Raw genomic sequence first — 57005 nt, 5'->3', positions numbered from 1 at the left:
CGGGTGCTGCCGTTGAGCACCCGCGAGGCGGTCGCCAGCGAGACGCCCGCCTGCTTGGCGACGTCCTCAAGCGTGACCACGAGACCTCCCCCTAGGAAAGCGGTTTCCATTGTGCCCGAACAGCACCGTGATCCGCATCCTCGCACGGCTCCGGCCCTGGGCGACACCACGGCCGGGGCCGTTTCCCTGACCGGAGGCTCAGGCCCAGGGGAAGAGGTAGTCGAACAGGCCCTTACGCTCCTCCTGGGCCGGCGTGGGCGCGGGCTCCTGGGTGGTGGGCTCCTCGGTCGGCTTCTCCTCCGCCTCCGTGCGCTGCTCGGACTGCGTACGCTGCTGCTGCTCCGTCTGCGAGTCGCGGACCGTCCCGGCCTGGTCGTCGGCGTCCCGCGTCTCGGGCTCCTGCGAACGGGACGGGCGCGCGCTCGGCCGCGCCTCCGGCTCCTCGCTCCGGGTGGCCGTGGGCCGGGCGGCCGGCTCGCGGGTCGGCCGCGCCTGCGTGGTGGTCGGGGACGCGTCCGCCGTCGGGGTCTCGGCCGGCTCGGTGGTCTCCTCCTCGGCGGGCTCGGCGGTCTCCTCCTCGGCCTCGTCGTCGGCGGCGGCGGAGTCGAGGGGCGTGCTCACCTGGCCCGCGCTCGCGCACCGGCCGTCGGCGCACGGGTCGTCGGAGCCTCCGGTGAGCGCGAAGCCCGCCCCCACGCCGACCACCACCACCGCGACGGCGGCCAGCACCAGCATCCGGGTACGGCCGCGCCCCTCACGCCCCTCACGCTCGGAGCGGCCGGAGCGGCCGGCGTCCTCGGAGTCGTCGGTCCAGCCGGAGCCGAGGAAGCCGCGCCGGGGCCGCTCGTCGTCGAGCCCGTCGTCGTAGGAGCCGGCGTTGTAGGAGTCGCCGCTGTAGGAGCCGCCGTCGTAGGAGCCGGTGTCGTAGGAGCCGGCGCCGTCGTAGGCGCGGGTCTCGTGGGGCCCGCTGTCGCGCGAGCCCTCGTCGTACGCGTTCTCGTCGTAGGAGCCGTTGCCGTACGAGCCCTCGTCGTGGACGTCGCCCTCGCGGACGTCGCCGTCGTACGCGCTCGCGGGCCGGTCGTCGTCGGACGGGCCGTCGTAGGCGCGGTCGAGCGGCAGGTACGCCGGCTCGACGCCCTGCCCCTGACCGGCGGAGGAGAGGGTGTCCTGCGGGAGATCGTCGAGCACGTCGCGGCCGGCCTCGGGCGGCAGGATGTAGGCCTCACCGGCCGGCGTGACCTGGATGGCGGGCTGCTCGTCGGTGTCGTCCGTGCTCCACCGTGGGGACAGCACGTCGCCCGTCAGGTCCGGGTTGACCGGCCTCCCCTGGCCGTCCTCGTATGGCCTGTCGTTCTCGTCGCGCACCACGATGGAACCTCTCTAAGTACGTATTGTGACCGCGCCCTTTCTTAGCAGAGTCGAACCCGACTTGTCCGGAAATTCCACCTGTTTCGCTAAAATCACTCTAAGTAACATGCGTCACTCCCGTGCAGGACAGAAGGGACGCGGACCCGCCCTACTTGCAGGGGTTGGTGTTGACGTCGACGACCTTGTCCTTGAGCGAGTCAGGGATCGCCGACAACACCCGCACCCCCGGCCAGTCGGCCCCGATGACGAGCTGCACGACCGGCCCGCCCTTCGGCGCAGGCACCTTCGACTGGTAGACGTCGGTCTTCACCGGCGCGACCTTGCCCGCCACCGGCGTCCGCTTGTCCTTCGACAGCCGGGCGGCCACCGCGTCGGCGTACGCCGGCCCGTCCTGGGCGTCCTTCTTGGCGTAGCGGATGGAGGTGGTCGGGGTGGTGGGCGCGTTGCCGACCTGGATGACCGCGAACCCCTGCGCGGCCAGCTCCTCGGCCACCTGCAGGGCCTTGCCCTGCTCGCCGGTGCCGTTGAGCACCTGCACCCGCACCTGGCCGTGCTCGATCTTCGGCGTGGCCGCCTTGCCGGGCGTGGGCGTGGCGGTGACCTCGACGTCGTTGCGCACGGCCTCGAAGAAGTTGCGCGCGGCCGGCTCGCTGAACTGCACCCGGTTCTTGTCCGGCGGGTACGCCTCCACCGGCACCGTGATGCCCTTGAGCTCCTTGGCCGTCAGCCCCTTGACGCTGTTGGCGATCTCCAGCATCCGGTCCGGCGTCAGCCCGCTGTCCACGGTGACGGCGGCCGCGGCCGAGTGGAGGAAGCTGTTGAGCTTGATCGGGTTGGTGAGCAGGCCGCCGTCGGTGACCTTGGCCAGCACCTTGGTGAGGAAGACCTGCTGGCGCTGGATGCGGCTGAGGTCGCTGCCGTCGCCGAGCGCGTAGCGGGTGCGTACGTACCCGAGGGCCTGCTCGCCGCTCACCACGTGCTTGCCCGCGCCGAGCACCAGCTTCGCCTTGGGGTCGTTGACCGGCTTGGGCAGGCAGATCTCGATGCCGCCGAGCGCGTCGATGATGCCCTTGAAGCCGGTGAAGTCGACCTTCACGAAGTGGTTGATCTTGATGTTGGTGAGCGACTCCAGCGTCTTGATCGTGCAGTTGATGCCGCCGTCGTTGAAGGCGGCGTTGATCTGCCGGATGCCGGGCCCGATCACGGTGCCGTTGTGGCCCGTGCACTGGGGCACCTGCACCATCGAGTCACGCGGGAAGCTGATCATGGTGGCCTTGTCCCGGTTGGGGGAGATGTGCAGCAGCATGATCGTGTCGGTGCGCTCGCCCAGGCCCTGCGACTTGGGGCCGTACTTCTTGTTGTCGCCCTCGCGCGAGTCGGAGCCGACGAGCAGCACGTTGAGCGCGCCGGTCTCGGGAGGCCGGGTCGCGTCGACCACGATGTCCTCCTGCTCGAGGCCGGCGAGAATGCTGCGGTAGTAGGCGTAGCCGCCCAGCGTCCCCGCCACCAGCACCCCGGTCAGCCCTACGCTCACCCACCCCAGCGGCGTGAGGGACTTGCGCCGGGGGCGCGGCTCGTCGTTCCGTGACCGCCGCGAACCCGGGGCGACTTGGGAACCCGCAACCGTATTGCCAGGTCTTGCTCTCACACGGTCCATCCCTTGCGCCATGATCGCGCAGCTTAGTCACAAACAAGCAGCCACGACGACAAATCTCCGCTTCTTGACTCTCCACGGCCCCCGAAGGCCCCGTGACGCCGGCCCCTCACGACAGTTCGCCCTCCGCGGGCCCCGCAGGCTATGGCCCGCCCGCCACTCCTTGCTCACCTTCGCCGCTCACCTTCGCCGCACAACTTCGTCGCTCACCTTCGTCCAGCGGCAGGCAAGGGCTCCATCCGAACCGCGCGTACTCCCGCGAGGTCGCGCGCACTGCCGTCATCATGGCGTTCATGCTGCTGACCGAGATACCGCCGCCTCCCGGGGCCACGGAGCTTGCCGCGCTGCGGGCCGGGGCCCGGGCCGCCCGCCACCGCGCCTGCATCGCGCTCGTCGCCTCCCTGGCCCTGCTGGCCGCCGCCCAGGTGCTCGCCGACCGGTCCGCGCGGGAGCACGCGCCGGCCCTCGCCGTGGTCTCCCTGGCGATCTTCGCCGCCGCCCTGCCCGCGCTCGGGATCACCCAGTGCATGTGGGGCCTGCGCGCCCGCCGGGTCCGCCGCAGGGAGCGCGAGCTGTACGCCGTGTCCCGCTCGGGCCGGGCCAAGCCGCTCACCCGGCTGGCCGTCGCCGCCGGCTGGGCGGTCACGCTGCTGCTGGGCGGCAGCCTGCCCCAACTGCTGCGCCGGGCCGGGTACGAATCCGCGGCGACCGTGCTGACCTGGACGGTCGAGGCGTCGGTGATGATCGGCCTGGCCGCGGGGGTGTCGTTCCTCCTGTGGTGGGCACGTGACTCCACGGGGATGCCGGCGCGCGCCCCGCGCCCGGGAGGGTCACCTGGCGACCCGTGGGACCCGGGCCCCGGCGCGCGTCCGCGGACGGGCGCGGCGCTCTGGACCGGCGCGACCCTGGCGGTCGCCGCCCTGGTCGGGGCCCGCGCCCATCTCTGGGAGCCCGCGACGGGATGGGTCTACACGCTGCTCACGGCCGCCCTCGTCTGCGGAGTAGTTACTGACGAGTAGCATAGGCACGGAATCCCATCCAGAACGAGGAGCGAATCCGTGCCTTCCTCTCGTGACGTCGTGTTCGTCGACGGCGTGCGCACGCCTTTCGGCCGGTCAGGGCCGAAGGGGCTGTACGCGGAGACCCGTGCGGACGACCTGGTCGTCCGGGTCATCCGCGAGCTCATGCGGCGCAACCCCAACCTTCCGCCCGAGCGCGTGGACGAGGTCGCCATCGCCGCGACCACCCAGATCGGCGACCAGGGCCTGACCATCGGCCGCTCGGCCGCGGTCCTGGCCGGGCTGCCGAAGACCGTGCCGGGCTACGCCATCGACCGCATGTGCGCGGGCGCGATGACCGCCGTCACCACGGTCGCGGGCGGCATCGCGTTCGGCGCGTACGACGTGGCGATCGCGGGCGGCGTCGAGCACATGGGCCGTCACCCGATGGGCGAGGGCGTCGACCCCAACCCGCGCTTCCTGTCCGAGAAGCTGGTCGACCCGAGCGCGCTCGTCATGGGCATGACCGCCGAGAACCTGCACGACCGCTACCCGGCGATCAGCAAGGAGCGCGCGGACGCGTACGCGGTGCTGTCGCAGGAGAAGGCGGCCAAGGCGTACGCCGACGGCCGGATCCAGCCCGATCTCGTCCCCACGGCCATCAGGACCGCGGAGAAGGGCTGGGGGCTCGCCGTCGAGGACGAGGCGCCGCGCCCCGGCACCACCATGGAGGGCCTGAGCGCGCTCAAGACGCCGTTCCGGCCGCACGGCCACGTCACGGCGGGCAACTCCTCCGGCATCAACGACGGCGCCACCGGCTGCGTCGTGGCGGCCCGCGAGGTAGCCGAGGAGCTGGGGCTCGGGCCGCGGATGCGGCTGGTGTCGTACGCGTTCGCGGGCGTGGACCCCGAGGTGATGGGCGTCGGCCCGATCCCGTCCACGGAGCGGGCGCTGCGCCTGGCCGGGCTCGACATCTCCGACATCGGGCTGTTCGAGATCAACGAGGCGTTCGCCGTGCAGGTCCTGGCCTTCCTCGACCACTTCGGCATCGCCGACGACGACCCCCGCGTCAACCCGTACGGCGGCGCGATCGCCTACGGCCACCCGCTCGCCTCCTCGGGCGTGCGGCTGATGACGCAGCTCGCCCGGCAGTTCGGCGAGCGTCCCGACGTGCGCTACGGCATCACCACCATGTGCGTCGGCATGGGCATGGGCGGCACTGTGATCTGGGAGAACCTGGCATGAGCACGATCGAGAACTGGCGGGCGCTGCTGGGCGAGCGCAACCCCGACGAGGTCGTCACCAAGGCGCTGGTCCGCGACGTGCAGCTGCCCGGCGGCGCGGGCACGATGGCGCTGATCACCCTGGACAACGGCTTCGACCACACCAAGCCCAACACCTTCGGCCCGCTCGGACTGTTCGCGCTGGACGAGGCGCTGACGGAGATCGCCGGACGCACCGACCTCGCGGCCGTCGGCGTGACCGGCAAGCCGTTCATCTTCGCCGTCGGCGCCGACCTCAAGGGCGCGGCGGCGCTGCGCACCCGCGAGGAGGCCCTCGCGATCGGCGCGCTCGGCCACCACGTCTTCCGGCGGCTGGGCGAGCTGGACGTCCCGTCGTTCGCGTTCGTCAACGGCGCGGCCATGGGCGGCGGCCTGGAGATCGCCCTGCACTGCACGTACCGGACGATCTCCTCCGGCGTACCCGCCGTGGCGCTGCCGGAGTGCTTCCTCGGCCTGGTGCCGGGCTGGGGCGGCACGCAGCTCCTGCCGCGTCTCGTCGGCCCGGCCGCCGCGATCAAGCTGATCATCGAGAACCCGCTCGCCCAGAACCGCGTGACCAAGGGCGCCGACGCCTTCGCGCTCGGGATCGCCGACGCCATGTTCGAGCCGGCCGACTTCCTGGAGGAGTCGCTGCGCTGGGCGTCCCGGGTGCTCAAGGGCGAGGTGACGGTCGAGCGCGCCGCCCACGACGGCTGGGAGAAGGCGGTCGCCGACGCGCGCTTCCTCGTGGACATGAAGCTGCGCGGCGCCTCCCCCGCCCCCTACCGGGCGCTCGACCTCATCGCCAAAGCCGAGACCGCCTCGCGGGACGAGGGCTTCGCCGCCGAGGACGAGGCGCTGGCCGACCTGCTGACGGGCGACGAGCTGCGGGCCGGGCTGTACGCGTTCGACCTGGTGCAGCGCCGGGCCAAGCGGCCGGCGGGCGCGCCGGACAAGGCGCTGGCCCGCAAGGTCACCAAGGTCGGCGTGGTGGGCGCGGGGCTGATGGCCTCGCAGATGGCGCTGCTGTTCGCCCGCCGCCTGGAGGTGCCGGTCGTCCTCACCGACCTCGACCAGGCCCGCCTCGACAAGGGCGTCGGCTACGTCCACGCCGAGGCCGACAAGCTGCTGGCCAAGGGCCGCATCTCCGCCGACCAGGCCAACCGGCTGAAGTCGCTGGTCACCGGCTCGCTGACCAAGGACGCCTTCGCCGACGCCGACTTCGTCATCGAGGCCGTCTTCGAGGACCTGGCGGTCAAGAAGCAGGTGTTCGCCGAGGTCGAGGCCGTGGTGCCGGCCGAGTGCGTGCTCGCCACCAACACCTCCTCGCTGTCGCTGACCGAGATGGGCGCCGATCTCGCGCACCCGGAGCGCCTGGTCGGCTTCCACTTCTTCAACCCGGTCGCGGTCATGCCGCTGCTGGAGATCATCAGGGGCGCCGCGACCGACGACGCCACGCTCGCCACGGCCTTCGCCGTCGGCAGGACGCTGAAGAAGTCGTCCGTGCTGGTCAAGGACGCCCCGGCGTTCGTGGTCAACCGGCTGCTGACCTGCTTCATGGGCGAGGTCGTCGCGGCCGTGGACGAGGGCACGCCGCTGGAGGTCGCCGAGCACGCGCTGGACGGGCTCGGGCTGCCGATGACGCCGTTCGCGCTGCTGCAGCTCGTCGGCCCGGCCGTCGGCCTGCACGTGGCCGAGACGCTGCACGAGGCCTTCCCCGACCGCTTCGGCGTCTCGGCGAACCTGGCCAAGCTCGTGGCCGCCGGCAAGCCGGGCGTCTACCTGCCGGACTTCACCCTCGACCCGGAGGCCGTGGCCTTCTTCGCGGGCGGCGACCGGCCCTCGACGGCCGAGGAGGTCCGCGAGCGGGTGCTCAAGGCGCTCGCCGGGGAGATCCGGATCATGCTCGACGAGGGCGTGGTGGCCGCGCCGCAGGACATCGACCTGTGCATGATCCTCGGCGCGGGCTGGCCGTTCCATCTGGGTGGCATCACGCCTTATCTGGACAGGACCGGCATCGCCCAGCCGCGCTTCCTTCCTCCCGGTGTGGCCTCCGTACCGGCCTGATCCTGCCGACGTTCTTTACGGAGGCCCGGTCCGGGCCTCCGCATTTCATGACCTTCGCCGCCGTAGCGTTACGTCCCGCACGACGAACGGAGAGTAATCATGAAGCGAGCAATCGGCACGATGGCCCTGTGCGCGGCGTTCCTGGCGTGCGCGTCCCCCGCCCTCGCACAGGCGCCCCGCCCCGCCAAGGGCAAGCTCAAGATCGCCGTCGCGGTGAAGGGCTCCCCCACCAGAGGGGTCACCCTTCGCTGCAACCCCGACGGCGGCACGCACCCGCACGCCAAGGCGGCCTGCGACGTGCTGCGCAAGTACAAGGGCGACCTCAGCACGATGCACGTCCCGAAGAGCAACACCTGCGGCGCTGAGGTCCAGCCGTACGCGGTGGTCATCAAGGGCACCTGGGGCGGCAAGCCGGTGGAGTGGAGCAAGGGCTACCGCAACGCCTGCGTGATGAAGGCCGCGGGCGGGGCGCTGCTGTCCTGACCTGTGGGCGGGAGGGGCGGACTGGGCTCGGTCCGCCCCTCTTCGCGTCTCAGCGGCGGGTGCCCGCGCCCCCGGTCCTGCTGTGCCGGTAGCTGTAGCCGAAGTAGACGAGCACGCCGAGCGCCATCCAGATGACGAACCGCAGCCAGGTCTCCACCGGCAGGTTGAGCATCAGGTAGAGGCAGGCCAGCACGGACAGGATCGGCAGCAGCGGCACCAGCGGGACGCGGAAGGACCGCGGCAGGTCGGGACGGGTGCGCCGGAGCACCACCACGCCGATCGAGACCACCACGAACGCGAACAGCGTGCCGATGTTGACCAGCTCGGCCAGCTCACCGAACGAGACGAACCCGGCCAGCGCCATCGTCACCACGCCGATGACGAGCGTCAGCCTGGCGGGCGTGCCGAAGCGGGGGTGCACCCGGGCCAGCGAGCGCGGCACCAGCCCGTCGCGCGACATCGCGAACAACACCCGCGTCTGGCCCAGCAGCAGCACCAGGACGACGGTGGTGAGACCGGCCAGCGCGCCCAGGCTGATGATGGTGGCCAGCCAGTCCTGGCCGACGGAGATGAAGGCGTCGGAGAGCGGCGCCGCGGTGCTCAGCTGGGTGTAGTTCTGCATGCCGACGACCACGAGGGAGACGGCGACGTAGAGGACCGTGCAGATGGCCAGCGAGCCGAAGATGCCGCGCGGCACGTCCCGCTGCGGCGTGATGGTCTCCTCGGCGGCCGTCGCCACGACGTCGAAGCCGATGAAGGCGAAGAACACGATCGCCGCCGCCGAGAAGATGCCAAGCACCCCGAAGGCCACCGGCGTGATCCCGAACAGCACCTGGAACAGCGGCGCCTTAACGCCCTCCACGCGCGCCGTGCTCACCGCCTCGGGGATGAACGGCGTGTAGTTGGCCGCCTTGACGAAGAACAGCCCCGCCACGATCACCACCAGCACCACGGCGACCTTGGTGATCACCAGGATCAGGTTGACCCGGGACGACAGCTTGATCCCGGCCACCAGCACCGCCGTGAGGATCGCGACGATGATCACCGCCGGCAGGTTGACCACGGCGGTTTCGCCAGCGATCGCGGCCGGCAGCGGGAGGCCGATGGACTCCAGCATCGACGCGAAGTAACCCGACCAGCCGACCGCGACCACCGCCGCGGCCAGCGCCAGCTCCAGGATCAGGTCCCAGCCGATCACCCACGCGGGGAACTCGCCGAGGGTGGCGAAGGCGAAGGTGTAGGCCGACCCGGCGACCGGGATCGTGGAGGCGAACTCGGCGTAGCAGAGGGCCGCCAGGCCGCACACCACGCCCGCCACGACGAACGACAGCGCCACCGCCGGCCCCGCCGTGTCCTTGGCCACCTGACCCGTGAGCACGAAGATCCCGGTACCGATGATCACACCGATGCCGAAGACCGTGAGATCCAGCGCGGTCAGGCGCTTGCGCAGCTGATGCTCCGGATCCTCCGTGTCGCGGATCGACTGCTCGACGCTCTTCGTGCGAAAGATGTTCACGGCCGTTGATCCTTCCCACACCCCAGGCGGTCATTCCCTCGCGTGGTGCGTACGGCGGCCGGGCCCTCAGGGGCGCACGGCCTCCGCGGCGGAAGAGGTCCGCTTGGCGACGGCCTCGGTGATCCGGCGGGCGAGATCCTGGCCGGTCAGGCCGACGCGGCCGAGGATCGCCGCCCGCTTCGCGTGGTCGAGGAACTCCTGCGGGATGCCGAAGGTGCGTACGGGCACATCGACGTCCGCGTCGCGCAGCAGGCGGGCCACGGCATCGCCCACGCCCCCCACGCGGCCGTTGTCCTCGACGACGGCGACCAGCTTGTGCACGGCGGCGGCCGGCGCCAGCGCCTCGTCCAGCGGCTTGACCCAGCGCGGGTCCACGACGGTGGCCGCGATGCCCTGCGCGTCGAGCAGCCTGGCGGCGTCGAGGCAGACCTGGGCCATCGGGCCCACGCCGACCAGCAGCACGTCGGGCTCCGCCGCCGGGGTCAGCAGCACGTCCATCTCGCCGAGCTTGCCGACCGCCTCGACGGGCTCGGCCACCGGGCCCTTGGGGAAGCGCAGCACGGTGGGGCCCTCGGTGACCTCGACGGCCTCGCGCAGCAGCTCGGCCAGGCGGTCGCCGTCGCGCGGCACCGCGACGCGCAGGCCGGGCACGACCTGGAGGATGGACAGGTCCCACATGCCGTTGTGGCTGGCGCCGTCGTCGCCGGTGACGCCCGCCCGGTCGAGCACGACGGTGACCGGCAGGCGGTGCAGCGCGACGTCCATGAGGAGCTGGTCGAAGGCCCGGTTGAGGAACGTGGCGTAGACGGCCACGACCGGGTGCAGGCCGCCGAGGGCGAGCCCGGCGGCGCTGGTCAGCGCGTGCTGCTCGGCGATGCCGACGTCGTAGATGCGCTCGGGGAAGTGCTCGGCGAAGGCGTTGAGCCCGGTCGGGTGGAGCATCGCGGCGGTGATGGCGACGAGGTCCTCGCGCTCTTTGCCGAGCCGGACCAGCTCCTCGCTGAAGACGTTGGTCCAGATGCGGCCCTTGGGCTTCTCCGCGCCGGTGGCCCGGTCGAAGGCGCCCGGGGAGTGGAACTGGTCCTCGTCGTGGTTCTCGGCGGGGCTGTAGCCGCGGCCCTTCTGGGTGAGCGCGTGCACGATGACCGGCCCGCGGAAGCCGCGCGCCTTGCGCAGGGCCGCCTCCATGGCCTGCTCGTCGTGGCCGTCGATGGGGCCGACGTATTTGAGCCCGAGGTCCTCGAACATGGCCTGCGGCGCGAGGACGTCCTTGACGCCCTTCTTCACGCCGTGCAGGGCGTCGTAGAGCACGGGAACGTTCCCGATCTTGTCCTTGACGTAGCCGAGGAAGTCCTCGTAGCGGCGGTTGACCCGCAGCGAGGACAGGTGGGAGGCGAGGCCGCCGATCGTCGGGGAGTAGGAGCGGCCGTTGTCGTTGACCACGATGACGACCGGCAGGTCCTTGACGGCGGCGATGTTGTTGAGCGCCTCCCAGGCCATGCCGCCGGTCAGCGCGCCGTCGCCGATCACCGCGACCGCCGTGCGGTCGCGCTCGCCGCGCAGCTTGAACGCCTTGGCCAGGCCGTCGGCGTAGGACAGCGCGGTGGAGGCGTGGGAGTTCTCGACGAAGTCGTGCTCGGACTCGGCCTGGCTCGGATAGCCGGACAGGCCGCCCTCCTGCTTGAGCGCGTCGAAGCCGGCGGCCCTGCCGGTGAGCACCTTGTGCACGTAGGACTGGTGGCCGGTGTCCCAGATGATGGGGTCGCGCGGGGAGTCGAACACGCGGTGCAGCGCGATGGTGAGCTCCACCACGCCGAGGTTGGGGCCGAGGTGGCCGCCGAACCGGGCGCACGAGTCGACCAGCAGGTCACGGATCTCCCCCGCGAGCCGCGGCAGCTCCTCGGCGGCGAGCCGTTTGACGTCTTGCGGTCCTGCGATCGAACCCAGCAACCCGCTCACGGATTCGACTCCCCTCTGCTTTTGTCAGCCGACGCCCTGAGTCTAGTTCGCCGAGGCCTCACTGACTCCATCGAGTCAATTCCACCCACATATGTCCGATCTTGACCTAGTCTTTCGGTACCTATGAACTCCGCACAAACTGGCAAGATCGTGGCGATCGTTGCTGCCCTGCTGGCGCTGGTGCTCGCCGCGGCCGGTCTGGTGTTCGTACTCGCCGACTCCGCCACGACCTCGGCCAGGCCCGTGAACGAGGCGCAGCAGATCGTCTCCCCTCCCGTCAACGGCGCCGAGACCAAGAAGGTGCCGCTGCCCGGCAGGCGCCTCGCCACGGACAGCCCGCTCTACCGGACCGGCCGGCTGACGGACGTGAACTGCTCGCCGGGAGAGCTGCCCGCGGGCAGCATGACGGCCTACCGGCGCTTCCTGCTGCGGGTGACGGCGTGCCTGAACAAGGCGTGGGCCGCCCAGTTCGCCAAGGCGGACATGCCCTTCAGCAAGCCGAAGCTGCGCATCATCACCGGCAAGGTGCGCACGCCCTGCGGGGCCTGGAACGCCGGCGCGGACGGGGTCTACTGCTCCACCGACCGCACCATGTACCTGATGATCAGCCGCGACCAGCTCCGCAACCCGTTCCCGCTCGGCATCACCCGGCTGATCGCCCACGAGTACGGCCACCACGTGCAGCAGATCTCCGGCATCTGGAGCTACTACTGGACGGCGCGGTCGAGCGCGGGCAAGGCCGGCCGGCTGCTGCTGTCGCGCCGGTCCGAGCTCCAGGCCGAGTGCTTCTCGGCGATCTTCATGAGCACGATGAAGGGCACCTCGCTGGTGACGGACGCGGACTGGTCGTACACCGTGGACTGGTTCCGCAAGAACGGCGCGAAGGGCTGGCCGCAGAACGACCACGGCAAGGGGCCGACACAGGCCGCGTGGATGACCAGGGGCTTCAACCGGGGCACCCCCGCCGCCTGCAACACCTGGGCCTCGGCGGCCCGCAACGTCACCTGATCGTTCTTTACCTGGGGCTCCCTCTTCACTAGGGTGCCGTCCCATGCGTATCCCTCGATCGGCGCTCCTGGCGGGCGTCCTGACCAGCGTGCTGTTAGGCGGCACGGCTCACGCGGAGGCCGCTCCGGCGTTCAAGCCGGCGCTGACCGCCAACCCGGTCTACAAGACCGGTGAGCTCGACCTCGGGACGTGCAAGGAGGAGCAGGCCGCGCCCGGCGACCTGCAGGACGTCAAGAAATACCTCACCGGCGTACTCGGCTGCCTCAACGAGGCCTGGGCGCCGAAGATCAGGAAGGCCGGCTTCACGTTCAGCAAGCCGTCGTTCCAGGTCATCACGAAGGTGGGCGCGAAAACGGGCTGCGGCGCCTTCCCCGAGGGCGCGCAGGCCCTCTACTGCACGCGCAACAACAAGATCACTTATCTGGTCTCCCCGGGCTTCCTGCGCCAGCCGGACAACCTGGTGCTCATGGCGGTGCTCGCGCACGAGTACGGCCACCACGTCCAGCAGCTCACCGGCATGCTCGACGCCGGCACGGAGTACACCGGCAAGAACACCCGGCGCGTCCTCGACGAGAGCCGCCGCTACGAGCTGCAGGCCGAGTGCCTGGGCGCGGCGTTCATCGGCGACGTGTGGCACTCGCTCGACCGCTCCCACGACGACTGGTACTACCTCGTCAGGAACAACGGCAGCGGCTCCTTCCTGTCGGTCTTCGGGCTGAAGGCGCCCGGCGAGGAGACCCACGGCGGCGGCGCCAACGTCGGCTACTGGCTGGAGCGCGGCTTCGCCAACGAGTCGGCGAGCGCCTGCAACACGTGGAAGGCCCCTAAGTCCAAGGTGTCCTAACAAAAAGGGACATATTGATCTATGATCCGCCATCGTGCGCACTGTTCTCGTGCCGGTGGCGGTGTTCATCACCGTGTCCGTGGTCGCGGGTGAGCCCGCGTCGGCCGCGCCGCGCACCGGGCAGGAGTCGCTGTCCCACGTCATGGGCGGAGACCTGCCACGCATGAGATGCGCGGTGCCCGCGATCAAGGCGGGGTCGGCGGGCTCGCTGCGCGCCTTCCACCGGGCCATGGCGGCGTGCGCGGACCGCTTCTGGGCGGAGCGGTTCGCGGCGGCCGGGCTGCCGTACAGCTCGCCCGAGGTGACGATCACCTCCGGCGCGGACTCGGTCTGCGGGCGCGTCTCGGGCGCGGGCGCGCACTACTGCCCGGAGCAGCGGGCGATCGTCATCCGCATCACCCGGCACGACCTGCGCGACCCGTTCAGGATGAACGTCGCCCACTCGGTCGCCCACGAGTGGGGCCACCACGTCCAGCAGCTCACCGGGGTGCTGAAGGCGCACGAGGCGCTGTACCTGCCGGCCTCGGAGCGGGCCCGCACGGTGCTGAGCCACCGGCTGGAGATGCAGGCCGAGTGCTACGCCGGCGTCTTCTACAGCGCCGCGCTGAAGTCGATCGGGCCGGGCATCGCGTGGGACGACTGGCTCGACGCGGTACGGCAGGCGGAGGAGAGCGAGGTGCACGGCAAGCCGCGCAACCTGGCGTTCTGGCAGGACCGCGGCTACAAGGGCGGGGCCACCGGCTTCTGCAACACCTGGACGGCGGCGCGGGCGAAAGTGGGCTGACCCGGCCGGCTAGCCGTTCGCGCGGGCCAGGACCTCCAGGGGGTCGGCGAGCACGTGCGCGAAGGCCAGCTCCGCCGCGCCGACCAGGGTGGCGGAGTCGCCGAGCGCGGAGGTGCGCAGCCGCACCTGCTCGCGCTGCGCGGCCATGGCGTGCAGGGTGAGCTGCGTGCGCACCTGCGCGGCCGAGCCGAGATAGACCTCACGCAGCATGCCGCCGAAGATCACCATCTCGGGGTTGAAGATGTTGACGAGGTTGGCGACGCCGAGGCCGAGCCATTCGCCGGTGCGGCTCAGCGCCTCCTGGGCGACGATGTCGCCGCGGTCGGCCGCCTCGACCACGGCCCGGACCGCATCGCGGCCCTGCTGCCCGGCGCCGAAGCGGCCGGCCGCCTCCAGCAGGGCGCGCTCCCCCACCTCGGCCTCCAGGCAGCCGTGCGAGCCGCAGCCGCAGGCCCGGCCGCCCGGGTTGACGACCATGTGGCCGACCTCGCCGCCGTAGCCGTCGTGGCCGCCGAGCAACTGGCCGCCGGCGATGATGCCGCCGCCGATGCCCACGTCGCCGTGCAGGTAGATGAGGTCCCTGACGGCGACGCCGACGCCGCGGCTGTGCTCGGCGAGCGCGGCCAGGTTGGCGTCGTTGCCGACGCTGACCGGCAGGCCCAGGCCGAGCTTGCGGCCCAGCTCCTCGCCGAACGGCACCTCCTCCGCCTTGAGGTTGGGGCCGAAGGTGACCACGCCGTCGGCCTTGCGCACGCCGCCGGACACGGCCGCCGCCGCGCCCACGCAGACGGTGTCGGCCCTGGTCTTGCGGCGCATCTGCCGGGCGAAGCCGGCGAGCGCGCCGGTCAGCTCGTCCAGCTCGAACACCTCACGGCGGCGTACGGCCTCGCGCCGGTCGAGTATGACCCCGCCCAGCCCCACGCGCGCGACCGCGAGCCGGTCGGGCCCCACGTCGAAGGCGAACACGTAGACCCGCGACGACTCCGGCCGGACCACCAGCGAGGGGCGGCCGGCCCGGCCGGTCTCGCGGGGCAGCTCCTCGCGTACGAGCCCCGCAGCCGTGAGGTCGGAGGTCAGCGCCATGATCGTGCTGCGGTTGAGCCCCATCTTGGCGGTGAGCTCGGCACGCGAGGTCGGCCCGCCCAGGTGGACGTGGCGAAGGAGCGCGCCGAGGTTGTGGCGCCTGATGTCCTCCTGCGAGGGGCCGGCACGCATGATCTGGGGTTCCTTGAGAGGCTGCGGGTCGCTGATCACCTTAGACCAGCGGCAGCCGCCCGCCTGCGCGCCAGGGCGTCGACGCCCGCGGCGAGGAGCAGCACGCACCCGGTGACCAGATACTTGACGCTGGCCCCGTAGCCCATGAGGCCCATGCCGTTCTCGATGACGGCCACCACGGCGCCGCCGAGCACGGCGTCGAGCACCCGGCCCTTGCCGCCGAACAGGCTCGTGCCGCCGATGACCGCAGCGCCGACCGCGTACAGCAGGACCGAGCTGCCGCCCGTGTTGGGGTCGACGGAGCTGGCGCGGGAGGCGGCCACGATGCCGCCGACGGCGGCCATCGCCGAGCAGATCACGAACGCGCTGATCTTGAGCCGGTCGACCGGGATGCCGGCCCGGCGGGCGGCCTCGGTGTTGCCGCCGACCGCGTACAGGTGGCGGCCGAACGACGTGCGGCGCAGGATGACCGTCCACACGACCAGCAGCACGAGGATGATCGGCACCACGATCGGCACGCCGGTGAGCGAGACCAGCGCCGGGTTGCGGCTGCGCTCCAGGTTGAGCACGAACACCGCGGCGCCGGCCAGCACCGCCAGCGCCCCCACGCGGAAGGCGATGAGCGACAGCGGGTCGGCGGTGAGGCCGCGCTTGGTGCGCCGGGCGGCCCGGACGAGCTGGATGGCCGCGAAGGCGCCCACGCAGACGGCGTAGAGCGCCCAGCCGAGCCACGGCTCCAGGTTCTTGTTCGCGATGGCGAGGATCACCGGGTCGCGGACCGAGATGTTCGTGCCCTCCTTGACCAGCACCAGGACCAGGCCCTGGAAGGCGAGGAAGGCTGCCAGCGTCACCACGAACGACGGGATGCCGACCTTGGCCACCAGCGCGCCGAGCACGACGCCGATGACGACGCCGGTGAGGATGGCGGCCAGCGCGCACACGTACCAGGGCAGGCCCAGGCTGGCGAGGGTGACGGCGAGCACGGCCGCGCAGACACCGCTCGCGTACCCGGCGGACAGGTCGATCTCGCCGAGCAGCAGCACGAACACCAGGCCCATCGCGATGAGCGTGATCGCGGCGCCCTGGGTGAAGAGGTTGGCGAAGTTGATCGCGGTGACGAACGAGGGGCGGGCGATCGCGAACACCGCGCAGAGCACCACCAGGCCGAGGACGGCGGGCAGTGACCCCATGTCGCCGCCGCGCACCCGCTGGACGTACGCGCGGAAGCTGTTGCCGATGGACGGGGCCTGCGTCGCGGCGACGATGGCCTCGCCGGGCAGTTCCTTGACCTTGCTCATGGGGTGACCCCGTTCTTGAGACCGAGTTCCCCGCTGCGGCCGGCGGTGATCAGTTCGACGACCTGCGCGTGCGTCACGTCGGAGGTCTTGACCTGGGCGGCCATCCTGCCGAGGTAGAGCGCCGCGATCCGGTCGGAGACGGCGAACACGTCGTTCATGTTGTGCGAGATGAGGACGACGGCGAGGCCGGTGTCGGCCAGCCTGCGGACCAGTTCGAGCACCTGCGCGGTCTGGGCCACGCCCAGGGCGGCGGTGGGCTCGTCGAGGATGACGACCTTGCTGTTCCACAGCACGGCCTTGGCGATGGCGACGGTCTGCCGCTGCCCGCCGGACAGGCTGGAGACCTGCTGCCTGATGGACTTCACGGTGCGCACCGACAGGCTGCTGAGGGTCTTCTCGGCGAGCTCCTCCATGGAGTCCTCGTCGAGCAGGAGCCCGCTCTTGCGCTCCCGGCCGAGGAACATGTTCTGGACGATGTCCAGGTTGTCGCACAGGGCCAGGTCCTGGTAGACGATCTCGATGCCCAGCTCGCCGGCGTCGCGCGGGGTGTGGATCTGCACCGGCTTGCCGTCGAAGGAGATCGTGCCGCCGTCGATCGGATAGATGCCGCCGATGCACTTGACCAGGGTGGACTTGCCCGCCCCGTTGTCGCCGACCAGTGCGGTGACCTCGCCGGGGTAGGCGGAGAACTCGACGTTGTGCAGGACTTTGACCGGACCGAAGCTCTTGTCGATCCCGCGCACTTCAAGGAGGGGGGTCATGGGGCTCCCTAGAGGGGAGGGTACGGCCCCGCGCCGGTGACGCGGGCCGTACCCCTCTCGGTTCTACTGAATTCCGGCCTCGGTGCACTTCGCGGCGAAGTCACCGGTGCACAGTTCCTCCTTGGTCACGTAACCGTCGGCCACCACGTCCTTGACGTTGTCGAGGTAGATGGCCTGCGGCTCCATGAGCTCGGCGGGGACGTCCTGCCCGCTCTCCGGGTCCTTGACGCTGGAGCTCGCCGTGGGCTTCTCGCCCTTGGCCAGCGCCACCGCCAGCTTGGCCCCGGCGTCGGCCTCCTTCTTGACCGCCTTGTAGACGGTCATGCACTGGTCGCCGGCGAGGATGTTCTGCAGGCCCTGGACGGTCGCGTCCTGGCCGGTGACCGGGACCTTCCCGTTGAGGCCGTTCTTCTTGAGGATGGTGATGGCGGCGTTGCCGAGACCGTCGTTGGCGGCCAGGACGCCGGCGATCTTCGGCTGCTCGGTCAGCATCTGCTCGAAGAGCGTGCCGGCCTTGGTGTTGTCCCACTCGGGCACCGACTCCTCGGGGCCCTTGACGTAGTCGCCGGAGTCGAACTTCGGCTTGAGCACACCGTCGTAGCCCTGCTTGAACAGCGTGGCGTTGTTGTCGGTGGGAGAGCCGTTGAGGTAGGCGACGATCGGCTTGTCCGCCTTCTTGTCCGTCAGGCACTTCGACAGGCCCTCACCCTGGAGGGTGCCGACCTTGGTGTTGTCGAAGCTGACGTAGTAGGCGGCGCCGCCGCCGAGCGTGAGCCGGTCGTAGTCGATCACGGCGACGCCCTGCGACTTGGCCTTCTCGATGACGGCCTTGCCGCTGCCGCTGTCCAGGTTGACGATCATGAGAACGGTGGCGCCGTTCGTGATCATCTGGTCGGCGATGGTCTGGAACGCCGTCTTGTCGTTCTGGGCGTTCTGGATGTCGTACTCGACGCCGGCGGCCTTGAACGCCTCTTCGAGGTACTTGCGGTCCGCCGTCTCCCACCGGGCCGAGGACTTGCTGTCCGGCAGGATGACGCCGATCTTGCCGGCCTTGGCCGCCGCCGTGGCCGACTCGGAGGTGGTCGACGTGCTGGTCTGACCGCCGTCGCCCCCGCAGGCGGTGAGACCGAGGGCGAGCGCGGCTGCCGCGGCGGTCAGGCTGAGGATCCCCTTGCGCATGGTGCAGGGTCCTTTCTTCCGGAGGGGCCCGGATGAATGTTGTTTGCGGCAACGTATTCCGGGACGGCCTGCTTTGGAAGGGGGTCCGGGCCGGGAGTTTGTTGTTTCCGGTAACAATCCAGAAACGCAGCCTCAACCTCCCGGACTCCTGGGCGTCGAGGCCGGCAGATCTGGGAGCCCGGTGTGTCATGGGCCTGATGGTTCTCCTGTGGCGGCATGAGCCGCTTTTGAACGTGTTCAGCCAGCCGCGCTAGGCTTGCCCTACTCACCTTGGGGGAAGCCGGATGAAGATCGTGATACCTGGGGGGACCGGGCAGGTAGGCACCATCCTGAGTCGCGCACTGACCGCTGCGGGCCATGACGTCGTGATCCTGACCAGGCGGCCGGTGCACGATCGCGACGTCCGCTGGGATGCCGAGACACTCGGCCCATGGGCGAAGGAGATCGACGGCAGCGACGTAGTGATCAACCTGGCCGGACGCAGCGTCAACTGTCGCTACACGCCTGACAATCTGCGGGCCATGATGGATTCGCGGGTGCATTCCACCCGGGTGGTGGGCGAGGCTGTCGCGGCCGCCGTACGGCCTCCCAAGGTCTGGCTCCAGATGAGCACTGCCACCGTTTACGCCCACCGCTTCGACGCCCCCAACGACGAGGTGACCGGCGTGCTGGGCGGCGCCGAACCGGGCGTGCCGGGCTACTGGGCCTACAGCGTTGAGATCGCGAAAGCGTGGGAGCGGGCGCAGGAACAAGCCGAGACCCCCCACACGCGCAAGGTCAGCATGCGCGCTGCCATGGTGATGAGCCCCGACCGTGGCGGCGTCTTCGAGGTCTTGCTGCGGCTCGTGCGCCTTGGACTTGGCGGCCCGGTCGCCGGCGGTGCGCAATACGTGTCCTGGATCCATGACCGCGACTTCGTCCGCGCCGTCGAGTTCCTGGCCGACCGGGACGACCTCGCCGGACCGGTGAACCTCGCCGCTCCTGTCCCATTACCGCAACGCACGTTCATGCGCGTGCTGCGCGCCGCGTGGGGTGTTCCGGTGGGCCTGCCCGCAACGAAGTGGATGGCCGAGCTCGGCGCGTTCGCGCTGCGCTCGGATACCGAACTCCTGTTGAAAAGTCGCCGCGTCGTCCCCGGCCGCCTGCTCGAAGCGGGCTTCACGTTCGACTACCCGCAATGGCCGGAGGCCGCCGACGACCTCGTGCGACGCCTGCGCGGCGGGCCTGGATCCACCGTGTGAGCCTCAGGGCACCGGGCTTGTCCTGGTCGTGATCCAGATAGGGCATGCTGGGGCGCCGGTCGACACGATCAGGAGGCAGCAGTGGGGTGGCGTTTCGCCGTCTTGGTCGGCATGGGTCTGGTCATGGTCGCGACGGTTCCGGCAGCAGCGCCGGTCGGGGTGTCCTGCCTGATGTCGACCTCGTACACGGACAGGCTGGTTGATGCCTGGATCGCCGAAGCCGCGCCGGCGCCGGTGCACCGGCCCACCCCTACGATCACGCCGACGCTCTCTCCCTACATGGACGTGAAAGCGGGGGAAGGGCCTCCTCCCATAGGGGAGGAGCGCGTCACGACTGGAGAGTTGGCGCGTTACCTGGTGGGGCTGAAGGGGTGCGACAGCGTCATGTGATCGCCGGGCCGTTCGTCGTTGCCGTGGACCGGCTGACGTCCCGTTGCCAGTGCGTCGCACGCGCGTCTGGCTATGCTGCCGGTCGTGTTCGCTCTTCCGATCGCGCTCGCCCTCACCGCGACCCTGACGGCCGCGCCCGCGTTCCCCGCGAAGGCGGGCCGGCTCCCGGCCGTGTCCTGTCCCGAGCCGGCGCTCAGCACGGGCGGGATCCCGCGTGCCAGGGAGTACCTGAGGACGGTCGTGGGCTGCCTGGACGCCTCGTGGCGGGCGTACTTCGCGAAGGCGGGGCGGACGTTCGCGAGGCCCGTGGTGCGGTACTTCGACGAGCCCGCCGACCGGATCTGCGGCGGGGACTGGCCGGCGCAGGCGGCGGCGTTCTACTGCGTGGAGCGGCGCACGCTCGTCTTCCCGCTCACCGGGCCCTGGATCGAGAACCGTACGGACCTCTATCCGCTCAAGGTCGCCGCCCACGAGTACGGCCACCACGTGCAGCGCCTCATGGGCGTCGGCCTCCCCAGGACGCGTGAGAGCGCGGCGCGGCGCCGCTACGAGTTGCAGGCCGACTGCCTCGCGGGAGTGTTCCTGGGCAGCGTGCAGGGCTCGCTGGGGCGCTCCGGGCAGGACTGGGCCGCCCTGGTGGAGACCATCAGGGCGAGCGGCGACGACTTCGACGGCGTCCGCAGCCACGGCAAGGGCGTCAACCGGGCCCGCTGGCTGGAGCGCGGCCGCCAGTCGCTCTCCCCCGCCGTTTGCGACACCTGGTCCGCGCCGGCCGGGCGCGTCGCGTAAGCGGGGAACGGCTAAGGGGGAACGGCGAAGGGGGAACGGCGAAGGGGGGAACGGCGAAGGCCGCCCGGCGGAGGGTGTTCCGCCGGACGGCCTCGTCGGTTCGGGTGGTTCCCCCGATGCGGGGCGCGTGAGGATCACGCCCCAACCCCCGGCCCCCGCCCGGCTCATGACCGGGCGGCGACCAGGAAGATCACTTGGCCAGCAGCGAGCGCAGGACGTACTGCATGATGCCACCGTGCCGGTAGTAGTCGGCCTCGCCCGGCGTGTCGATGCGGACGACCGCGTCGAACTCGACGTCGCCGGCCCTGACGTGCACGGTCTGCGGGATGCCGCCCTTGTTGAGCTCCTCGACGCCGGTGATGTCGAACGTCTCCTCGCCGGTCAGGCCCAGCGACGCCGCCGTGGCGCCCTCCGGGAACTGCAGCGGCAGCACGCCCATGCCGATGAGGTTGGAGCGGTGGATGCGCTCGTAGGACTCGGCGATGACCGCGCGGACGCCCAGCAGCGCCGTGCCCTTGGCCGCCCAGTCGCGCGAGGAGCCGGAGCCGTATTCCTTGCCGGCCAGCACCACCAGCGGCGTGCCCGCGGCGGCGTAGTTGACCGAGGCGTCGTAGATGAACGACACCGGGCCGTCGGGCTGGGTGAAGTCGCGGGTGTAGCCGCCCTCGGTGCCCGGCGCGATCTGGTTGCGCAGGCGGATGTTGGCGAACGTGCCGCGGATCATCACCTCGTGGTTGCCGCGCCGCGAGCCGTAGGAGTTGAAGTCCTTGACCTCGACCCCGTTGGCCTGCAGGTATTGCGCGGCCGGGGTGCCGACCTTGATCGAGCCGGCCGGCGAGATGTGGTCGGTGGTGACCGAGTCGCCGACCTTGACCAGGACGCGGGCGCCGCTGATGTCCGTCACGGGCTCCGGCTTCTCCGGCATGCCGTCGAAGTAGGGGGCCTTGCGGACGTAGGTGGAGTCGGGGTCCCACTCGAAGGTGTCGCCGGTCGGGATCGGCAGCGAGCGCCAGTGGTCGTCGCCCTTGAAGACGTCGGCGTAGTCGCGCTCGAACATCTCGCGGCCGATCGAGGAGTGGACGACCTCGGCGACCTCCTCCGGGGAGGGCCAGATGTCGCGCAGGTAGACCGGCTGCCCGTCGCTGCCGACGCCGAGCGGCTCGGTGTCGAGGTCGAGGTCCATGGTGCCGGCCAGCGCGTACGCCACCACGAGCGGCGGCGAGGCCAGGTAGTTCATCTTGACGTCGGGGTTGATCCGGCCCTCGAAGTTGCGGTTGCCGGACAGCACGGCGGTGACCGCGAGGTCGTTGGCCTGGATGGCCTCGGAGATCTCCGGCAGCAGCGGCCCCGAGTTGCCGATGCAGGTGGTGCAGCCGTAGCCGACCAGGTTGAAGCCGATCTTGTCGAGGTAGGGCTGGAGGCCCGAGCGCTCGAAGTAGCCGGTGACGACCTGGGAGCCCGGCGCGAGCGAGGTCTTGACCCACGGCTTGCGGGTGAGGCCCTTGTCGACGGCGTTGCGGGCGAGCAGGGCCGCGCCGAGCATGACGTACGGGTTGGAGGTGTTGGTGCACGAGGTGATCGCGGCGATCGAGACGATGCCGTGGTCGATCTCGAACGACGTGCCGTCGGCCAGCGTGACGGGCACCGGCTTGTGCGGCCGGCCGCCGTTGGCGGTGGCGTTGGAGGCGGGCGCGTCGGAGGCCGGGAAGCTCTCCTCGACGGCCTCGTCCACGCCGTCGCTCACGTAGTTCTCGACGTCGCGGCGCCAGGCGTGCTTCGCGTCGGACAGCGCGATGCGGTCCTGCGGGCGCTTGGGGCCGGCGATGGACGGGACGACCGTGCCGAGGTCGAGCTCGATGTATTCGGAGAACACCGGCTCGGGCGCCGACGGGTCGAGCCACAGGCCCTGGGCCTTGGCGTAGGTCTCGACGAGGGCGATCTGCTCCTCGGTGCGGCCGGTCAGGCGCAGGTAGTCGACGGTCTGGCCGTCGATCGGGAAGATCGCGCAGGTGGAGCCGAACTCGGGGCTCATGTTGCCGATGGTGGCCCGGTCGGCCAGCGGCACCGAGGAGACGCCCTCGCCGTAGAACTCCACGAACTTGCCGACCACGCCGTGCTTGCGCAGCATCTCGGTGATGGTCAGCACCAGGTCGGTGGCGGTGGCGCCGGCGGGCAGCTTGCCGTTGAGCTTGAAGCCGACCACGCGCGGGATGAGCATGGAGATCGGCTGGCCGAGCATCGCGGCCTCGGCCTCGATGCCGCCGACGCCCCAGCCGAGCACGCCGATGCCGTTCTCCATCGTGGTGTGGGAGTCGGTGCCGACGCAGGTGTCGGGGTAGGCCTTGCCGTCGCGGATCATGACGACCCTGGCCAGGTGCTCGATGTTGACCTGGTGGACGATGCCGGTGCCGGGCGGGACGACCTTGAACTCGTCGAAGGCGGTCTGGCCCCAGCGCAGGAACTGGTAGCGCTCGCGGTTGCGCTCGTACTCGCGCTCGACGTTGCGCTGGAAGGCGTCGGGGTGGCCGAAGTAGTCGACGATCACGGAGTGGTCGATGACCATCTCGGCCGGGGCGAGCGGGTTGATGCGGGCCGGGTCGCCGCCGAGGTCGCGGACGGCCTCGCGCATGGTGGCGAGGTCGACGACGCAGGGCACGCCGGTGAAGTCCTGCATGATGACGCGCGCCGGGGTGAACTGGATCTCGACACTGGGCGCGGCGTTGGGGTCCCAGGAGCCCAGCGCGCGGATGTGGTCGGCGGTGATGTTCGCGCCGTCCTCCGTGCGCAGGAGGTTCTCCAGGAGGATCTTCAGGCTGTACGGGAGGCGTGCGGCGCCCTCGACGGCATCCAGCCGGAAAATCTCATATGACGCGTCGCCGACGCGCAGCGTGTCACGGGCGCCGAAGCTGTTCGCGGACACGGTGATTCGCCTCCTCATCAGACCGGTGTTCACTCAAATCCTGCCGCACAGCCGGAACCACTCGTACGTTAGGTACGCCTAACTCCACGGCCGGAGGCGGATGTCTCGACGTCAAGATATTACTAGGATATCTCGACATCAAGTTAAACCGGCGCGAGGCGCCAGAAGAGCAGGCCGATGATCGCCACCGACAGGAGCGGGGCCAGGATCTTCTGCTCGAACTTCTTGCCGGTCTTGATGCCGATCTTCCACGGCAGCACGAACTTCACCCCGAGCGGCCATAACACCGGGCAGCCGCGCTCGGTCATGCAGTCGCCGACGACATGGATCAGACAGCCGACGCCGACCGCGAGGCCGAGCCAGGCGTAGCCCACGCCGAGGGAGAGGAAGACGGCGTAGAGCCCGGCGGTCATGCCGATGTTGACCATCGCCGAGCCCAGCTTGTTGCCCGGGATGCCGACGCCGATCGCGCGCAGCGCCAGGCCGATGAGCAGCACGACCATGATGTCGCGGCCGATGGGATAGGTGTTGGCCAGCCAGTGCGTGCCTAACCCGAGCGCGACCGCGAAGGCCAGCGAGTGGGTGGCCCCCCGGTGGCCGCCGGCCAGCCAGGACACGCCCTTGCTCAGCAACCAGGTGACCGGCCCGAAGGTCTGGGCGATCGTGGCGCTGGGATGGTCGAGGTCGGGCAGCATCGCCGCGCCCGCGCAGATGATGGCGCCGGCGATCAGCTCGGCGGGTCCGAGCGCGCCGACCATGATGCCGGTTTCGATGAAGCGGGAGGATTCGGTCAGCAGCGGCAGGGCGGCCAGTGGTGGCGCCAGCCCCAGCCAGGCGATGGCCCCGGTCATCGCATGCGTATGCCCCATCATGATCGGGAGCGTACCTGCTTATTGCCCGCGCTTCGCGCGGGCGGCTCGGTCGCCGTGTTCCGGAAACTTCCCACGCTGCGCGTTGGGGATTGCGGGCGCTGCGCGCGTTCGGGATTGAGGACGCTGCGCGTTCGGGGGTTGCGAGGGAGCGCCGTCGCCTGGACTGAGGAGCGCAGGGAGCGAAGCGACCGGAGCGACGAGGGAAGGCGACGGGTCTGAGCGACCGAGCCAGCCCGCGCGGAGCGCGGGCCATGAGAACGCAGACGAGGTCGTCTCCACGGCGACAGCACCCCCCAGCCCTGCCGACGCGGAACGACCTCGTCTGCTCTGTTCAACGGCTCCATCCCCGATCCTGTTCCCTGATTTCGCAACTTTTTCGTGATCTGGCTCACGTTGACAGGGGGCTTGCTGGCGACACAGTAGCGATATATCGTTGATGCATCGAGAGCGAATCACGATATAGGGGGAAACCTATGAGTTCCGCACAGGCAGCGCCCGGTCCCTGGCCCGGCGCGCACGAGTACAAGCGAGCCGCCCGCGAGGCGTTCAAGTCCTTGGCCGAGGCCTTCGAGGAGATGGGCGGCCACCGGCACCACAGGCACGAGCACCGGCATGAGCACCGGGAGCGCGGCAGGAGAGGCGGGCCCGGTGGGCCGTTCGGACCCGGTGGGCCGTTCGGGCCGGGGGGCCCGTTCGGCGGAGGGCCGTTCGGCGGCGGCGGGCCGTTCGGGCCCGGCGGGCCGTTCGGCGGCCACCGCGGCTGGGGCGGCCGGGGCCGCAAGGCCAAGCGCGGCGACGTCCGCGCCGCCATCCTGGCCCTGCTCGCGGAGGAGCCGCGCAACGGCTACCAGATCATCCAGGAGATCGCCGAGCGCAGCGAGGGCGGCTGGAAGCCCAGCCCCGGCGCCGTCTACCCGGCGCTCCAGCAGCTCACCGACGAGGGGCTGGTGATCTCCGAGGAGAGCGAGGGCCGCAAGAGCTTCCGTCTCACCGACGAGGGCCGCGCCTACATCGAGGCGCACCCCGACGAGGTCCGCACCCCGTGGGACGAGATGCGCCCCGACGTCGACGACAACGTCACCGAGCTGTGGCAGATCGGCCGCCAGTCGGCCTTCGCGATGATGCAGATTCTCCAGACCGGGAACGACGCACAAATCCGCGAAGCGCGTAAGACTTTGGTGGAGACCCGGCGCAAGCTCTACCAGATTCTGGCCGACGGCGACCCGGGCGACGAGTGACCCTGCGAGGCCCACGGAGCGAGGAGCCAGGCATGGACCCGAACGACCTCCGCATCGGCGACGCCGAGCGCGAGCAGACGATGGCCGCCCTGCGCGAGCACTTCGCCGAGGGCCGCCTGACCCGCGAAGAACTCGACGAGCGGCTGGACCACGCGCTGGCCGCCAAGACCGCCCGTGACCTCGCCCGGGTCACGGCCGACCTGCCCGGCTCCCAGCCCGCGGCCCGCTCCCGGGTGCCGGGATTCCTGGAGCCTCCCCCGCTTCCCGGCATGGGCGGCGACTGGCACGAGGCGATGCGCGCCCATCGCCACCAGATGCACCAGATGCACCACGACATGCGCCAGGCCCGCAGGGAGATGCGCCACCAGTGGAAGCACGGCCCGGCGCGTCACCACCGGCACCACGGACCGCACCCCTTCGTCGGGCTGCTCTTCGTGCTCATGATCATCGGTTTCGCGGTGGGCGGCTTCGGCGTCCTCAAGGTGCTGTTCGGCGTGTGGCTGGTGGCCATGCTCTTCAGCCTGGTCCGCCGGCGCGCGCACCACCGCGGCTGAGCGAGCCCGCGCGGATCGTTTTTGGGCCTTGACCCTGTCAGGGACGCCATTGATGATCTGGGCGGGTTTTCAGCCGACGGAGGGAGCCGCATGACCGAGCACGGCGCGTCGAACACGGTCGACCACCCGGGTCATGATCCGGCCCAGGACCTCGTGGGCAACCCGTTCGCCGCCGTGGCGCACGCCGACGCCCTGGTCCTCGACGCGGAGGGCTACCACGCCGCCTTCGACCGCGACCACGCCGTGACCGCCGAGCCGATGTGGAAGCTGGAGCGGGCGCAGACCTTCTACGAGCCGGACGTCGCGAGCTGGCGGGCCATGATGGACGGCGACTGGGCGGGCTCCCTCGCCCTGGTCGCGGAGATGGCGGGCCCGCTGCGCCGCTACTTCATGAGCCGGGTGCCGGTCAGGCGGGTGCGGGTGGCGGAGTTCCCCGTCACGGCGTACCTGCAGTGGGAGATGCACGTGCTGGCCGTGCGGGCGCGCGCGGGATCGCCGTGCCGGGTGCTGCCGGCCGCGCGGGTCGCGCACCTCGACCCGCTGCCGGAGCTGGTCGTCTTCGGCCCGTCCCTCATGTACGAGGTGCTCTACGACGAGTACGGCGGCTGCCGCGGCGGCCGCCGGATCACCGACGCCCGCGTCGTGGGCCCCTGCCTGGCGGCGGTGCGCGCGCTCTTCGCCGCCGGCGAGGACGTGCTCGCCTTCCACGAGCGCGAGATCGCGCCGCTGCCGCCGCCCGCCGTCACCGACGCGATGCGGGCCGCGGTGCCCGGCTACGGGCACCGCACCGAGGAGTTCAGGGTCTGAACAGCGCGCCGCCCGGCTCGTTGACGCACCGCAGCACCGGGAAGCCGGTCAGCGCGGCGGCGTCCAGCGCCTTCGCCGTGGTGACGTGGAAGACCGCGCTCTCGCCGGGCAGCAGCGTGACGAGCTGGTCGTCCACGCCCGCGGCCGGGTCCAGCCGGTCGGGGAAGAGCGCCAGCTCGCGCAGCACGGTGCGGGCGGTGACGGTCACCCGGTAGCCGTCCTGCGCGGGCGCGGCGTCGGCGTCCCAGACCGCCGGGGGGAACGCGACGGCCGGGTCCTCGGCGTAGAAGCGCACCAGGCGGACCGAGCCGAGCCGGGCCGACAGCAGCTCGCGCGCCGCGTCGTCGGCCGCGGCCACCGACGGCGGCAGCGCCACCCTGGTCACCGCGCGCGGCGCCACGTGCACGGCGACGACCTCCTTGGCCAGCGGCTCGCCGGTCAGCCGGCGCCGGACCAGCTCCAGCTCGCCCGACCACGCCTGCGGGGCGTCGTTGACCACGGCCAGCTCGCCGTCCAGCACGGTGATCAGCCGGTCGGCGTAGGCGCGGCGCAGCGCGTGCCAGAGCGGCTTGCGCCGCCCGTCGCCGTCCACCGCCGCCCACGACGTCACCGGCCAGCAGTCGTTGAGCTGCCAGACGATCGTGCCCATGGTGTGCGGCATGAGCGCGCGGAAGCGCTCCACGCCGAACGCCACCGCCCGCGCCTGGTTGAGCTGGGTCAGGTAGTGCCATTCGTCGAACGTGCCCGGCCGCGGCAGGTGCCCGCCGAGCCCGCGCAGCAGCTTCTCCTGGCCGTCCACGGCCTTCTGGTGCGAGGAGCGCGGGGTCAGCGGCTCGTCGGAGGAGGCCCGGCGCAGGGTCGCGTACGTAGGCGGCCCCTGGAAGCCGAACTCGGCGACGAAACGCGGCCGGTAGGCGGCGTACCGGGTGTAGTCCTCGCGGTTCCAGACGTCCCAGATGTGGACGGTGCCGCGGGCGGGGTCGTTCGGCGGCAGGGCGGGCGCGCCCGAGTAGGGGCTGCCCGGCCAGTACGGCCGCGTCGGGTCCAGCTCGGCCATGATGCCGGGCAGCAGGTCGTGGTAGAAGCCCGCGCCCCAGCTCCGCCCCTGGAGCTTGTCGCGCCAGCCCCAGTCGGCGTGGCCCTCCAGGTTCTCGTTGTTGCCGCACCACAGCACCAGGCTGGGGTGCGGGGCCAGGCGGGTGACGTTCTCGCGGGCCTCGGCGGCGACCTCGGACCGGAACGGCTCCTCCTCGGGGTAGGCGGAGCAGGCGAACGGGAAGTCCTGCCAGACCATCAGGCCGAGCTCGTCGGCGAGGTCGTAGAAGTCGTCGCTCTCGTACAGGCCGCCGCCCCAGACCCGTAGCAGGTTGACGCCGGCGTCGAGGGCCTGCCCGAACCGCTCGGCCAGCCGCTCCCTCGTCACGCGGGACGGGAAGCAGTCGTCGGGGATCCAGTTGACGCCCCTGACGTAGACGGGGCTGCCGTTGATCTTGAACCGGAACGCCTCCCGTTCCAGCTCCACCGAGCGGAAGCCGATCCTGCCGTGCCACTCGTCCTCGCCGAGCCGTACCGTCAGGTCGTAGAGCGGCTGGTCGCCGTGGCCGCGCGGCCACCACAGGTCGGGGCGGGGCACCTTGAGCGCGAGCACGGCCGAGCGGCCGTCGATGCGCCGCTCGGCGGTGACTCCGGCGACCTCGGCCGACAGCGTGAGCGGCCCCTCGGCGGTGCGCTCGACCCGGACGTGCACCCGCACCGTCCCGTCGGCGTCGGCCAGGGGGCGCACCTCGGCCAGCCGGGCGCCGCTCCAGCTCTCCAGCCCGATCGGCCGCCAGATGCCGGCCGTGACCAGCGTGGGGCCCCAGTCCCAGCCGAAGTTGCAGGCCATCTTGCGGATGAACGCGTACGGCTCGTCGTAGGCGCCCGGCCGCTCCCCGAGCGCCGCCCGCTGCTCCTCCGCGTAGGCGTAGGCGGAGCGGAAGGTGACCGTCAGCTCGTTGGCCCCGTGGCGCAGCAGGTGGCGGACGGGGAACCGGTAGGAGCGGTGCTGGTTGGCGGTGCCGCCGACGCGGACCCCGTTGAGCGTGATCTCGGCGACCGTGTCGAGCCCGCGGCACACGAGGTCCGTACGCTCGTGCTCGTCCGGCGACCAGGCGAACGTGGTGCGGTAGGTCCAGTCCCTGCGGCCGATCCAGGCCAGCCGCCGCTCGTTGTCGTCGAGGTAGGGGTCGTCGATGAGCCCGGCGGCGAGCAGGTCGGTGTGCACGCAGCCGGGCACGGTGGCCGGGACCCCGGTGATGAGATCCGCGGCGTCCCGCGACGACAGGGTCCAGCCGTCGTGCAGCGGACGGTGGTTCAAGGAGATCTCCTTAACAGGTCTTCGACCGGGCGCACGCGACGAAGTGGCCCGGAGCGGCCTCCAGCAGGCCGCCGGAGGCCCCGCGCTCGTGGTAGAGGCAGGTGCCCGTGTCCTCGGCGTCGGCCCAATCCTCGTGCAGGCGCGGCACCGCCGACAGCAGCTCGCGCGTGTAGGCATGGAGCGGGTCGCCGAAGACCTCGCCGGTCGGGCCCATCTCCACGACCGCGCCCTCGCGCAGCACGATCGTCCGCTCGGCCAGGTAGTTGCCGAGCGACAGGTCGTGCGTGATGTAGAGCACGCCGAGGCCGCGCGTCTTCAGCTCGGCCAGGAGGTTGAGCACGTCGATGCGGGTGGAGGCGTCGAGCATGCTGGTGATCTCGTCGGCCACCAGCAGGCGGATCTCCAGCAGCAGCGCGCGGGCGATGAGCAGGCGCTGGAGCTGGCCGCCGCTGAGCTGGTGGGGGAACTTGCCGAGCACCTGGTCGGGGTTGAGCCGCACGTCGCGCAGCGCCGCGCGGACCCGCTCGGCCCACTCCCCCTCGGGCACGCCGGGATGGTACGACTCCTTGATCATCGCGAACACCCGGTCGGCCTTGAACACCGGGTTGAACGAGCTGAACGGGTCCTGGAAGATGCCCTGGACGTCGCGGTAGTAGTCCTTGCCCGCCCGCGCCGGCCGCCCGTCGAAGGTGATCGTGCCGCTGGTGGCCTTGCTGAGCCCGAGGATCAGGCGGCCGAGCGTGCTCTTGCCGCTGCCGCTCTCCCCGATGAGGGAGACGACCTCGCCGGGCGCGACGTCGAAGCTGACGTCCCTGACGGCGGTGACGGTACGGCCGCCGAAGGCGCCGATCCTGAACACCTTGGTGACGTGGTCGAGTCTCAGCATCATGCCTTCCAGCAGGCGACGTGGTGGCCGGGCGCGACCTCGGCCACGGGCGGCTCCTCGGCGCACTCGTCCCCGGCGAGCGGGCAGCGGGCGCGGAAACGGCAGCCGGCGGGCGGGTCGAGCAGCGACGGCGGGCTGCCGGCGATGCCCTCCAGCCGCCGCTCGGCGTAGCGGACGCCGACCTCGGGCAGCGAGTCGACGAGGAGCCTGGTGTACGGGTGCCTGGGCGCCTTGACGAGCGCGTCGGCGGGGGCCTTCTCGGCGAGGCGGCCCGCGTACATCACCATGATCGTGTCGGCGATGTGGTGGGTGAGCGCGATGTCGTGGGTGACGAAGATCATGCTCTTGACGTAGCCGCTGTCGCGGAAGCCGAGCAGCGCGCGGGCGACGGCCTTCTGGGTGGAGACGTCGAGCGCGGAGGTGACCTCGTCGGCGATGAGCAGCGACGGGTCGAGCAGCGTCGAGATGACCATGACCATGCGCTGCTTCATGCCGCCGGACAGCTCGATCGGGTAGCGGTCGAGCACCTCGCGCGGCAGCCCGACCTGGTCCATGCGCCGCTCCAGCTCGGCGGCGTCGAGCGTGACGCCGCGCGAGCGCAGCAGCTCGCCGACCATCTTGCGGATCTTGCGGGTGGGGTTGAGCGCGCTCATCGCGTACTGCGGGATGAGGGAGACCTCCTTGAAGCGGAAGCCGTTCATCGCCCGGTCGTCGGCGATCGGCAGCTCGCGCCCGTCGAGCACGACCCGGCCGCCGACGTGCCGCATGCGGCCGTCCATGCGGATGAGGGACTTCCCCAGGGTGCTCTTGCCGCAGCCGGACTCGCCGACCAGGCCGAGGATCTCGCCGTCGCCGAGCTCGAAGGACATGCCGTCGAGCGCGCGCACGTCGCCCCTGAGCGTCCGGTAGTGGACCCTCAGCTCGCTGACCTGAAGACTCATGTCTCCCTCAACTTCGGGTTGAAGACCTCGTCGAGGCCGACGTTGGCGACGTACAGGGCGCCGACGATGGCGGTGATGGCGGCGCCCGGCGGCACGAACCACCACCACATGCCGAGCTGGAGCGCGCTCCACTGGTTGGCGTTCTGCAGCATCAGGCCCAGTGAGACGCCCTCGGTGGGGCCGAGGCCGATGAAGTCCAGCGAGGAGGCGATGAGCACCGAGCCGCCGAACAGCAGGATGAACGTCATGAACAGGTAGGAGCTCATGTTCGGGGCGATCTCCCTGGCGATGATGCGCCCGGTGCCCGACCCGCTCATCCTGGCCAGGTCCACGAACTCGCGGGTGCGCAGCGAGAACGTCTGCGCCCGGATCGCCCGCGCCGCCCACGGCCACTGCGTCAGCCCGATGAACAGGCCCTGCACGGCCACGCTGCGGATGCCCAGGTAGGCGTTGACGATCAGCAGCACGGCCAGGCTGGGGATGACCAGGATGATGTTGGTCAGCATGTTGAGCACCTCGTCCACCAGGCCGCCGACGTAGCCGGCCACGAAGCCGACGACCATCCCGATGACCGCGGCGATGCCGCCGCCGACCACGCCGACGGCGAAGGTGGCCCGCAGGCCGTGGACGAACTGGGCGAAGATGTCCTGGCCGAAGGTGGTGGTGCCGAACCAGTGCTCGCCGGTGGGCGGGCTCATCGCCTGGACGCTGTACTCGTTGGGCGCGGCGGCCACGAACAGCGGCCCGACCAGTCCCAGCAGGAGCAGCGCCAGGACGATCGTCAGGCCGGTCATGAGCTTGCCGTTGCGCACCGCGAAGTAGAGCGCCTCGCGCCGGACTGCGGCCCGCTCGCGCGGCACGGCTTCCTGGATCGTCGTCATGCCTGCGCACCCGCCATTCCCGCCCTGGTCCGAGGATCGACCACGACGTAGACGATGTCGATGATGAAGTTGGCGATCAGCACGCCGAGCACGATGAACAGGAACGCCCCCTGGAGGAGGAAGAAGTCCTTGTTCTGGATGGCCTTGAGAATGAGACTGCCGAGGCCCGGGTAGGCGAAGACGATCTCGGTGACCAGCGCGCCGGCCACGAGCACGCCGAGCTGCAGGGCCAGGCCGGTGATCTGGGGCAGGACGGCGTTGCGGAAGGCGTACCTGCGGATGAGCCGGGCGGGCGCGCCGAGCGCCGACAGGTAGGTCGAGTAGTCCGACTCCAGCTCATAGATGATCATGTTCCGCATGCCGATCGCCCAGCCGCCGAGCGCCACCAGGAACAGCGACAGGAACGGCAGCGTCCAGTGGTGCAGCAGGTCGAGGAAGAACGTCCACGACAGGTTGGGGCGCATGGAGAAGCTGTAGCCGCCGGCCACCGGGAACAGCCCGGCGATCACGCCGAGCGACCAGGCCAGCAGCACCGCCAGCCACATGTACGGCATCGCCGTCAGCACGTAGCCGACCGGCAGGACGGTGTTGTCGAGCAGCTTGCGGCGGGCCGCGTACGCGCCGAACTGGTTGCCGACGACCCAGCTCAGCAGCACCGACGGGACGACCAGCGCCAGCGTGTACGGCACCGCGCCGCCGATCACCTGGCTCACCGGGGTCGGGAACAGCCAGATGCTGGTGCCGAAGTCGCCGCGCAGCAGCGCGCCCCAGAAGTTGGCGTACTGGGTGAGCAGCGGCTGGTCCAGGCCGAAGAGGTTGTTGTAGTAGGCCCGCATCGCCTCGACGGCCTCGGGCTTGGTGACGTTGGCCCGCGCGACCATGCTGGCGACCGGGTCGCCGGGCATGAAGCGCGGGATCATCCAGTTGACCGTGACGGCGACGAAGAACGTCAGCCCGTAGATGAGCAGTTTCCTGCCGAAGTATCGACGCACGTGATCTGTCTCCGTGAGGGCCCCGCTCCCCGGCGCCGGGGAGCGGGGGCTTCGAGGGTCCGGCTAGGAGGCGGCGGGCTGGATCTGGGTGAGGGTCTCGAACCCGCCCAGCTCCAGCCAGTTGCGCCACATCACGGCGGGGGTCTTCGGCGCGCTCCCGGCCGCGGCCGGCCAGTTCTTCCACACCGAGGTGCTGGACTGCGCCCAGAGGCCGTTGTACCAGAGAGGGATAACCGGCAGGTCGTCCAGGTGGATCTGCTGGAGCTGGGAGATGATCTTCTGCATGCCGGCGGTGTCGTCGGTCTTGACCTGGTCGAGCTGCTGGACGAGGTCCCAGGCCTTCTTGTTCTCGTAGCGGCCGAAGTTCACCGTGTTCTGCTGCTTCTGGATCGGCAGCTGGAACAGGTACTCGTAGTACGTGTACGGCGAGTTCGACAGCTGCCGCTCGTTGTTGATCACCAGGTCGAAGTCGCCCTTGGTGCGCTTCTCCACCAGGGCGTTGAAGTCGGGGAAGTCGGGCGTGACCTGGATGCCGGCGGCCTTGGCGCTGGCGGCGATCGAGCGGGCCGACTCCATCCAGTCGGTCCAGCCGGACGGGACGATGAGGGACAGGCTGATCTTGGAGCCGTCCTTGTTCTCGACGTACCCGTCGCCGTCGCCGTCCTTGTAGCCGGCGTCGGCCAGCAGCTTCTTGGCCTTGGCGGCGTCGAAGGTGAAGCCGGACTTCGCGACCACGTCCTGGTCGACGTACTTGTCCCACTGCGGCAGCAGGCCGGTCGGGCTGGCGGCCTTGACGAGGTTGCCGTAGACGCCTTCGACGATCTTCTTGACGTCGATCGAGGAGGCGAGGGCCTTGCGGAAGGCGGGGTCGTCCATCGGCTTCTTGGTGGTGTTGGGCACCAGCCAGGCGGTGTTGGCCGACAGCATGTACGGCGGCTCGTTGTAGTAGGTGGTCAGCCCGAAGTTGCCCTGGACCAGGTTGGCCACGCCGGGCAGGAAGTTGTTGCTGAGGTCGAGGCCCTTCTGCAGCAGCAGGCCCATCGCGACCTCGTTGCTCGGGGTGGCGATGTCGACGATGTAGCGGGGCTTGGGCTCCATGTTGAGCGCGGTCTTGCCCCACCAGTCGTCGCGGCGCTGCAGCGTCACGCGGTCCTGGTCCTTGCTCAGGAACTTGTACGCGCCCGTGCCGACCGGGTTCTCGTTGATCCCGTCCAGGACCTCCTTCTCGGAGCGGTCCTTCCAGATGTGCTCGGGGACCATCGTGCGCGTGTAGAGCATGAAGTCCCACTCCTGGTAGTTGGCCGTGGAGAAGGTGAAGCGCGCGGTCTGGTCGTCGACCGCCTCCGCCTTCTGCAGCCAGTTCCACAGGTTGTGGTACGGGATCGTCTCCATCTTGCCGAGCTCGAAGGAGAAGACGACGTCCTTGGCCGTGAACGGCTGCCCGTCGGACCACTTGATGCCGGGGCGCAGCTTGATCTCGTAGGTGGTGTCGTCCGTCCACGAGCCGCTCTCGGCCAGCCAGGGGGTGAGCTTGGCGGCGGTGGTGTCGTAGTGGAACAGCGACTCGTACACCAGGCCCTTGGTGCCGACGGCCGAGTCCCACTCCCTGATCGGGTTGAAGTTGGCCGGCGGGCCCCACTGGGTGCCGGTGGTGTAGAGGGTCTCGCCACGCGGGAGCTGGTTCGGGTCGGCGTTGGCCGGTGCTCCCTGGCTCTGGCCCTGGCTGGGGGCGGGGCCGGTCGGGGTGGAGGGGCCGCCGCTGCAGGCCGTGGCGGCGAGCAGGACCGCCGCGAGGAGCGGGATGATCTTCCTGGGCCGGTGACGCATCGCTTCTCTCCTTCCTTCGCGTGGGGGCGCGAAGGTTCCTACGAGCACGTACCTGTGGGAGCGCTCCCAAGGCTGATGCCGAACGGGCTCCCGCCGCGAGCGCTGAGGTTTGCTGAACCGGATAAGTACCGCGAACGTAAATTCCTGGTGTCGCTCCCGTCAATAGCCGTGACGGTTTCGAGACATCAGCGCCGGGAGCGCTCTCAACGGTCACCTAACCGGTTCGGTGACCGGATTTCGGGCGGCCGGAACGGGGCAGGGAGCGGAAGCGCCCACCACATGCCGAGGGGGGCGAATGCCGCCTCTGACGCACCAGGAGACGCTTTGGTTTACCTGCGACATCACAGAAATGTTGCGAAATGGGAGACAAATGGGTTGCGGCCCCGACAGAATGCCTTGCGATCCAGCGTCCATCGCAACTGGAGGAACCCCCCTATGCGTAGACCCCTTGGGGTCCTTGCCGGCCTGGTGAGCGTCGCCGCCCTGTGCGCGCCGATCACCGCGGCCGAGGCCGCGACCGCATCGCAGGCGGCCTGCCGGGTGACCGTCACCAAGCCCAGGCTCAGCGGGAACGCCCTGAAGATCGTCTCGTCGGCCGCCCGCCGCGGCTGCTTCTCCCCCTCGCTCGTACGCGTCCGCATCCTGCGGGCCGTCCCCGGCAAGGACCCGGTCATCAAGAGCGGCGCCACCAGGAACGGCCGCGTCAGCCTGGCCGTGGACTGCCGGCCGGGCACGTACTACGCGACCGCCACCGACTACCGCGGCCGCCCGGTCAAGTCGCGGGCGGTCCGGCTCACCTGCGACCCGGGCTCGGCCACGCCCACCCCGACGCCCACGAGCTCCCCCAGCGGCTCGCCCACCGCGACGCCGACCAGCAGGCCGACCACCTCGACCTCCCCGACGACCGGCCCGACGACCGGCCCGACCGGCGGCGCCGTGGGCACCGCGGAGGAGAACGAGGTCGTCAGGCTGGTCAACGCCGAGCGCGCCAAGGCCGGCTGCGGCGCCCTGACGCACAACGCGCAACTACGCGCCGCGGCCTTCGGCCACTCCGACGACATGGCGAAGCAGGACTACTTCAGCCACACCTCGAAGGACGGCAGGAGCTTCACCGACCGCATCCGCGCGGCCGGGTTCACCGGCGGCTCCGCCTGGGCCGAGAACATCGCCTTCGGCCAGTCCTCGCCCGCCTCCGTCATGCAGTCGTGGATGAACAGCTCCGGACACAGGGCCAACATCCTCAACTGCCGCTACAACCTCATCGGGGTCGGCGCCGCCAAGAACGCCCAGGGCCGCATCTACTGGACGCAGGACTTCGCCGCCCGCTAGGCACTAGGTGAGCGAGGATCGCAGGCGGCGCATCTCGTCCGCGATCCCGGCCAGGGTCCAATGGGCGTTGAGCCCGCTCGGATTGGGCAGCACCCACACCCTGGCCCCGCCCACCGTCTCCTCCTGCGGCCCGATCCGCGCCTTGGGCCGCAGGAAGGCGGTGCGGTAGGCCGACACGCCCAGCACCGCGAGCGCCTTCGGGGCCAGCCCGGCCACCTTCGCCGCCAGCGCGGCCCCGCCCTCGACCAGCTCCTCCCTCGTCAGCTCCGACGCCTTGGCGCTGGCGCGGGGGGCGAGGTTGGTGATGCCGAGCCCGTACTCGGGCAGCAGGTGCTGCTCGGCGGGCGCGAGCAGGCGGGGCGTGAACCCAGAGAGGTGCAGCGCGGGCCAGAACCGGTTGCCGGGACGGGCGAAGTGGTGACCGGTGGCGGCGGACATGAGGCCGGGGTTGATGCCGCAGAACAACACGTCGAGCGAGGGACCGAGGACGTCGTCGAGCACGCCACACCTTAGCCCGAAATTTCCGGTGGCCGGCCGCGCGCCCGTCAACGGCGCCCCAGGACGGCGGTCCCCCCGTTAGGGGCTAGCCGCTGAAGATCCCTCACAGAGGGCTAGCGGGGCGGCCGGACCTCGCGATGGCGTACGGCCGGCGCCCCGCCCAGCTCGTCCAGCAGGTCCGCGAGCAGCGCGCGGCACTCCTCCAACCGCCGCTTCCCGCCGCGTTCGGCCAGCCGCGACTCCAGCGCCTCGCGGGCCCGCCGGGCGATCGCCACCGCCTCGCGGCCTCGCCCGGTCAGGTGCACGCGGCGGATGCGGGCGTCGCGCGGGTCAGCCAGGCGCTCCACGTAGCCGAGGCGTTCGAGCTCGGCCACGGTCTTGGATGCCGCCTGCTGCGTCACGCCCAGCTTCGGGGCCAGGTCGCCCACTGTGGGACCGGCGTCGCCGACAAGATGCTGGAAGACGTATCCGTGTGCGAACCGCAGGCCGGAGAAGCCCTGCTCCGCCAGGCTCTCCTGCACGACGGAGGCGGCCGCGAATCCGACGAAGAGGGCGAGCGTCCCGGTGTCCAGGTCGCCGGGTCGTACAGGCTGCATGAAGACATTCTGCAGTTGACAACCTTGGTTGTACAACTATGGTTGTGAATATGACCGACCTCCAGCAGCACGCCAACGTGGACCTCGCCGTTCGTTACCACGAGGCGGTGTCCCGAGGCGAGAGTCCCGAGCCGTACTTCCACGAGGACGTCGTGCAGCGCGAGCTGCCCAATGCGCTCTTCCCCGACGGGGCCGTACGCGACCTCGGCGGCCTGCGCGCGGCGGCCGAACGCGGCCGCACGACCATCAAAGAGCAGCGCTTCCAGGTGCTGAACGCGGTCGCGGCCGGCGACCAGGTCGCCCTCGAGGTGCTCTGGACCGGCACACTCGCCGTACCGCTGGGCGACCTGCCGGCCGGCCACACCCTGCGGGCGCACATCGGAACATTCCTCGAGTTCCGCGACGGCAAGATCGCGGCCCAGCGCAACTACGACTGCTACGAGCGCCTGACCCGCCGCTGACATCCCGCCACACAGCGGTGGGTGCCCGTGCAGCACGTGCTGGCGGCACGTACGGAAACGGGGCTAGCCCATCTCCTCCAGCTTGCGGCCCTTCGTCTCCTTGATCCGCCGGAGCACGAAGACGAACGACAGCGCCGCGAAGACCGCGTACGCCGCATAGGTGACCGGCAGGTTCCAGGCCGCGAGCGCCGGGAACGACACCGTGACCGCCCAGTTGGCCAGCCACTGCGCCGCGGCGGCGACGCCGAGCGCGGCGGCCCGGATCCGGTTGGGGAACATCTCCCCCAGCAGCACCCAGACCACCACACCCCAGGACAGGGCGAAGAACAGCACGAACAGGTTGGCCGCCACGAGCGCGATCGGCCCCTGCGGATCGGGCAGCGCGACCACGCCGCCCCTGTTCACGCGGGGGGCGCTGAACGCCCACGCCGCCGTGGCCAGCGAGAGCGCCATGCCGGCCGAGCCGATCAGCAGCAGCGGACGCCGCCCGATCCTGTCCACGAGCGAGATCGCGATGAACGTGCCGATGATGTTGATGATCGAGCTGGAGAAGCTGATCAGCAGCGAGTCGCTCTGGTTGATGCCCACCGACTGCCACAGCACCGACGAGTAGTAGAAGATCACGTTGATGCCGACGAGCTGCTGGAAGGCCGACAGGACGATGCCGGCCCACACGATCGGCAGCAGCCCGAGCGCGGGCCCGCGCAGGTCGCGCAGCCCCGGCACCCGCTGGGTGCGCACCACGTGCTGGATCTCGGCGATGCGCGCGTCGAGGTCGGTGTCCTCGCCCTCGACCTCGGCCAGCACCTCCCGCGCCCGCCGCGACTTGCCCGCCATGATCAGGTAGCGCGGCGACTCGGGGATGACCAGCGCGAACATCAGGTAGAGCAGCGCCGGGACCGCGCACGCGCCCAGCATCCACTGCCACGCCTGCAGCACCCACAGGTGGTTGTTGACCGCGCCGCCCGCCAGCCGCGCGATCACGTAGTTGACGAGCTGCGAGACGGCGATGCCGAGCACGATGGCGAGCTGCTGGAACGAGCCGAGCCGCCCCCGGTAGGCGGGCGGCGCGACCTCGGCGATGTACGCCGGTCCGAGCACCGACGCCATGCCGATGGCGAAGCCCGCGATCACCCGCCACAACGCGAGGTCCCAGATGGCGAACGGCAGCATCTGCCCGATCGAGCTGACCGCGAACAGCAGCGCCGCCACCTGCATCGACCGCGTACGGCCCCACCGGTCGGCCAGGTTGCCGCCGAACCAGGCGCCGACGGCGGAGCCCAGCAGCGCGATCGCCACCACGACGCCCGTCTGCACAGGACCCACCTGGAAGTGCCGCTGGATCCCGACGACCGCGCCGTTGATGACGGAGCTGTCATAGCCGAACAGGAACCCGCCGATGGCGGCGGCCGCCGTGATGAACACGACGTAGCTCAGATGCTCCTGATGCGTGTGCTGAGTGGCCATGCAGGTCCTTTCCCCGTCACCGGGGCATACCCGCACGTCAGGGACCTAGCGGACCCCTTACCCAACCTTTAGAGGCGCGGGTCCACCGGCTCGGACTCCAGCGCCAGCACCGCGAAGACCGGCTCGTGCACCCGCCAGGCCGCCTCGCCGTCCGCCAGCCGCGACAGCGCCTCCAGGCCGAGCGCGTGCTCGCGGAGGGCGAGCGAGCGCTTCTTGCCGAGGAAACGCCTGCGCAGCACGTCCAGCGACTCGGTGTAGTCGGGGCCGTAGATGATCCGCAGGTACTCGCGCCCGCGCACCTTGATCCCCGGCTGCACCCGGCCCGGCGTGTGGACCGCGGGCTTGACCACCATGCCCTCGCCGCCGGCCGCCGTCAGCGACTCCCACCACTCGGTGGCCGCCGCCCGCGACGCGGGCGAGCCGAGGTCGGCGAACACGTGCCGGGTCGGGGCGATCAGCGGCGCGTCCAGCCCGCCGAGCGTGGCCAGGTGCCAGGCGTGCGGCTCCAGCGCCGTGGCCCGCCCCTCGCAGGCCAGGATCTGGAACGGGGCCACCTTGACCCCCTCCAGGCCGTCCACCGGCCAGCAGTAGCGCGCATACGCCTCGCGGAACAGGGCAGCGTTGGAGTAGCGGCGCCGGGTGCGGGTCAACAGCTCGCCCACATCCAGTCCGCGCCCGGCCGCCGCTTCCAGTGCCGCGACCGCCTCCGGCAGGGCCGCGCGGGCGGCCGCGCCCACCGAGGCGTACTGGCGTCTGATCAGCTCGCCCGCCTTCGCCGACCAGGGCAGCAGCTCGCAGTCGAGCACCACCCAGTCGGAGCCGAGCTCGTCCCACAGCGGCGCGCAGGCCGCCCGCAGCCGCTCGGTCAGCGGGCCGGTGTCGGCGAAGAACGGCCGCCCGGTCCGGGTGTAGACCGCGCCGCACGTGCCGTCGCGCACGCCGAAACGGGCCTCGGCGGCCTCCGGCGTACGCGCCAGCACCGCCACCGCCCGCGAGCCCATGTGCTTCTCCTCGCACACGACCTCGCGCACGCCGGCCGCGGCCAGCTCCTCGAACGCCTCGTGCGGGTGCTCCAGGTAGCCGTCCAGGCGGGAGGTCTCCGGCGGCGCCATCGTCGGCGGCAGGTAGACCAGCCAGCGCGGATCGACCGCGAAACGGCTCATGACCTCCAGTGCGGCGGCCGCGTTCGCCTCGCCGATCTTGATCCGGCCGCCGTGCCGGGTCTCGACGTGCCGGGTGCCGGTCACGTCGCCGATGTCCAGCGTGCCGGGGTCGCGGCCGAGTCCGGTGCCGAGCGGCTTGACCGGCTCGTACCACACCTTCTCCGCCGGGACCTGGACGAGCTCCCGCTCCGGGTAGCGCAGCGCCGTCAGGTGGCCGCCGAAGACGCAGCCGGTGTCGAGGCAGATCGTGTTGTTGACCCACTCGGGCCGCGTCGTGGGCGTGTGCCCGTAGACGACCATGGCGCGGCCGCGGTAGTCCTCGGCCCACGGCAGGCGGACGGGCAGGCCGTACTCGTCGGTCTCGCCGGTCGTCTCGCCGTACAGGGCGAACTCGCGCACCCGCTTGGAGGCCCGCCCGTGGTAGGACTCCTTCAGCCCGGCGTGCGCGACCACGAGCCGGCCGCCGTCCAGCCGGTAGTGGCTGAGCAGGCCGTCCATGAACGCCTTCGCCCGCGCCACGAACTCCGGCGGCTGCGCGGCGAGCTGGTCCAGCGACTCCTGCAGGCCGTGGGCGATCCTGACCTTGCGGCCGTCGAGCGCGCGCACCAGCTTGTGCTCGTGGTTGCCGGCCACGCAGATCGCCGTGCCGGCCTCGACCATGTCCATGACCAGGCGCAGCACGCCCGGCGTGTCCGGGCCGCGGTCCACGAGGTCGCCGACGAACACCGCCGTACGGCCCTCGGGATGCCGCACGCCCTGCCAGCCCAGCCGGGCCAGCAGCGCCTCCAGCTCGGCCCGGCAGCCGTGCACGTCGCCGATGACGTCGAACGGCCCGGTGAGGTGGGTGAGGTCGGACCACGCCTTCTCGTAGCCGATGACCGCCGCGTCGATCTCCTCGGGGCCGCGCAGCACGTGCACCTTCCTGAACCCCTCGCGGGCGATCCTGCCCATCGAGCGGCGCAGGTCCTTGCGCTGGCGGACCACCACGCCGGGGCCGAAGTCGCGGTCGGGGCGGGCGGCGTTGCGCGCGATGGCCACCTGCTCAGGCACGTCCAGGACGATCGCGTCGGCCAGCACGTGGTGCCTCCTGGCCAGCGCGACGAGGCTCTCGCGGGCGGCCTGCTGGACGTTGGTGGCGTCCACGACGGTGAGCAGCCCGCGGGCCAGCCGCACGCCCACGATGTGGTGCAGCAGGTCGAACGCCGCCGGGGTGGCCGTCTGGTCGTTCTCGTCGTCGGCGACCAGGCCGCGGCAGAAGTCGGAGGAGATCACCTGCGTCGGCTTGAAGTGCCGGCGCGCGAACGTCGACTTGCCGCTGCCGGATACCCCGACGAGCACCACGAGCGACAGCTCAGGAACGCTGATCACGGGTGAACACTCCCATCTGGGTCGGCGGGCCGACCTCCGGGTCGTCGTCGCCGACCGGCTCGAACGCCACCGCGTAGCCGTGCTCGGCCGCCACCCGGCGGGCCCAGGCGGCGAACTCGGCGCGGGTCCACTCGAAGCGGTGGTCGGGGTGGCGCAGGCCGGTCAGGAACTCGTAGCGGACGTTGTACTCGACGTTGGGCGTGGTGACGACGACGTGCCGGGGGCGGGCGTGGCCGAACACGACACGCTCCAGCGCCGCCAGGCGGGGCGGGTCCACGTGCTCGATCACCTCCATGAGCACCGCGGCGTCGTAGCCGGACAGGCGCTTGTCGGTGTAGGTGAGCGCGCCCTGGAAGAGGGTGAGGCGGGCCCGCTTGGCCTCGGGCATGCGGTCGAGGCGCAGGCGGCGGGCGGCGATGGTGAGGGCCAGCGGGGAGACGTCCATGCCGGCGACCCGCGCGAACGCCGGGCGCGACAGCAGCGCGGCGACCAGCTCTCCCTGGCCGCAGCCCAGGTCGATGACGCTGGCCGCGCCGAGCTCGGTCAGCTTGCCCAGCACCGCCTCCCGCCGCCGCACACTCAGCGACCCGCCCTTGACCTCCGGCGCTCCGGCCTTCTCGCCGCCGACCGCACCCGGCTCGCCGGCCTCGCCGGCCCCCGCGGCCTCGTTCCGCGCCTCCGCGGCCTCCGGGGCCTCGGCCGCCTCGCTCGCCGCGGCCTCGGCCTCGGCGGCGGCGGCCTCGTCGGCGGCGGTCGCCTCGGGCGGGGCGTCCTCGGCGAGCGCCGGCTCCAGGTGCTCCTCGGTCTCGTCGCCCAGCTCGGCGAGCCGGGTCAGCGCCGTACGCGCCAGCGACCACCGCCGTCCCAGGTAGCGGCGGGTGATCAGGCCCCGCTCCGGATGCCCGCGCAGCCAGCCCTCCCCCGCCCGGATCAGCTTGTCCACCTCGTCGGGGGCGATCCAGTAGTGCTTGCCGTCGTCGAGCACCGGCAGCAGCACGTACAGGTGGTTGAGCGCGTCGGCGACCCGCACCGTGCCGCGCAGCGCGAGACGGACGTAACGGGACTCACCCCACTCGGGGAAACCCTCGTCGAGCGGCAGCACCCGCGCCTCGACCTCCCACCCCAGCGGCTCGAACAGCCGCCGGGCCAGGTCGGGCCCGCCACGGCAGGGCAGCGCGGGCAGCGTCAGCTCCAGCGGCAGCGCCCTGCCCGGCAGCTCGGGCCGGGCCGCGCACCGACCCGCCCGCGCGGTGCGGAACACCTCGCCGAGCGCCACCGCGAGCAGCGAGGAGGCCGCGTAGGGGCGGTCGTTGACGTACTGCGACAGGCTGAAGTCGGGCGAGCCCTTGCCGCGCGCCCTGGCCAGCGCGACCGGGTCGATCTCCAGCAGCAGCGCCGCCGTGCAGCGCTCCTCGCCCGCCTCCGGGTAGAACACGGTGGCCGTGCCGGACGACTGGCGGAACTCCTGCACGCGCTCAGGATGCTTGTGCAGGAGGAAACCCAGGTCGGTGGCGGGCCTCGCGGTGTTCGTGATCGTCAGCAGCACCCTCCCAAGTGTGCAGGAACGCCGCGAAAACCCGCCATCCGTTTACCTACACGTGCGGCAGCACCTCGGCCGCGATCAGCTCCAGGTGCTCCAGGTCGCCGAGGTCGAGGACCTGTAGGTAGAACCGCTCGGCGCCGAGCGCGCCGAACTGCCCGATCCGCTCGACGACCTCGGCCGGCGTGCCGCACAGGCCGTTCTCGCGCAGCTTGTCCGCGTCCTCGCCGATGGCCGCCGCGCGCCGCTCGATCTCCGCCCGGTCCGCGCCGACCACCGTGGTCTGCGCGGCCGACAGCACGACCTCGCGCCCGGTCTCCTCGCACGCCCGGCGCACCCGGTCGTACGCCGCCCCGGTGTCGGACAGCGAGCGGAACGGCACGTTGTACTCGTCGGCGTACGTCGCCGCGAGGCGCGGCGTGCGCTTGGCGCCGACCCCGCCGATGATGATCGGCGGCCGGGGCCGCTGCGCCGGCTTGGGCAGCGCGGGCGAGTCGGCCAGCCGGTAGTAGCTGCCCTCGAAGGAGTAGCTCTTCTCCGCCGTCCACAGGCCGGTGATGATCTCCAACTGCTCCTCGAAACGGCCGAAGCGCTCGCCGGCGGGCGGGAACGGGATGCCGTACGAGGTGTGCTCGGCGTCGAACCAGCCGGTGCCGAGGCCCAGCTCCACCCGGCCGCCGCTCATCTGGTCGACCTGGGCCACGCTGATCGCCAGCGGCCCGGGCAGCCGGAACGTGGCCGGCGACACCAGCGTGCCCAGCCTGATGGCCGAGGTCTCCCTCGCCAGGCCCGCCAGTGTGACCCACGCGTCGGTCGAGCCGACGCCGGGGTCGCCCGCGCCGATGCGCTGATAATGGTCGGACCGGAAGAACGCGTCGAAGCCCAGCCGCTCGGCGGTCTGGGCGACGGTGAGCAGGTCGTCATAGGTGGCGCCCTGCTGGGGCTCAGTGAAGATCCGCAGCTTCATGTCAGCCATTATCAGCGCACAACGGACGCGAACCGGAAAGGGGTCACGTCGCGTCGCCCGGCTTGCTAGCGTTCAACCCAGCGCCCTAGGTAGCTGATCGAACACGGGGAGTGCTCTATGCCGCGGCACCAGAGGGAGCCGGGCCTGCTCCCCCGTCCTCTCGCCGTCCTCGCCGGGCTCGCGCTCGTGGCCGCCACCGTCGTCGCGGTCCGGCTGCTGCCGCCCGCGAGCGCCGTCGCCACGTCCTCGCCGCCCGCGCCGCCCGCCTCCCGTGCCGCGCCCCTCGGCCTGCACACGCCCGCGCTCTCGGCCGCGGTGGCCGAGGCGCCGCCGCCCGGCTTCATGCGGCCCGGCCTCGTGGGGCCCGCCACCGTGGGTCCCGGCTTCGTGGGGTACGTCGACACCGCCGCCGACCCCGCGTTCGACCTGCCGGCCACGGCCCTGCGCACCGGCGTGCTCCACTACCTGCTCGGCCACCTCGTCGCGGGCGGCGCCGACGGCTGCTCCCCTGCCTGGGCGAGCGCGGGCGGCACGCTCATCGACCCCGGCGTCAACCAGGTGGCCAACAGGATCGGGCGGCTCAGGGCGCTCGGCGGCGACGCCGCGCCGTCGTTCGGCGGCGGGAGCGGAGGCGGAGACGGGAGCGGGGGCGGAGACGGGAGCGGGGGCGGAGACGGGAGCGGGGGCGCGGGCGGCGCCGACCCGGCTGCCCGCTGCACCGAGCCGCGCGCGCTCGCCGCGGCCTACCGGCGGGTGGTGGGCGCCTTCGACGTCTCCGCCGTCGACTTCGAGCTGCCCGCCGAGGGCGAGAGCGCCGCGACGGCGGCGCGCCGGGCCCGCGCGCTCCGGGTCCTCCAGCGGGAGCGGGAGCTCCAGATCAGCTTCACCGCGCCGCTCACGGCGTCCGGGCTGGGGGCGTCCTGCGTGGCGGCGCTGCGGGCCACCCACCGGGCCGGGGCCGAGGTCGGCACCGTCAACCTGCTGGCCGGGCTGGAGCCGCGCACGGCCCCCTCCGGCCGGCTGTCCCGGCTTGCCGACGCCGTACGGCTGGCCGAGGCGCAGATCGCCCGCGCCCAGTCGCTGCCGGACGAGGAGGACGCCTGGCGGCGCGTCGCGCTGACGCTGGTGCTCGCCGACGGGTCCGAGCTGAGCGAGCAGGACGCCCGTACCCTCTCCGATTACGCCGTACGCCACGGTCTCGCCTGGCTGTCCCTGCGCGGGGCCGATCCCGATGAGGGGGCCGCGACCGTTCTGCGCGGATCCGTACCCTGACTATAGGATTCCCTTACCGTCAACATATCCAGGCGAGTGGGGAGGGGGCGATGGCGGCTCGTCCTGAGACGGCCAGGAAGATCCTGATCTACTGGATGGACGGCGTCGTGGCGCTGATCGCCGTCATCACCGTGGCGTTCACCGTCGGCCGGAGCATGGCGGGCGCGATCTCGCCCCTCCACGCCGCGGCCACCGTCGTCTGTCAGCTCGGGTTGTGCGCGCTGTTCCCCGTCCTCCTCAGGGAGGCCTTCGACCACCGGCCGCGCCCCACCTGGAAGCTGGCGCTCGCGGGGGTGTTCGCGCTGACCGCGACGCTGCTACGCCCGCCCGCTTACGACAACTCCTCGCCGTGGATCGAGGTGGGCACATTATGGCTCGCCGCGGCCGCGCTCTACCTGTCGCCCCGGGCGATCGCCTGCCTGTCGGCGGCGGTTGCCGGGCTGCTCACCGTCCACGGCGCGCTCGTGCACGGGCAGAGCTGGCCCGGCGTGCTGATCAGCCTGACGATCAACTTCGCCTTCATGATCCCGGCCATGCTCCTGTGGCGCTGGCTCTGGTGGATCATCAGGGACGCCTCCAACGCCCGCGAGGCGCGGGCCCGGCTGGCGGTCGCCGAGGAACGGCTGCGCTTCGCCCGCGACCTGCACGACCTGCTCGGCCACAGCCTGGCGGTGATCACCCTCAAGAGCGAGCTGGCCGCCAAGCTCGCCACCAAGGACGCCGGGCGGGCGCTGACGGAGATGACCGAGGTCCGTGAGCTGGCCGGCGACTCGCTGGCCGAGGTCCAGCAGGCCGTGCACGGCTACCAGCACCTCGACCTCGACCAGGAGGTGGCCGGGGTGCGGGCGGCGCTGGAGGCGTCCGGCACGCGCTGCGTCGTCCACGTACGTGCCGACGGGCTCGGACCGGCCGCGCGGGCGCTGCTCGCGTGGGTGGTGCGCGAGGGCGGCACCAACGTGCTCAAGCACAGCAGGGCCACACGCTGCGCCATCACGATCGACGGCGGTCTGCTGGAGATGCGCAACGACGGGGTGGCGCGGGGCGCGGCGCCGCCGCCGGGCAGCGGCCTGCGCGGGCTGGCCGAGCGGCTGGTCGCCGCGGGCGGCACCCTGTCGGCCGCGCCCACGGCGACGGGCGAGTTCCTGCTGCGCGCGACCGTGCCGGTCGTGGGCGAGCTGCCGGCCCGGGAGACGGTGCCGGCATGACACCGACTTCAAAGGCCGGCCCGGCAGACCCGAAGCCCGGCCCCACAGACCCGAAGCCCAGCCTGACAGGCCCGAAGCCCGCCCCCACAGACCCGAAGCCCAGCCTGACAGGCCCGAAGCCCGCCCCCACAGACCCGAAGTCCGGCCCGGCAGATCCGCAGCCCGGCCCGGTGATCCCGGAGGCGGGTGCGGCCGCAGGGGACGGGCGGCGGGTGGGGCCGTTGCGGCGGGTGCGCGGCGCGACCAAGCTCGACAAGGTCCGCTGGGTGATCGTCTACTCCACCGACATCGTGACGCTGCTCGGCCTGATCGGCCTCTACCCGCTCTACGTCCAGTGGCAGATGGGCCTGCCCGCCGCCGTGGCGGGCGGCGCCGCCGTCCTGCTGGTGATCTTCACCGCGCTGTGCACGCGGCCGTTCCGGGTGGCGGTGCGCGGCGGGCCTCGGCCCACGAAGCTGCTGGCCGTGACCGGGGCGCTCGCGCTGCTGCTGGCCGTCGTGGCCGTGGTGTGGGCGCTCCCGCCCTGGCTGGGAGCGCTGACGCCGTTCGTCCGCAGGCGCACGATCGCCGTCGTCTCGACCGGCTCGATCGTGATCCTCGCCCTGATCGGGGTGCTGACCGGGGCGAGGTTCGCGGACATGCTGGCGCTGGTGCTGGTGATGACGTTCCTGACGGCGCTCGCGGTCGTCGCGACGTGGGCGAACCTGCGGCTGTGGCGGCTGGCCCACGAGGCGCACGAGGGCGAGGAGGCGCTGGCCAGGCTCGCGGTCTCGGAGGAGCGGCTGCGCTTCGCCCGTGACCTCAACGACCTGCTCGGCCAGAGCCTCACCGACGTGGCCGCCCGCGCCGGGCACGCCGAGGAGCGGCTGCGCGTCGATCCGGAGGCGGCCGCGGCCGAGATGTTCGAGGTGCGCGACCTGGCCCGGCGCTCGCTGCGCGAGGTGCGCGCGGTCGTCCAGAACTACCGCGCCGTCGACCTCGACGAGGTCCTCGCCAGCGTACGGGCGGTGCTGGAGGCCGCGGGCGTGCGCTGCGCCGTACGCGCCGACACGGCGACGCTGTCCCCCGAGAGCCGCACGCTGCTGGCCACGGTCGTCCGCGAGGGCACCACCAACGTGCTCAAGCACAGCCGGGCCGAGCGCTGCGAGATCAGGATCGAGGACGGCGTGCTGGAGATGTCCAACGACGGGGTGAGCGGCCCGGTGGGCCCGCACGCGCCCAACGGCCTGGCCGGACTGGCCGAACGGGTGCGCGCGGCGGGCGGCAGCCTGGAGGCGGCGCCCACGCCCGAGGGCCGTTACCTGCTGCGGGCGGCGGTGCCCGCGTGAGACGGGGGGAGAGACCATGACCATCCGCGTGCTGCTCGCCGACGACGAGCACCTCGTCCGCGGCGCCATCGCGGCCCTGCTGGACCTGGAGGAGGGCATCCAGGTGGTCGCCCAGGTCGGCCGGGGTGACGAGGTCGTCGCCGCCGTGTCCGAGCACCGGCCCGACGTGGCCGTGCTGGACATCGAGATGCCCGGCATGGACGGCCTGAGCGCGGCCGAGCAGATCAGCGCCCATTGCAAGATCGTCATACTGACCAGCCTGGGCCGGCCCGGCTACCTGCGCCGGGCCATGGCCGCGGGCGTGGGCGGCTTCCTCGGCAAGGACGCCTCCGCCGAGGAGCTCGCCATGGCGATCCGCAAGGTCCAGGGCGGCGGGCGCTACCTCGACGCCGAGCTGGCCGCGGCGGCCATGGCGGCCGGCGACAGCCCGCTGACCGACCGCGAGCGCGACGCGCTGCGGCTGGCCGGCGACGGCGCGACGATCTCCAGGATCGCGGGCGAGCTGCACCTGACCGAGGGCACCGTGCGCAACTACCTGTCGAGCGCGATGACCAAGCTCAACGCCCAGAACCGGCTGGAGGCCATCCGTACGGCCCAGCGCATGGGCTGGCTCTGACCCCGGCCCGCCAGGAGCGGGGGTCAGTGCTGGGAGAGCAGGTGAGCCAGCTCCTGCTCGACCTCCTGGTTGGCCACGAAGAGCAGCTCGTCGCCCGCCTCCAGCGGGTCGTCCGCCGACGGCACCAGCACCCGCCCCTCGCGCAGGATCGCGACCAGCGCGGAGTCGTTCGGCCACGGCACCGCGCCGGCCCGCTGGCCGACGACGGGGGCGTCCTCGGCCAGGGTGAGCTCGACGAGGTTGGCCTGGCCCTGGCGGAACGTCATGAGCCGCACCAGGTCGCCGACGCTCACGGCCTCCTCCACCAGGGCGCTCAGCAGGCGCGGGGTGGAGACGGCGACGTCCACGCCCCACGACTCGTTGAACAGCCACTCGTTGTTGGGGTGGTTGATGCGGGCCACCACGCGCGGCACGCCGTACTCGGTCTTGGCCAGCAGCGACACCACGAGGTTGACCTTGTCGTCGCCGGAGGAGGCGACCACGACGTTGCAGTTGTTGAGCCCCGCCTCGTCGAGTGAGGCGATCTCGCAGGCGTCGGCGAGCAGCCATTCGGCCCGCGGCACGCTGTCGATCTTGATGGCGCGGGGGTCGACGTCGATGAGCAGGACCTCGTGGCCGTTCTCCAGCAGCTCCGCGGCAATGGAACGCCCGACCGCGCCCGCTCCGGCGATGGCGACGCGCATCAGTCATCCTCTTCCGGCGCCCCGGCGAGCGCCTTGTTGATCCGGTCCATGTCGTTCTCGGCGGCGATGACGTGCAGCACGTCGCCCTCCTGCACCACCAGGTCCTTGGTGACGGTGAGGGCCTCGCCCATGCGGTTGACGAACGCGGCGCGGGCGCCGACGCGCCTCTCCACGTCGATGACGCGGGTGCCGATCCAGGAGGGGTTGACCGCCACCTCGGCGAGCACGACGGTGCCCGTGGGGTCGCGCCACAGCGGCTCGGCGCCCTCCGGCAGGATGCGGCGCATGATCTGGTCGGCGGTCCAGCGGACGGTGGCCACCGTGGGGATGCCCAGGCGCTGGTAGACCTCGGCCCGGCGGGGATCGTAGATGCGCGCCACGACGTTGTCGACGCCGAACGTCTCGCGGGCCACCCGGGCGGAGATGATGTTGGAGTTGTCGCCGCTGGAGACGGCCACGAACGCCGCCGCCGACTCGACGCCGGCGTCGGTGAGCACGTCGCGATCGAAACCGACCCCGGTCACCCGGCGGCCCCGGAACCCGGCCCGCAGCCGCCGGAACGCCTGCGGGTCGCGGTCGATGATGGCGACGGAGTGGCCGTTGTCCTCGAGGATGTGCGCGAGGGTCGATCCCACACGGCCACACCCCATGATCACAATATGCATGTTCCCCCGCATGTTCGCGGCCGGCGGTTGCTCAGCCTCCAGTATGGCGCTAGGGGGGAGTGCCTCGTTTAAGCCGTACGTCTGGGGCTAGCATCTCGTTACGTGGCGAAGGTAACGGATCTTGTCAAACGCTTGCTCGTGGGGCGCGCCCTGCGCAGCGGGCAGCTCCACGAGCAATTGCTCCCCAAACGCGTTGCTCTGCCGGTCTTCGCCAGTGACGCGCTCTCCTCCGTGGCCTACGCGCCGCAGGAGATCCTGGTCATCCTGTCGCTGGCCGGCGTCTCCTTCTACGCCTACAGCCCGTGGATCGCCGCCGCCGTCGTCGTGGTGATGCTCACAGTGGTCGCCTCCTACCGGCAGAACGTGCACGCCTATCCCAGCGGGGGCGGCGACTACGAGGTGGCGACCACCAACCTCGGCAAGAACGCCGGTCTCACGGTGGCCAGCGCGCTGCTGGTCGACTACGTGCTGACCGTCGCGGTCTCCGTCGCCAACGGCGTCGACTACGTGGGCGCCACCATCCCGATCGTGGGCCAGCACAAGCCGGCCGTCGCCATCGCCATCGTCGTCCTGCTCACCGTGATCAACCTGCGCGGCATCCGCGAGTCCGGGGTCGCCTTCGCCATCCCCACGTACGCGTTCATGATCGGCGTGCTGGGGCTGATCATCGTGGGCGGGTTCCGGCTGCTGGTGCTCGGCGACGAGCTGCACGCCCCGAGCGCGGGCTTCACCGTACGCCCCGAGCAGACCAATCTGACGGCCTTCGCCGCGGCCTTCCTCGTCCTGCGGGCGTTCTCCACCGGCTGCGCGGCCCTCACCGGCGTCGAGGCCATCAGCAACGGCGTGCCCGCCTTCCGCAAGCCCAAGAGCAAGAACGCGGCCACGACGCTGCTCATGATGGGCCTCGTGGCCATCACGATGTTCGGCGGCATCATCGCGCTCGGCCTGGCCTCGGGCGTGAAGGTGGCCGAGCCGTCCGTGGTGGCCGAGGACCTGATCCGGCAGGACGGCACGCCGGTCGGCCCCGGCTACTACCAGCAGCCGATCATCTCGCAGGTGGCGGACGCGGTGTTCGGCGGCGGGTCGCTGATGTTCGTGCTGATCTCGGCGGTGACCGCGCTCATCCTGTTCCTGGCGGCCAACACGGCCTTCAACGGCTTCCCGGTGCTGGGCTCGATCCTGGCCCAGGACCGCTACCTGCCGCGCCAGCTCCACACCCGGGGCGACCGCCTGGCCTTCTCCAACGGCATCATCCTCCTCGCGGCGGGCGCGTGCCTGCTGCTGTGGGGGTTCAACGCCGACGTCAGCCGCCTGCTCAACCTCTACATCGTCGGCGTCTTCGTCTCGTTCACGCTCAGCCAGACCGGCATGGTCATCCACTGGACCCGCCTCCTGCGGACCGAGCGGGACCTCAGGCTCCGCCACCAGATGCACCGCTCCCGGGTGATCAACTTCTTCGGCGCGGTCATGACCGGGCTGGTGCTCATCGTCGTGCTGCTGACGAAGTTCATGGTCGGGGCGTGGATCGTGGTGATCGCGATGCCGATCCTGTTCCTCATGATGAAGGGCATCCGGCGCCACTACGACAACGTGGCGGCCGAGCTGGAGCTCGACGAGGACTACGAGCCGGCCATGCTGCCCGCCCGCAACCACGCGGTCGTGCTCGTCTCGAAGATCCACAAGCCGACGATGCGGGCGCTGGCCTACGCCCGCGCCACCCGGCCGTCCACGCTGGAGGCCGTCACCGTGGGCGTGGAGGGCGAGGAGGCCCGCCAGCTCCAGGAGGAGTGGGAGCGCCGGGGCATCCCGGTGCCGCTGAAGATGCTCGACTCGCCCTACCGGGAGATCACCCAGCCGGTCCTCGACTACGTCAAGTCGCTGCGGCGGCGCTCGCCGCGCGACGTCGTGACGGTGTTCATCCCCGAGTACGTCGTCGGCCACTGGTGGGAGCACCTGCTGCACAACCAGAGCGCGCTGCGGCTGAAGGCGCGGCTGCTGTTCAAGCCGGGCATCATGGTGACCAGCGTGCCCTGGCAGCTCCACTCCTCCGACCGGCTGACGGGCCGGCGGGAGCCGTTCGCGCCGGGCGCGGTGCGCCGCCCCGGGCAGGTCAAGGACGACGAGATCACGACGAGCTGAGCAGCGCCCGCAGCCGTACGTTGTCCGCCGCGTCCCAGCCGGGCGGCGCCGCCACGGCCGCCCAGGCGTCCACGACGTTGGCGTTGTAGCGGTGCCCGTGGCCGGGCGGCACCGACAGCGCCGAGGTCATGTCCACCAGCACCTGCCAGAACGTCACCAGCGGGAACCAGTTCATCTCCGGGTTCACGCCGGGCCCCCGCTCGCCCTCCAGCCAGGCGGGCCGGCGCAGGATCAGCGCGGGCGTCCACCAGACGACGGGGTCGGAGGCGTTCTGCAGGTAGACCACGCGCGGCCGGGCCCAGGGGCCGGGCGGGAGGTCGAGATCGCCGGGCGTCTGGGCGAAGCGGACGGTGCGGCCCCCCTCGTACACCGGCCGCCACACCGGGCTGCCCGGCTCCCTGCCGACCGTGACGCGGTGCCAGATGGGGTTGGCGTTGGGCGGGCCGACGAAGACCGCGCCGTCGGTGCGGGCCGCCAGGTCGTCGAGGTCGCGGAAGGCGTTCTCCAGCGCGTACGAGCCGAGGCTCTCCCCCGCCAGCACCAGCTTCGGCCGGTCGTCCGCGGGCAGCTCGGCCCAGCGGGCCCGCACCGCCTCGAACAGCGCCCGCCCCGCCCTGGCCGCCCGCCCCCTGTCCACCATGAACGACACCCAGCTCGGCAGGTACGAGTACTGCACGGCGACCGTGGCCGAGCGGCCGTCGTACATGTGCTCCAGGGCGGCGGGGATGCTGGGGTCCACCCATCCGGTGCCGGTGGTGCCGAGCACGGCGAGCACCGGCCGCCGGAAGGCCCCGGTGCGTTCCAGCTCGCGCACGGCGAGGGCCGCTTGGGCCTCCGGGGTGGGTGCGGCTTCGAGGCCGACGTACACGCGGATGGGCTCGGTGGCCGGATGGCCGGAGAAGGCGGTGAGGCGGGCGGGGCTGGGGGCGGTGGCGACGAAGGTGCGCCCCTCCTTGCCGAGCGTGTCCCACGGGACGAGCGAGCCGGGGCCGCCGGACACGAGGCTCGTCGCGGGCCGCCGTACGCCCGGATCGGTGCCCTGGTTGGCGACCGAGGACACGTCGCTCACCCGGGCCACGAACGCCGAGAACAGCACGTCGTCGGCGAACACCGCGACGAGGACGGCGACGAGCAGCACGCCGATCGCCTGCCCCACGTAGATCGGCACGAATCGGCCGAGCCAGCCGATGAGCTTGCGGCCGCCGAGGCGTACCAGCCGGGCGAGCAGCAGCCCCAGCGCGAACAGCACCACCGCCACGGCCAGGATGAGCGGCGGAAACCAGGTGATGCGGGTGTCCACGCCCATGAGCGCGCGCAGGTCGCGCTGCCAGTCGTAGCTGTACCAGAGCGCCACCACGCTCAGGGCCGCGCAGCCGCCGATCAGGGCCTGCCAGGCGAGGCGGCGCCCGCGCTCGGACGGGCGGTAGGCGATCAGCGCGCGGCCGAGCGCGCCGATCGTGGCGCCGACCGCGTAGCCGATCAGGGCGGTGACCGCGGCCATCACCCCTTGGTACATCCAGGTGCGCGGCAGGAGTGAAGGCGTCAGCGAGGCGCAGGCGAACAGGGTGCCCAGCAGGACTCCCCCGAAGCCAGGCCACCGCCTCACCACCCGCGCCGTGTCCACGACGACCAACAGTAGTGGATCAATTCCGAGGGTAGTGGGCCAGGTCAGGGCATAGGGTGTGGCATGTGGAACAGGCAACTCTGGAGCTGACGGTGGGTCCGGTCGCGCACGGCGGCTGGTGTGTGGCGCGGCACGAAGGACGGGTGGTGTTCGTCCGGCACGCGCTGCCGGGCGAGCGGGTGGTCGCCGAGGTCACCGAGGAGAGCGCCAAGTTCCTGCGCGCCGACGCGGTGAAGATCCTGGAGCCCTCGCCCGACCGCGTGGTCCCGCCCTGCCCGTACGCGGGGCCGGGCCGCTGCGGCGGCTGCGACTGGCAGCACGCCACCCTGGACGCCCAGCGGCGGCTCAAGGCGCAGGTGGTGGCCGAGCAGCTCCAGCGGCTGGCGGGCATCGAGCGTGAGGTCGTGGTCGAGGAGGTGCCGGGCGCCGAGGACGGCCTCGGCTGGCGCACCCGCGTGCAGTTCGCCGCGCTGCCCGGCGGCGAGCTGGGCTTCCGCCGGCACCGCTCGCACGACATCGAGCCGGTCGACGCCTGCCTGATCGCCCATCCCGAGGTGGAGGCGGTCGCCGCGGAGGCCCACACCTGGCCGGGGGCGGCCGGGGTCGAGGTGATCGCCTCGTCCGGCGGCGAGCGGGCCGTGGTCGTCAGGCCCCGGCCGCGGCGCAGCGTGACCGTGCCCGACCTCGACGCGCCCGCCTCGATCCTGCTCGACCAGGGCAAGGGCCGCACCGAGCCGCGGCGCGGCTCAGGGGTGCTGCACGAGCAGGTGGGCGAGCGCGGCTTCCGGGTGATGGGCAGCGGCTTCTGGCAGGTGCATCCGGGCGCGGCGGAGACCCTGCTGGACGCGGTGCTGGCGTACGCGGCGCCGGAGCCCGGCGAGTGGGCGCTCGACCTCTACTGCGGGGTGGGCCTGTTCGCGGCGGGCCTGGCCGAGGCGGTGGGGCCCGAGGGCGCCGTGTTCGGACTGGAGTCCGAGGCCGCGGCCGTCCGCGACGCCCGCGCCAACCTCCGCGACCTGCCGCAGGCCCGGGTGGAGCGCGGGCGGGTGGAGGAGGCCCTCGACCGCTTCCAGATCGAGCGCGCCGACCTCGTCGTGGTGGACCCGCCGCGGGCGGGGCTCGGCCGCGAGGTGGTGGAGCGCGTCGCCGCCCTGGAGGCCACGCGCATCGTCTATGTGTCCTGCGACCCGGCCACCTTCGCCCGCGACCTCAAGTGGCTGGCCGAGCGCGGCTACGTGCTGTCGGACCTGCGGGCGTTCGACGCCTTCCCGATGACCCACCACGTGGAGTGCGTGGGCCTGCTGCTGCCCGCCTGACCGCTGCCCGCCTGACCGCGCAGAGGGGTCAGGCGGCGGGTCAGGCCGCGGCCGGGGGCTTGATGGGGGTGCGGCCGCGGCCGAGCACCCAGAGCATCGCGGCCAGCGCCGCGACCTGCAGCGGCCACCCCATGATGATCTTGGCGAGGCCGAGCGCCGCCACCGCCTCGTCGCCGCCGCCGAACAGGTAGACCGGCCCCTGCACCGCCACCCGGACCGCGCACGGCAGCATGAGCAGCCAGGTGAGCCGGGTGCAGAGCCGGACGATGCCGGGGTCCCTGTGCCAGGCGGTGGGATCGCCGGTGACCGAGCCGATGAGGAAGCCCACCACCGGCCACCGGGCGACGATGGAGACGAGCATGCCCACCATGTAGCCGGCGTTCCACAGGATGCCGGGCAGGAAGTAGTCCTTCGCGTCGCCGGTGCGGCTGGCGAAGAACGCCCCGATCGCGATGCCGATCAGGCTGTTGATGACGAACTGCGGCGTGGACCGCTGCACGACCCTGGCCACCAGCAGCAGCACCGCCAGCGCGATGCTGACGATGAGCGACGTCTTCAGCTCCTCGGTGACGAGCCAGCACACCGTGAAGGCGATCGTCGGGACCGCCGCCTCGATGATGCCGCGCACGCCGCCGAACGCCTTGGCGAGCTGCGCTCGCACCGCCGCTTCCACCGTGTCGTGGGCGACCTCTTGCGCCTCAGCACTCACCTGATCAACTCCCTGGCCGGAGCTCGTATCGCGGATTGAACATCACCTTGCGGCCGTCCTGCATGCTGACCAGCCCCTCGGCCTTGACCGTGCGGCCCGGCTCGATGCCGGCGATCTTGCGGCGGCCGAGCCAGACCAGGTCGATCACGTCGGACCCGTCGTAGAGCTCGGCCTCCAGCGCGGGGGCGCCGCCCCTCGGACGCAACGTCACGGTACGTAGCGTACCGGCCACGCAGAAGCGCCTGCGCCCGCCGCACGACACGATCGGGGTCGCGCCGACCTCGTCGGCGTCCTCCCGTAGTTCTTGGGCCTCGATCTCCGACTGGGGAGATGCCAGCCGTGCGAAGAACCCACGCAATCCCCCGCGTTTCGCGGGCTCTGCCGTACTCATGATGACTCAGCCTACGTGATGTCAGCTCTCAGCGAATCTCACTGATCTCCGGCCCCCGCTTGAACGGGTTGAGCCCGGGGCGCTCGTCCGCCTGGTCGCCGCTCCCCTGCTCGTTGGGCCGGCGCAGCGGGATGGGCTCCTCGCGGGCCATCGGCTCGTCGCCGCGCACCACGACGACGTCCTTGACGAAGTCGACGAACGCGCCGGCGACGGCCTCGTCGTACGCGCCGGGCCCGGAGATCACCGCGAGCAGGAACCAGCGCGGCCCGTCGATGCCGAGGTAGCGGGCCGGGCGGCTGGCGCCGTCGACCCTGAGCTCGCCGGCCAGCTCGGTGCCGAACGGGCCCTCGCGCTCCTCCAGGTCCTTCGCCTGCGCGCGGATCTTGGTCTTGACCTCGTCCCACAGGCCGGAGCTGCGCGGCGCGGCCAGCGCCTGGAGCTGCAGCGTGTCCTCCCCGCTGATGACGACCACGCCGACATGCTGGTCGCCGACCGAGGCCAGGCGCACCTCGAAGTCGGGGTTGTGCGGCAGCCGGAGGCCGCCGAGGTCGATGCGTTCGCTGTCCGGGTGGGGC

50 protein-coding genes (2 of these 50 running past the window's edge) are annotated in these 57005 nt (G+C 71.5%); 21 read left to right on the top strand and 29 right to left on the bottom strand.

All coding sequences use genetic code 11. The features are described from left to right. The 3 genes from AC27IY_RS37310 to AC27IY_RS37300 all read right to left on the bottom strand — a co-directional run. On the bottom strand, positions 1–80 hold the beginning of the coding sequence (locus AC27IY_RS37310) for a LacI family DNA-binding transcriptional regulator (RefSeq protein WP_344212289.1). The gene continues 916 nt to the left of window position 1, outside the view; 80 of the gene's 996 nt are visible here — the first part of the coding sequence; its start codon is at positions 78–80; its stop codon lies beyond the left edge, outside the window. Positions 81–198: 118 nt separating this feature from the next. Then, positions 199–1371: a hypothetical protein gene (locus AC27IY_RS37305; RefSeq protein WP_487180908.1), complete on the bottom strand. Its 1173-nt coding sequence runs from the start codon at positions 1369–1371 to the stop codon at positions 199–201. Between the two features lie 148 nt (positions 1372–1519). After that, positions 1520–2905: an LCP family protein gene (locus AC27IY_RS37300; protein ID WP_364444337.1), complete on the bottom strand. Its 1386-nt coding sequence runs from the start codon at positions 2903–2905 to the stop codon at positions 1520–1522. A 413-nt stretch (positions 2906–3318) separates the two neighbouring features. On the opposite strand from AC27IY_RS37300, the gene AC27IY_RS37295 reads away from it, so the two are divergent. The 4 genes from AC27IY_RS37295 to AC27IY_RS37280 all read left to right on the top strand — a co-directional run bounded on the left by AC27IY_RS37295 (position 3319) and on the right by AC27IY_RS37280 (position 7835). After that, complete coding sequence (locus AC27IY_RS37295) at positions 3319–4044, top strand: hypothetical protein (RefSeq protein ID WP_487180907.1); 726 nt, start codon at positions 3319–3321, stop codon at positions 4042–4044. Between the two features lie 60 nt (positions 4045–4104). Next, positions 4105–5268 (top strand): thiolase family protein, encoded by a 1164-nt coding sequence (locus AC27IY_RS37290; protein WP_218155836.1) that lies wholly within the window; start codon positions 4105–4107, stop codon positions 5266–5268. Next, entirely contained in the window at positions 5265–7352 is a 2088-nt protein-coding gene (locus tag AC27IY_RS37285; protein ID WP_423450820.1) for a 3-hydroxyacyl-CoA dehydrogenase NAD-binding domain-containing protein, read from the top strand. The genes AC27IY_RS37290 and AC27IY_RS37285 overlap by 4 nt, the downstream gene beginning before the upstream one ends. A gap of 99 nt (positions 7353–7451) precedes the next feature. Then, positions 7452–7835, top strand: coding sequence for an SSI family serine proteinase inhibitor (locus tag AC27IY_RS37280; RefSeq protein WP_364444331.1), 384 nt, complete (start codon positions 7452–7454; stop codon positions 7833–7835). Between the two features lie 49 nt (positions 7836–7884). Here AC27IY_RS37280 and AC27IY_RS37275 read toward each other — a convergent pair whose 3' ends face one another. Further along, the gene (locus AC27IY_RS37275) at positions 7885–9351 is read right to left on the bottom strand and encodes an amino acid permease (RefSeq protein ID WP_487180905.1); all 1467 of its coding nucleotides are present in this window, start codon (positions 9349–9351) and stop codon (positions 7885–7887) included. A 66-nt stretch (positions 9352–9417) separates the two neighbouring features. Next, the gene (gene dxs, locus AC27IY_RS37270) at positions 9418–11301 is read right to left on the bottom strand and encodes a 1-deoxy-D-xylulose-5-phosphate synthase (RefSeq protein ID WP_487181221.1); all 1884 of its coding nucleotides are present in this window, start codon (positions 11299–11301) and stop codon (positions 9418–9420) included. Between the two features lie 159 nt (positions 11302–11460). Here dxs and AC27IY_RS37265 point away from each other — a divergent pair, with 159 nt between their 5' ends. Genes AC27IY_RS37265 through AC27IY_RS37255 form a run of 3 tightly spaced genes read left to right on the top strand, consistent with a single transcriptional unit; the run spans position 11461 to position 13946 of the window. Beyond that, positions 11461–12318 (top strand): neutral zinc metallopeptidase, encoded by an 858-nt coding sequence (locus tag AC27IY_RS37265; protein WP_344212303.1) that lies wholly within the window; start codon positions 11461–11463, stop codon positions 12316–12318. Positions 12319–12361: 43 nt separating this feature from the next. Further along, positions 12362–13162 carry a neutral zinc metallopeptidase gene (locus tag AC27IY_RS37260; RefSeq protein ID WP_423450822.1) on the top strand — a complete coding sequence of 267 codons (801 nt, stop codon included), beginning with the start codon at positions 12362–12364 and terminating at the stop codon, positions 13160–13162. A gap of 34 nt (positions 13163–13196) precedes the next feature. Then, a complete protein-coding gene (locus AC27IY_RS37255) occupies positions 13197–13946 on the top strand; it encodes a neutral zinc metallopeptidase (RefSeq protein WP_487180904.1) in 750 nt (249 codons plus the stop codon). Between the two features lie 9 nt (positions 13947–13955). On the opposite strand, the gene AC27IY_RS37250 is transcribed toward AC27IY_RS37255, so the two are convergent. From AC27IY_RS37250 to AC27IY_RS37235, 4 genes are all read right to left on the bottom strand, one after another. Continuing rightward, positions 13956–15161, bottom strand: a complete 1206-nt coding sequence (locus AC27IY_RS37250) for an ROK family transcriptional regulator (protein ID WP_364444320.1) — start codon at positions 15159–15161, stop codon at positions 13956–13958. A gap of 35 nt (positions 15162–15196) precedes the next feature. Continuing rightward, positions 15197–16459, bottom strand: coding sequence for a sugar ABC transporter permease (locus tag AC27IY_RS37245; protein ID WP_423450824.1), 1263 nt, complete (start codon positions 16457–16459; stop codon positions 15197–15199). After that, positions 16456–17220: an ATP-binding cassette domain-containing protein gene (locus tag AC27IY_RS37240; RefSeq protein ID WP_344212312.1), complete on the bottom strand. Its 765-nt coding sequence runs from the start codon at positions 17218–17220 to the stop codon at positions 16456–16458. Before AC27IY_RS37240 ends, AC27IY_RS37245 begins: the two co-directional genes overlap by 4 nt. A 63-nt stretch (positions 17221–17283) precedes the next feature. Beyond that, positions 17284–18399, bottom strand: a complete 1116-nt coding sequence (locus AC27IY_RS37235) for a sugar ABC transporter substrate-binding protein (protein ID WP_344212314.1) — start codon at positions 18397–18399, stop codon at positions 17284–17286. Positions 18400–18683: 284 nt separating this feature from the next. On the opposite strand from AC27IY_RS37235, the gene AC27IY_RS37230 reads away from it, so the two are divergent. From AC27IY_RS37230 to AC27IY_RS37220, 3 genes are all read left to right on the top strand, one after another. Next, positions 18684–19640: a TIGR01777 family oxidoreductase gene (locus tag AC27IY_RS37230; protein ID WP_487180903.1), complete on the top strand. Its 957-nt coding sequence runs from the start codon at positions 18684–18686 to the stop codon at positions 19638–19640. Positions 19641–19721: 81 nt separating this feature from the next. Next, positions 19722–20030 (top strand): hypothetical protein, encoded by a 309-nt coding sequence (locus AC27IY_RS37225; RefSeq protein WP_487180902.1) that lies wholly within the window; start codon positions 19722–19724, stop codon positions 20028–20030. A gap of 84 nt (positions 20031–20114) precedes the next feature. Further along, entirely contained in the window at positions 20115–20819 is a 705-nt protein-coding gene (locus AC27IY_RS37220) for a neutral zinc metallopeptidase (protein WP_423476707.1), read from the top strand. A 190-nt stretch (positions 20820–21009) separates the two neighbouring features. On the opposite strand, the gene acnA is transcribed toward AC27IY_RS37220, so the two are convergent. Then, on the bottom strand, positions 21010–23745 hold the full coding sequence (gene acnA, locus AC27IY_RS37215) for an aconitate hydratase AcnA (protein ID WP_423476815.1): 2736 nt from the start codon (positions 23743–23745) through the stop codon (positions 21010–21012). A 137-nt stretch (positions 23746–23882) separates the two neighbouring features. Continuing rightward, the gene (locus AC27IY_RS37210) at positions 23883–24611 is read right to left on the bottom strand and encodes a metal-dependent hydrolase (RefSeq protein ID WP_344212327.1); all 729 of its coding nucleotides are present in this window, start codon (positions 24609–24611) and stop codon (positions 23883–23885) included. Positions 24612–25084: 473 nt separating this feature from the next. On the opposite strand from AC27IY_RS37210, the gene AC27IY_RS37205 reads away from it, so the two are divergent. The 3 genes from AC27IY_RS37205 to AC27IY_RS37195 all read left to right on the top strand — a co-directional run bounded on the left by AC27IY_RS37205 (position 25085) and on the right by AC27IY_RS37195 (position 27210). After that, positions 25085–25849 (top strand): PadR family transcriptional regulator, encoded by a 765-nt coding sequence (locus tag AC27IY_RS37205; protein WP_487180901.1) that lies wholly within the window; start codon positions 25085–25087, stop codon positions 25847–25849. Between the two features lie 32 nt (positions 25850–25881). After that, on the top strand, positions 25882–26403 hold the full coding sequence (locus AC27IY_RS37200) for a DUF1707 SHOCT-like domain-containing protein (RefSeq protein ID WP_423450828.1): 522 nt from the start codon (positions 25882–25884) through the stop codon (positions 26401–26403). 90 nt (positions 26404–26493) lie between these two features. Beyond that, positions 26494–27210 (top strand): DUF6879 family protein, encoded by a 717-nt coding sequence (locus AC27IY_RS37195; RefSeq protein WP_423450829.1) that lies wholly within the window; start codon positions 26494–26496, stop codon positions 27208–27210. Here the strand turns inward: AC27IY_RS37195 and AC27IY_RS37190 are convergent. From AC27IY_RS37190 to AC27IY_RS37165, 6 genes are all read right to left on the bottom strand, one after another. Further along, complete coding sequence (locus AC27IY_RS37190; RefSeq protein ID WP_487180900.1) at positions 27200–29566, bottom strand: glycoside hydrolase family 2 protein; 2367 nt, start codon at positions 29564–29566, stop codon at positions 27200–27202. The genes AC27IY_RS37195 and AC27IY_RS37190 overlap by 11 nt on opposite strands. A gap of 10 nt (positions 29567–29576) precedes the next feature. Further along, positions 29577–30452: an ABC transporter ATP-binding protein gene (locus AC27IY_RS37185; RefSeq protein WP_487181220.1), complete on the bottom strand. Its 876-nt coding sequence runs from the start codon at positions 30450–30452 to the stop codon at positions 29577–29579. Next, positions 30452–31393, bottom strand: a complete 942-nt coding sequence (locus tag AC27IY_RS37180) for an ABC transporter ATP-binding protein (RefSeq protein WP_364444289.1) — start codon at positions 31391–31393, stop codon at positions 30452–30454. Before AC27IY_RS37180 ends, AC27IY_RS37185 begins: the two co-directional genes overlap by 1 nt. Further along, positions 31390–32274, bottom strand: coding sequence for an ABC transporter permease (locus AC27IY_RS37175; protein WP_423450831.1), 885 nt, complete (start codon positions 32272–32274; stop codon positions 31390–31392). Before AC27IY_RS37175 ends, AC27IY_RS37180 begins: the two co-directional genes overlap by 4 nt. Continuing rightward, complete coding sequence (locus tag AC27IY_RS37170; protein ID WP_329573855.1) at positions 32271–33266, bottom strand: ABC transporter permease; 996 nt, start codon at positions 33264–33266, stop codon at positions 32271–32273. The genes AC27IY_RS37175 and AC27IY_RS37170 overlap by 4 nt, the downstream gene beginning before the upstream one ends. A 63-nt stretch (positions 33267–33329) precedes the next feature. Then, positions 33330–35093 (bottom strand): ABC transporter substrate-binding protein, encoded by a 1764-nt coding sequence (locus AC27IY_RS37165; RefSeq protein WP_487180899.1) that lies wholly within the window; start codon positions 35091–35093, stop codon positions 33330–33332. Between the two features lie 435 nt (positions 35094–35528). Between AC27IY_RS37165 and AC27IY_RS37160 the strand changes: the two genes are divergently transcribed. After that, entirely contained in the window at positions 35529–36422 is an 894-nt protein-coding gene (locus AC27IY_RS37160) for a CAP domain-containing protein (RefSeq protein WP_487180898.1), read from the top strand. A 3-nt stretch (positions 36423–36425) separates the two neighbouring features. On the opposite strand, the gene mug is transcribed toward AC27IY_RS37160, so the two are convergent. After that, positions 36426–36923, bottom strand: a complete 498-nt coding sequence (gene mug, locus AC27IY_RS37155) for a G/U mismatch-specific DNA glycosylase (RefSeq protein ID WP_423450834.1) — start codon at positions 36921–36923, stop codon at positions 36426–36428. 110 nt (positions 36924–37033) lie between these two features. Continuing rightward, entirely contained in the window at positions 37034–37516 is a 483-nt protein-coding gene (locus tag AC27IY_RS37150; protein WP_423450835.1) for a MarR family winged helix-turn-helix transcriptional regulator, read from the bottom strand. A gap of 50 nt (positions 37517–37566) precedes the next feature. On the opposite strand from AC27IY_RS37150, the gene AC27IY_RS37145 reads away from it, so the two are divergent. After that, positions 37567–37977, top strand: a complete 411-nt coding sequence (locus AC27IY_RS37145) for a nuclear transport factor 2 family protein (protein ID WP_487180896.1) — start codon at positions 37567–37569, stop codon at positions 37975–37977. Positions 37978–38040: 63 nt separating this feature from the next. Here AC27IY_RS37145 and AC27IY_RS37140 read toward each other — a convergent pair whose 3' ends face one another. The 4 genes from AC27IY_RS37140 to AC27IY_RS37125 form a co-directional block, all read right to left on the bottom strand. Further along, positions 38041–39444, bottom strand: a complete 1404-nt coding sequence (locus AC27IY_RS37140; RefSeq protein WP_423450837.1) for a sugar porter family MFS transporter — start codon at positions 39442–39444, stop codon at positions 38041–38043. 68 nt (positions 39445–39512) lie between these two features. Next, a complete protein-coding gene (locus tag AC27IY_RS37135; RefSeq protein ID WP_487180895.1) occupies positions 39513–41975 on the bottom strand; it encodes a polynucleotide kinase-phosphatase in 2463 nt (820 codons plus the stop codon). Beyond that, positions 41959–43521 (bottom strand): 3' terminal RNA ribose 2'-O-methyltransferase Hen1, encoded by a 1563-nt coding sequence (locus AC27IY_RS37130; RefSeq protein ID WP_487180894.1) that lies wholly within the window; start codon positions 43519–43521, stop codon positions 41959–41961. Before AC27IY_RS37130 ends, AC27IY_RS37135 begins: the two co-directional genes overlap by 17 nt. Positions 43522–43567: 46 nt before the next feature. After that, positions 43568–44482, bottom strand: a complete 915-nt coding sequence (locus AC27IY_RS37125) for an LLM class F420-dependent oxidoreductase (RefSeq protein WP_344212354.1) — start codon at positions 44480–44482, stop codon at positions 43568–43570. Between the two features lie 117 nt (positions 44483–44599). On the opposite strand from AC27IY_RS37125, the gene AC27IY_RS37120 reads away from it, so the two are divergent. The 4 genes from AC27IY_RS37120 (at position 44600) to AC27IY_RS37105 (ending at position 48903) form a co-directional block, all read left to right on the top strand. After that, on the top strand, positions 44600–45754 hold the full coding sequence (locus tag AC27IY_RS37120; RefSeq protein WP_487180893.1) for a glycoside hydrolase family 18 protein: 1155 nt from the start codon (positions 44600–44602) through the stop codon (positions 45752–45754). A gap of 50 nt (positions 45755–45804) precedes the next feature. Further along, on the top strand, positions 45805–46959 hold the full coding sequence (locus AC27IY_RS37115; RefSeq protein WP_423476716.1) for a sensor histidine kinase: 1155 nt from the start codon (positions 45805–45807) through the stop codon (positions 46957–46959). 170 nt (positions 46960–47129) lie between these two features. After that, positions 47130–48287 (top strand): sensor histidine kinase, encoded by a 1158-nt coding sequence (locus AC27IY_RS37110; protein WP_487180892.1) that lies wholly within the window; start codon positions 47130–47132, stop codon positions 48285–48287. Between the two features lie 16 nt (positions 48288–48303). After that, positions 48304–48903 carry a response regulator transcription factor gene (locus AC27IY_RS37105; RefSeq protein ID WP_423450843.1) on the top strand — a complete coding sequence of 200 codons (600 nt, stop codon included), beginning with the start codon at positions 48304–48306 and terminating at the stop codon, positions 48901–48903. 23 nt (positions 48904–48926) lie between these two features. Here the strand turns inward: AC27IY_RS37105 and AC27IY_RS37100 are convergent, their stop codons facing one another. Together AC27IY_RS37100 and AC27IY_RS37095 are read right to left on the bottom strand one after the other, a co-directional pair. Continuing rightward, positions 48927–49586 carry a potassium channel family protein gene (locus AC27IY_RS37100; RefSeq protein ID WP_344212363.1) on the bottom strand — a complete coding sequence of 220 codons (660 nt, stop codon included), beginning with the start codon at positions 49584–49586 and terminating at the stop codon, positions 48927–48929. Continuing rightward, positions 49586–50251, bottom strand: coding sequence for a potassium channel family protein (locus AC27IY_RS37095; RefSeq protein WP_423450844.1), 666 nt, complete (start codon positions 50249–50251; stop codon positions 49586–49588). Before AC27IY_RS37095 ends, AC27IY_RS37100 begins: the two co-directional genes overlap by 1 nt. Before the next feature lie 102 nt (positions 50252–50353). Between AC27IY_RS37095 and AC27IY_RS37090 the strand changes: the two genes are divergently transcribed. Continuing rightward, positions 50354–52390: an APC family permease gene (locus AC27IY_RS37090; RefSeq protein ID WP_423450845.1), complete on the top strand. Its 2037-nt coding sequence runs from the start codon at positions 50354–50356 to the stop codon at positions 52388–52390. On the opposite strand, the gene AC27IY_RS37085 is transcribed toward AC27IY_RS37090, so the two are convergent. Then, complete coding sequence (locus tag AC27IY_RS37085; protein WP_487180891.1) at positions 52377–54014, bottom strand: alpha/beta hydrolase; 1638 nt, start codon at positions 54012–54014, stop codon at positions 52377–52379. The two genes, AC27IY_RS37090 and AC27IY_RS37085, sit on opposite strands and share 14 nt — an antisense overlap. A 65-nt stretch (positions 54015–54079) precedes the next feature. On the opposite strand from AC27IY_RS37085, the gene AC27IY_RS37080 reads away from it, so the two are divergent. After that, complete coding sequence (locus AC27IY_RS37080) at positions 54080–55330, top strand: class I SAM-dependent RNA methyltransferase (RefSeq protein WP_364444248.1); 1251 nt, start codon at positions 54080–54082, stop codon at positions 55328–55330. A 40-nt stretch (positions 55331–55370) separates the two neighbouring features. Here AC27IY_RS37080 and AC27IY_RS37075 read toward each other — a convergent pair whose 3' ends face one another. The 3 genes in view from AC27IY_RS37075 to AC27IY_RS37065 are tightly spaced (at most 28 nt apart) and all read right to left on the bottom strand, a layout consistent with a single transcriptional unit that may run on beyond the window. Continuing rightward, positions 55371–56039: a DUF3159 domain-containing protein gene (locus AC27IY_RS37075; RefSeq protein WP_487180890.1), complete on the bottom strand. Its 669-nt coding sequence runs from the start codon at positions 56037–56039 to the stop codon at positions 55371–55373. A 4-nt stretch (positions 56040–56043) separates the two neighbouring features. Beyond that, entirely contained in the window at positions 56044–56430 is a 387-nt protein-coding gene (locus tag AC27IY_RS37070; RefSeq protein ID WP_026214276.1) for an OB-fold nucleic acid binding domain-containing protein, read from the bottom strand. A gap of 28 nt (positions 56431–56458) precedes the next feature. After that, a protein-coding gene (locus AC27IY_RS37065) for a DUF3710 domain-containing protein (protein ID WP_344212375.1) crosses the window boundary here: on the bottom strand, positions 56459–57005 show its 3' portion. It continues 95 nt past the right edge of the window; only the last 547 of its 642 coding nucleotides appear in the window; its start codon lies off the right edge, out of view; its stop codon occupies positions 56459–56461.

This window comes from Nonomuraea sp. B208 (assembly GCF_057536035.1).
The sequence above is the reverse complement of the archived record's forward strand: the minus strand, read 5'-3'. Positions and strand labels throughout refer to the sequence as shown.

Coding starts and splice junctions, on each gene's coding strand:
- AC27IY_RS37295 (WP_487180907.1), top strand. CDS start 3,319: ATGCTGCTGACCGAGATACCGCCGCCTCCCGGGGCCACGGAGCTTGCC.
- AC27IY_RS37285 (WP_423450820.1), top strand. CDS start 5,265: ATGAGCACGATCGAGAACTGGCGGGCGCTGCTGGGCGAGCGCAACCCC.
- AC27IY_RS37280 (WP_364444331.1), top strand. CDS start 7,452: ATGAAGCGAGCAATCGGCACGATGGCCCTGTGCGCGGCGTTCCTGGCG.
- AC27IY_RS37260 (WP_423450822.1), top strand. CDS start 12,362: ATGCGTATCCCTCGATCGGCGCTCCTGGCGGGCGTCCTGACCAGCGTG.
- AC27IY_RS37250 (WP_364444320.1), bottom strand. CDS start 15,161: ATGCGTGCCGGCCCCTCGCAGGAGGACATCAGGCGCCACAACCTCGGC.
- AC27IY_RS37245 (WP_423450824.1), bottom strand. CDS start 16,459: ATGAGCAAGGTCAAGGAACTGCCCGGCGAGGCCATCGTCGCCGCGACG.
- AC27IY_RS37240 (WP_344212312.1), bottom strand. CDS start 17,220: ATGACCCCCCTCCTTGAAGTGCGCGGGATCGACAAGAGCTTCGGTCCG.
- AC27IY_RS37235 (WP_344212314.1), bottom strand. CDS start 18,399: ATGCGCAAGGGGATCCTCAGCCTGACCGCCGCGGCAGCCGCGCTCGCC.
- AC27IY_RS37230 (WP_487180903.1), top strand. CDS start 18,684: ATGAAGATCGTGATACCTGGGGGGACCGGGCAGGTAGGCACCATCCTG.
- AC27IY_RS37210 (WP_344212327.1), bottom strand. CDS start 24,611: ATGATGGGGCATACGCATGCGATGACCGGGGCCATCGCCTGGCTGGGG.
- AC27IY_RS37205 (WP_487180901.1), top strand. CDS start 25,085: ATGAGTTCCGCACAGGCAGCGCCCGGTCCCTGGCCCGGCGCGCACGAG.
- AC27IY_RS37200 (WP_423450828.1), top strand. CDS start 25,882: ATGGACCCGAACGACCTCCGCATCGGCGACGCCGAGCGCGAGCAGACG.
- AC27IY_RS37195 (WP_423450829.1), top strand. CDS start 26,494: ATGACCGAGCACGGCGCGTCGAACACGGTCGACCACCCGGGTCATGAT.
- AC27IY_RS37185 (WP_487181220.1), bottom strand. CDS start 30,452: ATGCTGAGACTCGACCACGTCACCAAGGTGTTCAGGATCGGCGCCTTC.
- AC27IY_RS37180 (WP_364444289.1), bottom strand. CDS start 31,393: ATGAGTCTTCAGGTCAGCGAGCTGAGGGTCCACTACCGGACGCTCAGG.
- AC27IY_RS37175 (WP_423450831.1), bottom strand. CDS start 32,274: ATGACGACGATCCAGGAAGCCGTGCCGCGCGAGCGGGCCGCAGTCCGG.
- AC27IY_RS37165 (WP_487180899.1), bottom strand. CDS start 35,093: ATGCGTCACCGGCCCAGGAAGATCATCCCGCTCCTCGCGGCGGTCCTG.
- AC27IY_RS37160 (WP_487180898.1), top strand. CDS start 35,529: ATGCGTAGACCCCTTGGGGTCCTTGCCGGCCTGGTGAGCGTCGCCGCC.
- AC27IY_RS37150 (WP_423450835.1), bottom strand. CDS start 37,516: ATGCAGCCTGTACGACCCGGCGACCTGGACACCGGGACGCTCGCCCTC.
- AC27IY_RS37145 (WP_487180896.1), top strand. CDS start 37,567: ATGACCGACCTCCAGCAGCACGCCAACGTGGACCTCGCCGTTCGTTAC.
- AC27IY_RS37140 (WP_423450837.1), bottom strand. CDS start 39,444: ATGGCCACTCAGCACACGCATCAGGAGCATCTGAGCTACGTCGTGTTC.
- AC27IY_RS37125 (WP_344212354.1), bottom strand. CDS start 44,482: ATGAAGCTGCGGATCTTCACTGAGCCCCAGCAGGGCGCCACCTATGAC.
- AC27IY_RS37120 (WP_487180893.1), top strand. CDS start 44,600: ATGCCGCGGCACCAGAGGGAGCCGGGCCTGCTCCCCCGTCCTCTCGCC.
- AC27IY_RS37115 (WP_423476716.1), top strand. CDS start 45,805: ATGGCGGCTCGTCCTGAGACGGCCAGGAAGATCCTGATCTACTGGATG.
- AC27IY_RS37105 (WP_423450843.1), top strand. CDS start 48,304: ATGACCATCCGCGTGCTGCTCGCCGACGACGAGCACCTCGTCCGCGGC.
- AC27IY_RS37100 (WP_344212363.1), bottom strand. CDS start 49,586: ATGCGCGTCGCCATCGCCGGAGCGGGCGCGGTCGGGCGTTCCATTGCC.
- AC27IY_RS37095 (WP_423450844.1), bottom strand. CDS start 50,251: ATGCATATTGTGATCATGGGGTGTGGCCGTGTGGGATCGACCCTCGCG.
- AC27IY_RS37070 (WP_026214276.1), bottom strand. CDS start 56,430: ATGAGTACGGCAGAGCCCGCGAAACGCGGGGGATTGCGTGGGTTCTTC.